The organism is Aminobacter sp. J44 (genome assembly GCF_007829415.1).
In the GTDB taxonomy this organism is placed as follows: Bacteria; Pseudomonadota; Alphaproteobacteria; order Rhizobiales; family Rhizobiaceae; genus Aerobium.
The window spans coordinates 1-57,671 of the sequence record NZ_VLJG01000002.1; the positions used below are offsets into that span (position 1 = coordinate 1).

46 protein-coding genes, 1 other RNA gene and 10 pseudogenes (1 of these 57 running past the window's edge) are annotated in these 57,671 nt (G+C 63.5%); 29 read left to right on the forward strand and 28 right to left on the reverse strand.

The genetic code is table 11. The annotated features are described in order from the left end of the window. Positions 1-185, reverse strand: a pseudogene (locus L610_RS00900) (IS3 family transposase); the annotation flags it as partial. On the opposite strand from L610_RS00900, the gene tnpB reads away from it, so the two are divergent. Next, positions 155-424: an IS66 family insertion sequence element accessory protein TnpB gene (gene tnpB, locus L610_RS20780; protein WP_210245984.1), complete on the forward strand. Its 270-nt coding sequence runs from the start codon at positions 155-157 to the stop codon at positions 422-424. The pseudogene L610_RS00900 and the gene tnpB sit on opposite strands and share 31 nt — an antisense overlap. Positions 425-491: 67 nt before the next feature. Beyond that, positions 492-722, forward strand: a complete 231-nt coding sequence (locus L610_RS00910; RefSeq protein WP_144701713.1) for a transposase — start codon at positions 492-494, stop codon at positions 720-722. A 20-nt stretch (positions 723-742) separates the two neighbouring features. Here the strand turns inward: L610_RS00910 and L610_RS00915 are convergent, their stop codons facing one another. Then, complete coding sequence (locus L610_RS00915; RefSeq protein ID WP_144701716.1) at positions 743-1,912, reverse strand: nucleotide sugar dehydrogenase; 1,170 nt, start codon at positions 1,910-1,912, stop codon at positions 743-745. Positions 1,913-2,129: 217 nt separating this feature from the next. Between L610_RS00915 and L610_RS00920 the strand changes: the two are divergent. Both L610_RS00920 and L610_RS00925 read left to right on the forward strand, forming a co-directional pair. After that, positions 2,130-3,007 (forward strand): annotated as a pseudogene (locus L610_RS00920) (hypothetical protein). A 158-nt stretch (positions 3,008-3,165) separates the two neighbouring features. Next, positions 3,166-3,375, forward strand: a pseudogene (locus L610_RS00925) (IS481 family transposase); the annotation flags it as partial. A 37-nt stretch (positions 3,376-3,412) separates the two neighbouring features. Here L610_RS00925 and L610_RS00930 read toward each other — a convergent pair. Further along, positions 3,413-4,628: pseudogene (locus tag L610_RS00930) on the reverse strand (IS256 family transposase). Between the two features lie 49 nt (positions 4,629-4,677). On the opposite strand from L610_RS00930, the pseudogene L610_RS00935 reads away from it, so the two are divergent. Then, a pseudogene (locus L610_RS00935) lies at positions 4,678-5,220 on the forward strand (DDE-type integrase/transposase/recombinase); the annotation flags it as partial. Positions 5,221-5,334: 114 nt separating this feature from the next. Here L610_RS00935 and L610_RS00940 read toward each other — a convergent pair. Next, positions 5,335-6,520: pseudogene (locus L610_RS00940) on the reverse strand (IS110 family transposase). A 259-nt stretch (positions 6,521-6,779) separates the two neighbouring features. Between L610_RS00940 and L610_RS00945 the strand changes: the two are divergent. From L610_RS00945 to phoB, 9 genes and pseudogenes are all read left to right on the forward strand, one after another. Then, positions 6,780-7,022 (forward strand): annotated as a pseudogene (locus L610_RS00945) (integrase core domain-containing protein); the annotation flags it as partial. Positions 7,023-7,456: 434 nt separating this feature from the next. After that, complete coding sequence (locus L610_RS00950; protein WP_210245985.1) at positions 7,457-7,768, forward strand: hypothetical protein; 312 nt, start codon at positions 7,457-7,459, stop codon at positions 7,766-7,768. A 191-nt stretch (positions 7,769-7,959) separates the two neighbouring features. Continuing rightward, positions 7,960-11,631 carry a PAS-domain containing protein gene (locus L610_RS00955; RefSeq protein WP_246658881.1) on the forward strand — a complete coding sequence of 1,224 codons (3,672 nt, stop codon included), beginning with the start codon at positions 7,960-7,962 and terminating at the stop codon, positions 11,629-11,631. 106 nt (positions 11,632-11,737) lie between these two features. Beyond that, the gene (locus L610_RS00960; protein ID WP_144701725.1) at positions 11,738-12,778 is read left to right on the forward strand and encodes a substrate-binding domain-containing protein; all 1,041 of its coding nucleotides are present in this window, start codon (positions 11,738-11,740) and stop codon (positions 12,776-12,778) included. A 71-nt stretch (positions 12,779-12,849) separates the two neighbouring features. Next, positions 12,850-14,226, forward strand: coding sequence for a phosphate ABC transporter permease subunit PstC (pstC, locus tag L610_RS00965; protein ID WP_144701728.1), 1,377 nt, complete (start codon positions 12,850-12,852; stop codon positions 14,224-14,226). Next, complete coding sequence (gene pstA / locus L610_RS00970) at positions 14,223-15,557, forward strand: phosphate ABC transporter permease PstA (protein ID WP_024847336.1); 1,335 nt, start codon at positions 14,223-14,225, stop codon at positions 15,555-15,557. The genes pstC and pstA overlap by 4 nt, the downstream gene beginning before the upstream one ends. Before the next feature lie 35 nt (positions 15,558-15,592). Beyond that, positions 15,593-16,432 carry a phosphate ABC transporter ATP-binding protein PstB gene (pstB, locus tag L610_RS00975; protein WP_371712929.1) on the forward strand — a complete coding sequence of 280 codons (840 nt, stop codon included), beginning with the start codon at positions 15,593-15,595 and terminating at the stop codon, positions 16,430-16,432. Between the two features lie 11 nt (positions 16,433-16,443). Next, positions 16,444-17,151 carry a phosphate signaling complex protein PhoU gene (gene phoU, locus L610_RS00980; protein WP_024847334.1) on the forward strand — a complete coding sequence of 236 codons (708 nt, stop codon included), beginning with the start codon at positions 16,444-16,446 and terminating at the stop codon, positions 17,149-17,151. 16 nt (positions 17,152-17,167) lie between these two features. Next, complete coding sequence (gene phoB / locus L610_RS00985) at positions 17,168-17,857, forward strand: phosphate regulon transcriptional regulator PhoB (protein WP_034329507.1); 690 nt, start codon at positions 17,168-17,170, stop codon at positions 17,855-17,857. 37 nt (positions 17,858-17,894) lie between these two features. Here the strand turns inward: phoB and ssrS are convergent. Next, positions 17,895-18,051, reverse strand: a non-coding RNA gene (gene ssrS / locus L610_RS00990) — 6S RNA. A 165-nt stretch (positions 18,052-18,216) separates the two neighbouring features. Here ssrS and L610_RS00995 point away from each other — a divergent pair. From L610_RS00995 to msrB, 4 genes are all read left to right on the forward strand, one after another. Further along, positions 18,217-19,050 carry a MoxR family ATPase gene (locus L610_RS00995; RefSeq protein WP_024847332.1) on the forward strand — a complete coding sequence of 278 codons (834 nt, stop codon included), beginning with the start codon at positions 18,217-18,219 and terminating at the stop codon, positions 19,048-19,050. A gap of 3 nt (positions 19,051-19,053) precedes the next feature. Beyond that, complete coding sequence (locus L610_RS01000) at positions 19,054-19,500, forward strand: GNAT family N-acetyltransferase (RefSeq protein ID WP_144701731.1); 447 nt, start codon at positions 19,054-19,056, stop codon at positions 19,498-19,500. Positions 19,501-19,502: 2 nt separating this feature from the next. Next, positions 19,503-20,693, forward strand: coding sequence for a VWA domain-containing protein (locus L610_RS01005; RefSeq protein WP_144701739.1), 1,191 nt, complete (start codon positions 19,503-19,505; stop codon positions 20,691-20,693). A 66-nt stretch (positions 20,694-20,759) separates the two neighbouring features. Beyond that, positions 20,760-21,167 (forward strand): peptide-methionine (R)-S-oxide reductase MsrB, encoded by a 408-nt coding sequence (gene msrB, locus L610_RS01010; protein WP_024847329.1) that lies wholly within the window; start codon positions 20,760-20,762, stop codon positions 21,165-21,167. 5 nt (positions 21,168-21,172) lie between these two features. On the opposite strand, the gene L610_RS01015 is transcribed toward msrB, so the two are convergent. From L610_RS01015 to L610_RS01050, 8 genes are all read right to left on the reverse strand, one after another. Continuing rightward, a complete protein-coding gene (locus L610_RS01015) occupies positions 21,173-21,760 on the reverse strand; it encodes a chemotaxis protein CheD (protein WP_051473106.1) in 588 nt (195 codons plus the stop codon). Positions 21,761-21,824: 64 nt separating this feature from the next. Next, a complete protein-coding gene (locus tag L610_RS01020; protein WP_024847327.1) occupies positions 21,825-22,862 on the reverse strand; it encodes a chemotaxis response regulator protein-glutamate methylesterase in 1,038 nt (345 codons plus the stop codon). A 1-nt stretch (position 22,863) separates the two neighbouring features. After that, complete coding sequence (locus L610_RS01025; RefSeq protein WP_144701742.1) at positions 22,864-23,748, reverse strand: protein-glutamate O-methyltransferase; 885 nt, start codon at positions 23,746-23,748, stop codon at positions 22,864-22,866. Then, entirely contained in the window at positions 23,745-24,218 is a 474-nt protein-coding gene (locus L610_RS01030; RefSeq protein ID WP_024847325.1) for a chemotaxis protein CheW, read from the reverse strand. Before L610_RS01030 ends, L610_RS01025 begins: the two co-directional genes overlap by 4 nt. 230 nt (positions 24,219-24,448) lie before the next feature. Then, positions 24,449-26,347 carry a methyl-accepting chemotaxis protein gene (locus tag L610_RS01035; protein WP_210245986.1) on the reverse strand — a complete coding sequence of 633 codons (1,899 nt, stop codon included), beginning with the start codon at positions 26,345-26,347 and terminating at the stop codon, positions 24,449-24,451. 225 nt (positions 26,348-26,572) lie between these two features. Beyond that, the gene (locus L610_RS01040) at positions 26,573-27,814 is read right to left on the reverse strand and encodes an RNA polymerase sigma factor (RefSeq protein WP_144701745.1); all 1,242 of its coding nucleotides are present in this window, start codon (positions 27,812-27,814) and stop codon (positions 26,573-26,575) included. Next, a complete protein-coding gene (locus L610_RS01045; RefSeq protein ID WP_144701748.1) occupies positions 27,811-28,179 on the reverse strand; it encodes a YciI family protein in 369 nt (122 codons plus the stop codon). The genes L610_RS01040 and L610_RS01045 overlap by 4 nt, the downstream gene beginning before the upstream one ends. 112 nt (positions 28,180-28,291) lie before the next feature. Beyond that, the gene (locus L610_RS01050) at positions 28,292-28,756 is read right to left on the reverse strand and encodes an Lrp/AsnC family transcriptional regulator (RefSeq protein WP_024847321.1); all 465 of its coding nucleotides are present in this window, start codon (positions 28,754-28,756) and stop codon (positions 28,292-28,294) included. A gap of 133 nt (positions 28,757-28,889) precedes the next feature. Between L610_RS01050 and alr the strand changes: the two genes are divergently transcribed. Together alr and L610_RS01060 are read left to right on the forward strand one after the other, a co-directional pair. Then, a complete protein-coding gene (gene alr, locus L610_RS01055; RefSeq protein ID WP_024847320.1) occupies positions 28,890-30,002 on the forward strand; it encodes an alanine racemase in 1,113 nt (370 codons plus the stop codon). Between the two features lie 35 nt (positions 30,003-30,037). Beyond that, a pseudogene (locus L610_RS01060) lies at positions 30,038-31,285 on the forward strand (D-amino acid dehydrogenase); the annotation flags it as partial. A 23-nt stretch (positions 31,286-31,308) separates the two neighbouring features. Here L610_RS01060 and L610_RS01065 read toward each other — a convergent pair. From L610_RS01065 to L610_RS01085, 5 genes and pseudogenes are all read right to left on the reverse strand, one after another. Then, positions 31,309-31,815, reverse strand: a complete 507-nt coding sequence (locus L610_RS01065) for a pyridoxamine 5'-phosphate oxidase family protein (protein WP_024847318.1) — start codon at positions 31,813-31,815, stop codon at positions 31,309-31,311. A 109-nt stretch (positions 31,816-31,924) separates the two neighbouring features. Further along, a pseudogene (locus L610_RS01070) lies at positions 31,925-33,423 on the reverse strand (aldehyde dehydrogenase family protein). Between the two features lie 126 nt (positions 33,424-33,549). Beyond that, on the reverse strand, positions 33,550-34,392 hold the full coding sequence (locus tag L610_RS01075) for a shikimate dehydrogenase (protein WP_034329469.1): 843 nt from the start codon (positions 34,390-34,392) through the stop codon (positions 33,550-33,552). Between the two features lie 152 nt (positions 34,393-34,544). Beyond that, the gene (locus L610_RS01080; protein WP_024847315.1) at positions 34,545-35,213 is read right to left on the reverse strand and encodes a GntR family transcriptional regulator; all 669 of its coding nucleotides are present in this window, start codon (positions 35,211-35,213) and stop codon (positions 34,545-34,547) included. A gap of 48 nt (positions 35,214-35,261) precedes the next feature. Further along, positions 35,262-35,936 carry a GntR family transcriptional regulator gene (locus L610_RS01085; protein ID WP_034329467.1) on the reverse strand — a complete coding sequence of 225 codons (675 nt, stop codon included), beginning with the start codon at positions 35,934-35,936 and terminating at the stop codon, positions 35,262-35,264. 216 nt (positions 35,937-36,152) lie between these two features. Between L610_RS01085 and L610_RS01090 the strand changes: the two genes are divergently transcribed. The 5 genes from L610_RS01090 to L610_RS01110 all read left to right on the forward strand — a co-directional run bounded on the left by L610_RS01090 (position 36,153) and on the right by L610_RS01110 (position 40,749). Beyond that, the gene (locus L610_RS01090; RefSeq protein WP_024847313.1) at positions 36,153-37,145 is read left to right on the forward strand and encodes a sialic acid TRAP transporter substrate-binding protein SiaP; all 993 of its coding nucleotides are present in this window, start codon (positions 36,153-36,155) and stop codon (positions 37,143-37,145) included. A gap of 79 nt (positions 37,146-37,224) precedes the next feature. Further along, positions 37,225-37,746 carry a TRAP transporter small permease gene (locus tag L610_RS01095; RefSeq protein ID WP_024847312.1) on the forward strand — a complete coding sequence of 174 codons (522 nt, stop codon included), beginning with the start codon at positions 37,225-37,227 and terminating at the stop codon, positions 37,744-37,746. Then, complete coding sequence (locus L610_RS01100; protein WP_024847311.1) at positions 37,743-39,044, forward strand: TRAP transporter large permease; 1,302 nt, start codon at positions 37,743-37,745, stop codon at positions 39,042-39,044. Before L610_RS01095 ends, L610_RS01100 begins: the two co-directional genes overlap by 4 nt. Positions 39,045-39,059: 15 nt before the next feature. Next, entirely contained in the window at positions 39,060-39,506 is a 447-nt protein-coding gene (locus L610_RS01105; protein ID WP_024847310.1) for a type II 3-dehydroquinate dehydratase, read from the forward strand. An 85-nt stretch (positions 39,507-39,591) separates the two neighbouring features. After that, positions 39,592-40,749, forward strand: a complete 1,158-nt coding sequence (locus L610_RS01110) for a diguanylate cyclase (RefSeq protein WP_024847309.1) — start codon at positions 39,592-39,594, stop codon at positions 40,747-40,749. Between the two features lie 23 nt (positions 40,750-40,772). Here the strand turns inward: L610_RS01110 and L610_RS01115 are convergent, their stop codons facing one another. Then, positions 40,773-41,600, reverse strand: coding sequence for a ferredoxin--NADP reductase (locus tag L610_RS01115; RefSeq protein WP_024847308.1), 828 nt, complete (start codon positions 41,598-41,600; stop codon positions 40,773-40,775). A gap of 173 nt (positions 41,601-41,773) precedes the next feature. Here L610_RS01115 and L610_RS01120 point away from each other — a divergent pair, with 173 nt between their 5' ends. Both L610_RS01120 and L610_RS01125 read left to right on the forward strand, forming a co-directional pair. Continuing rightward, positions 41,774-43,843 carry a hydantoinase/oxoprolinase family protein gene (locus L610_RS01120; protein ID WP_144701751.1) on the forward strand — a complete coding sequence of 690 codons (2,070 nt, stop codon included), beginning with the start codon at positions 41,774-41,776 and terminating at the stop codon, positions 43,841-43,843. 328 nt (positions 43,844-44,171) lie between these two features. Continuing rightward, positions 44,172-45,882: pseudogene (locus tag L610_RS01125) on the forward strand (hydantoinase B/oxoprolinase family protein). Here the strand turns inward: L610_RS01125 and L610_RS01130 are convergent. From L610_RS01130 to L610_RS01155, 6 genes are all read right to left on the reverse strand, one after another. Next, positions 45,875-46,294 carry a MarR family winged helix-turn-helix transcriptional regulator gene (locus tag L610_RS01130; protein ID WP_024847305.1) on the reverse strand — a complete coding sequence of 140 codons (420 nt, stop codon included), beginning with the start codon at positions 46,292-46,294 and terminating at the stop codon, positions 45,875-45,877. The pseudogene L610_RS01125 and the gene L610_RS01130 overlap by 8 nt on opposite strands. Further along, complete coding sequence (locus L610_RS01135) at positions 46,291-46,875, reverse strand: amino acid synthesis family protein (protein ID WP_024847304.1); 585 nt, start codon at positions 46,873-46,875, stop codon at positions 46,291-46,293. The genes L610_RS01130 and L610_RS01135 overlap by 4 nt, the downstream gene beginning before the upstream one ends. Further along, positions 46,868-47,737: a UPF0280 family protein gene (locus L610_RS01140; protein WP_144701754.1), complete on the reverse strand. Its 870-nt coding sequence runs from the start codon at positions 47,735-47,737 to the stop codon at positions 46,868-46,870. Before L610_RS01140 ends, L610_RS01135 begins: the two co-directional genes overlap by 8 nt. Next, on the reverse strand, positions 47,734-49,254 hold the full coding sequence (locus L610_RS01145) for a 6-hydroxynicotinate reductase (RefSeq protein WP_144701757.1): 1,521 nt from the start codon (positions 49,252-49,254) through the stop codon (positions 47,734-47,736). The genes L610_RS01140 and L610_RS01145 overlap by 4 nt, the downstream gene beginning before the upstream one ends. A gap of 376 nt (positions 49,255-49,630) precedes the next feature. Continuing rightward, positions 49,631-52,357 carry a molybdopterin-dependent oxidoreductase gene (locus L610_RS01150; protein ID WP_144701760.1) on the reverse strand — a complete coding sequence of 909 codons (2,727 nt, stop codon included), beginning with the start codon at positions 52,355-52,357 and terminating at the stop codon, positions 49,631-49,633. Continuing rightward, a complete protein-coding gene (locus L610_RS01155) occupies positions 52,354-53,211 on the reverse strand; it encodes a xanthine dehydrogenase family protein subunit M (RefSeq protein ID WP_024847300.1) in 858 nt (285 codons plus the stop codon). The genes L610_RS01150 and L610_RS01155 overlap by 4 nt, the downstream gene beginning before the upstream one ends. Before the next feature lie 128 nt (positions 53,212-53,339). Here L610_RS01155 and pncA point away from each other — a divergent pair, with 128 nt between their 5' ends. Both pncA and L610_RS01165 read left to right on the forward strand, forming a co-directional pair. Further along, complete coding sequence (gene pncA / locus L610_RS01160; protein WP_024847299.1) at positions 53,340-53,939, forward strand: bifunctional nicotinamidase/pyrazinamidase; 600 nt, start codon at positions 53,340-53,342, stop codon at positions 53,937-53,939. A 764-nt stretch (positions 53,940-54,703) separates the two neighbouring features. Next, complete coding sequence (locus L610_RS01165) at positions 54,704-55,813, forward strand: NADH:flavin oxidoreductase/NADH oxidase (RefSeq protein WP_024847298.1); 1,110 nt, start codon at positions 54,704-54,706, stop codon at positions 55,811-55,813. 323 nt (positions 55,814-56,136) lie between these two features. Here the strand turns inward: L610_RS01165 and L610_RS01170 are convergent, their stop codons facing one another. The 3 genes in view from L610_RS01170 to L610_RS01180 are tightly spaced (each overlapping or abutting the next) and all read right to left on the reverse strand, a layout consistent with a single transcriptional unit that may run on beyond the window. After that, complete coding sequence (locus L610_RS01170; protein WP_024847297.1) at positions 56,137-56,844, reverse strand: ABC transporter ATP-binding protein; 708 nt, start codon at positions 56,842-56,844, stop codon at positions 56,137-56,139. After that, entirely contained in the window at positions 56,837-57,571 is a 735-nt protein-coding gene (locus L610_RS01175; protein WP_024847296.1) for an ABC transporter ATP-binding protein, read from the reverse strand. Before L610_RS01175 ends, L610_RS01170 begins: the two co-directional genes overlap by 8 nt. Continuing rightward, positions 57,568-57,671 carry the end of a branched-chain amino acid ABC transporter permease gene (locus tag L610_RS01180; protein WP_371712927.1) on the reverse strand. Its footprint extends 862 nt past the window's final position, so only the last 104 of its 966 coding nucleotides appear in the window; its start codon lies off the right edge, out of view; it ends in the stop codon at positions 57,568-57,570. Before L610_RS01180 ends, L610_RS01175 begins: the two co-directional genes overlap by 4 nt.

The window sequence follows — 57,671 nt, forward strand, 5'->3', positions numbered from 1 at the left end:
TTGCCACTGTCGACCTCGGCCTTCTTGAGCCACTCGTTGAGGGTGTGCGCCGAGCAACCGATCTTGCCAGCCACCGACACCACGGCCGCCCAGCGGGACGGATACTCCCCGCCATGCTCCTGCMCCATCCGCACCGCTCGGGCGCGGACCTCAAATGAAAACTTGTTCGTCGTCTTGCTGGTCATGCTCCATCCTACTCAGGAGTTGGAGCCCCCGGCAAACCCGGTGCGGTTCAGATCACCGACATGCGGAAAGGGATAGAAGGTCTGGCGGCGCTGACGCAGGATGTGTTGCGCCAGAAGCCGACAGGAGGCGCCGTTTAGCGTTCCGAGGGCGGCGCGGCGATCGCATCAAACTTCTGTTTTGGGACGGACAGGGCTTTTGCCTTTACGTAACCGCCCGATTGTTACCGCCTGCCGGATAGCACCCTTGATGGCTTAAGACACGTGCTTAACGACGTCGTTTGCGACGTGTTTTAGACGAGGAACGGGATGCGTGTCGAAATTCTTGGGCAGGAACGACGTCGTCGGTGGTGTGATGATAAGAAGCTGGAGATCGTCATGTCGGTTGGGGTTGACGGGGCGACGGTGACGCACGTTGCGCAGCGCCATGAGGTTACGCGGCAACAGATCTATGCGTGGCGGCATGAGCTGAAGAAAAAGAAGGGGGTTTTGTCGCCTGCGACAATCTTTCTGCCGATCGAGATGCCCGAACCCCTCTAAGGATGGGAAGCCTCGGATGATCAGTCCCTCCCAAAGATGTCACGCGTGTAGATTTTGTCCTTCACATCGTCAAGGTCTTCCGACCATCGGTTAGTGATGATGATGTCGGCACGGCGTTTGAAGTCGGTGAGATCGCTCACGACCTTGGAGCGGAAGAATTCGCTCTCCGGATAGTCTGGCTCGTAGATGATGATCGGAATACCCTTCGCCTTGATACGTTTCATGATGCCTTGGATCGATGACGCTCGGAAATTGTCGGAACCCTTCTTCATGGCAAGGCGGTATACGCCGACCAAGTCCGGATTGCGTGCGACGATATCGGCTGCTAGGAGATCCTTGCGCATCCTGTTGGCGTCGACGATGGCGCGGATCAGACTCTGCGGCACCTCGTTGAAATTGGCAAGCAGCTGTTTGGTATCCTTCGGCAGGCAGTAGCCACCGTAGCCGAAGGACGGATTGTTGTAGTGCTTGCCGATACGCGGATCGAGGCTGACGCCCTCGATGATCTGTCGTGTGTCGATGCCGTGCGTCATGGCGTAGGAATCGAGCTCGTTGAAATAAGCGACACGCATAGCAAGATAAGTGTTGGCGAAAAGCTTAATCGCCTCTGCCTCGCCAGGCCCGGTGAAGATCACCGGGATGTCCTGCCGGATCGCACCCTGCTGTAAAAGACCGGCGAATTGGCGAGCCTCCGGCGTATTAGCGCCGATGACGATGCGGGAAGGATAGAGGTTATCGTAGAGCGCCTTGCCTTCACGCAGGAACTCTGGCGAAAATACGATACGCTCGTCTCCGCGTACCTCTCGGAGCGATTTCGTGTAGCCAACGGGGATAGTCGATCTGATGACAATCGTTGCTTGCCGGTTGATGTAGCGGACGTCATCGATGACGGCCTCGATACTGCTCGTATCGAAATAGTTGGTGCCCGGATCGTAGTTCGTCGGCGTCGCGACGACGACGAACTCGGCGTGCGCGAATGCCTCCACCTTATCGGTCGTCGCCCTCAGCCGCAGTGACTTCGTCCGGAGGTACTCTTCGATCTCAGTATCTACGATCGGGGAAATCCGATTGTTGAGCTTGTCGACCCGCTGATGCGTTATATCGTAGGCGATGACGTCATTGTGCTGGGCGAGCAGCACCGCATTGGAAAGACCGACATAGCCGATCCCTGCGACTGTGATGTTTGCCATCAATATCTCCAAGCTATATTAGAAGATCGAAAAATGATGCTGATCAGTTCATACCCGTACCATCGCTATTATCTTGCGGCGAAGAGGATCGAAACAAAGTTTTCCATAGGATTGGAAAAAATCTACCCCATCAAAGGTTTGGTGTGAAGCCCGGCAGAGTTTTGGGATAATTACTCACGCCCTTGTCAGAGGAGCAAACTCCTGAATCCATGTGGATATGGATCGCAGTGATTCGCGACTGACGAAGGAAGAATTGATCAATCTGGTGCTGCGGATGCAGCGTCCGGAGAAGACGTCGCGAACTTCTTCGAAGCTGCCTTCGAGCGATCGCAAGGAGCGTGGTGACAAGGCAAAACCTGGCGGCGCGAAACCGGGTCATGAAGGCCATAACCGCGCAATGAGCGAGGATTTCGATCACATCGTCGATCATCATCCCGACCAATGCCCCCTGCTGCTGCGCCAGTCTGCCCCGTGATCTTCCCGCCGAGGCCGTCAGCGAGCACGACAAGATCGAGCTTCCCGTGATCAAGCCTTTGAACGAGCGCCATCGGCGTTTTGGCGGTTCGTTGCCCGTCCTGCGACACGCTGTCGTCGCTGCTTTGCCAGACGCGGCGAAGGGGACGCCCGTTCGGGCCGCGCGTACATGCCGTAGCGACGACATATCTTAAGACCCTCCAAGCCCTGTCCTACGAGCGGCTGCAGGGTGTGTTCGCGGACCTTTTCGGCCACACCATCAGCCAGGGCGGCCTGATGAACATGCTGCGCCGTGCACAAGCGCCGCGCCCTGGAGCGAAGCTTGGATGATATCTGGCCGCATCGACATCGTGCGATCTGGCCCGTCATATCCTAAACAAATTAAGGCGAGCCCGCGATCAGCTTCTGACCCGCGCCGATTGGCCGGACTTGGTCGAGGCGACGAACAACGGGTGCGAACGCGCCCTCAGATCCGCCGTCATTCAGCGCAAGGTCACCAACGGCTATCGCGCCATGTGGGCAGCACAGGGCGAAGCCGACATTCGGACTGTCGTCGACACGGCTCGTCTCCGCCCCGGGACCAACGCCTTCAGCACAATCCTCCAGACCCTTTCAGCCTGAACCGCCAAGCTCGAAATGAGACGTGGGTAATTACGTTTTGGGAGCTGCAGCCATGCGGAACACTATTCACGGCGGCTGCTCCCATCGGAAGAGCAGCGTAGCTGTTTGATCCCGGGTTTTGATGGAGCATCCTTGTCGTCCGACGCAAAGGATGTGTTATGGGACAAATTCATCATGCGAGCGCCACAACGACAGCGGCGATCCGTCGAGCGATACAGCATAGTCAAGAGAGCCTGAGGGTTCTGGCCAAGCGCTACGGGATTAACCAGAAGACGGTGGCGAATTGGAAGAAGCGCCCTTCAGTTGCCGATCTGCCGACCGGGCCGAAGACAGTGCTGTCGTTGGAAGAGGAGGCGCTTATCGTGGCCGGGACTGTCAGGAATTCTGTGCGCGAGGCCGGTTTCGTCATTGGCTGACAAACCCTTCACCGAAAACGACGGCGAACTGGGTTCTGGCCTCGCACCATTCGCGCGGCGGTCGTTTCCATTCCTCGGCCGCGTGGTTCAACACCAAGTATAGCAGCTTCATGGCCGCATCGTCAGTGGGGAAGTGTCCCCGGGTGCGAACGGCGCGGCGCAGCTTCGAAGTCAGCGCCTCGATGGCGTTCGTGGTGTAGATAATCCGGCGCACGCTTTCGGGATAGGCGAAGAACGGCACGACTTGGCTCCAGTTGCGCCGCCAGCTTTGGGTGATTGCCGGATATCGTTGACCCCAGTAGCCGGCCTCGAAGTCCTCTAGGGCCTTCATGGCGGCTTCGGCATCCTTGGCCCGGTAGATCGCGCGCAGCGCCGGCACGACGGGCTTGCGATCCTTCCACGACACGAACTCCAGGGAATGACGGATCAGATGCACGATGCATATGTGGACAACAGGTCTGAACCACGGTCTGGGGAAAGACGGCGTTGATCGCCTCGGGAAAGCCCTTCAGGCCATCGACGACGGCGATCAGGATATCGCCCACTCCGCGGTTCTTCAGCTCGTTCATAACGCGCAGCCAGAACTTGGCGCCCTCCGTCTGCTCGATCCAGATGCCGAGTATCTCCTTGGTTCCATCGGGAAGGATGCCGAGCGCGATGTAGACGGCCTTGTTGCGCACGAAGCCTTCGTCCCTGATCTTGACCCGGATCGCGTCGAAGAAGACAAGCGGGTAGCAGATGTCGAGCGGGCGGTTCTGCCACTCGGCAACTTCGTCCAGGACGGCGTCGGTCACCGCGCTGATTAGGTCCGGCGACACGTCGATGCCGTAGAGTTCCTCCAGATGTCCGCGGATCTCGCGCACCGTCATGCCGCGCGCATACATGGAAATGATCTTGGCGTCGAAGTCCGGAAAGCGGCGCTGATATTTGGCGATCAGCTTGGGATCGAAGGTGCCGGACCGGTCGCGCGGGATCGACAGCGTCATCTTCGACGTGCCCGTCAGCACCGACTTCCGCGAATGCCCGTTGCGGCGATTGGCGACGCCTTCGACGCGTTCATCTTCAAGGTGCTCGTCCAACTCGGTGTTAAGAATGCGCTCCGAAAGCGCCTTCTTCAGATCATCGAGCAGCCCGTCCCTGGCGAACACCTCATTCGGATCGCGCCCCGCAAGCAACTGATCCAGTAGTTCCTTCTCGATAGCCATGTGATGATTCTCTCCTTTCCATCATCATGGCCTCGCGCACAAGATATCCGACAGTCCCATCGTGGCCTTCCGCAGGCACACACTGCTCCCCCTTGATGATTGCCTCTACGCGTTACAGCCGACACTCCCACATCTGACGCGTTCGTCGTTGCACCGATGTTAGCAGCGGCACGGCATCTCGCGGTTGCCCGATGTCGAGGGCGACAGGCCGGCGAAGAAGAAGTTCAAGAGCTACCCCATCGGCTACTTCCACATCGACATCGCCGAAGTGCGCACCGAACAGGGCAAGCTGCATATGTTCGTTGCCATCAACCGCACGTCGAAGCTAGCCTTCGTTGAACTGCACGAAAAGGCCACCACCGCCGTCTCGAGGGAGTTCCTGTTACGACTGATCGAGACGGTTCCCTACAAGATCCACACCGTGCTCACCGATAATGGCATCCAGTTCACCACGCCGGGCGCCGGTGGGTCGGCCGTGCCGTTGATCAAGGAGGCGATCGCCAATGGCGAGATCTTCCGGGCTCATGCCTTCGACTACGCTTGCGCCAGAAACGACATCGACCATCGTACGACTAAGGTCAGGCACCCTTGGCACTGATGTGATCGACAAGCGCTTTCTGGATAAAAATACGCTATTCTCCTGTTGCGCACGGACGACCGCGTGGCGAGAAGCAGGGTCCGAGGTGAGAGCCCTGCTGCGCAGCCCTTATCGGCGCATCTCGTTTGCGGCATCCCTGCGCGCCTTCTTCGGACCTCTTGAGTTCCAGCCGGCAACGAAGCGGGTATAGGCGCTCTCGGCCTGCTCCACCCAGCGGCGCTCTTCTTCCCGGTGGCTCTTGATGTTGTAGGCGTGGGCGGCTCCCTTTTGGCCGCGCACAGCCTTGCTGCCGGCCTTGAGTTCCACGTCGCGCAGCTTTTTGGCATGCAGGGAGGGTCGAGCCCAGGCGTAACTCTCGCCCTTCGTCAACAGGTGCCAGATCACGACCGAAAGTTTGCGTGCAGTTGCCACAGCCGCGACATGCTGGCCGCGCCGTGCTCTCACGCGCAAGAAGAAGGCGCGGAGCGGTCCCGGTGCGCGTGCCGCCGCCCAAGCTGCTTCGACGAGCATGCCGCGGGCATGACCGCGACCTTGCTTGGTAATCCGCCCATGATAGGCGGGACCTGGTCCGGACTGTCGGACGCTCGGGTTCAGCCCGAGATAGCTCACGAGCTTCCGTGGCGCGTCGAAACGCGACACGTCGCCGATCGCCGCCTTCATCGCCAGCGCGACGGTCATATCGACACCGGGAATGGTCATCAACCGCTTTACACCCTCATCATCGAGAGCCGAGCGGGCAAGATCGCGTTCGATAACCTGAAGGTCTTCGCCCAGCCGGTCAAACTCGCGTAGATGCCGATCGATCGCGAGGCGCTCGTCTTCCCGCACGATCTGTTCGTTCAGCCATGATCGGCCCTTGGCGCCGCACAGGTCGGCATGCGGGCAGGACGGGATCAGGTGGCTATGAAGGATCGACTGGATAACGTTCTTTAATCGAGTCCTCTGCCGGCCGATTTGATTGCGCCGCGTCACCTGCCGGCGCAGAGCCTGCGTCGGCTCATCCGGCATCCAGACTTCCAATCGTGTCCGTCTTGATCTTGGCATGGGCGATGATGCGCACTTGCTTCGGATTGGCGATCACCACTTTCTTCACATGCGGAGCAACAACTGCGGCCGCCGAGCTTGCATTGCCGGTGGCCTCGATCACGACGACGTCATCAGGCAATAGCTTCGCGGCGAACGCCCCCAGCAGATCGCGTCGCATGTCGACACGACCCAGCCGCCTGAGCTTGCCGTTCTTCCACGCCACCGCCTCGGCGAAGGCACGATGGATATCCAATCCGATGATACGCATGCCTGTTCCCTCCTTCCTGGCTCGGTCAAGGACGGGGGCTGGCGGGCAACACGACTTCTACTGATCCGCGCTCGCAGCGCATCCGGGAAAGTCGCGAGGGGCGGCCATGTAACGAGCTCGGGCTCTCAGCCCACGGTCTAAAGACGGCCTGCCCGCACCTTCGTGCTCCCAGGGCCCCACGTCCCGGATGGGCTCACCATAAGGCTGTTCCGAAAGAAAAACAGCAGGACGAAAAGGCACCGCAGATTACATACCGGATAACGGACAGGTCGAGAGGATGAACCGCACCATCAAGGACGCCACCGTCAAACGCTTCTACTACGAGAGCCACAGCCAGCTTCGACAGCACCTTGCCGACTTCGTCTCGGCCTACAACTACGCGCGCAGGCTAAAGACTCTCAACGGCCTCACGCCCTACGAGTTCTTCTGCAAAACCTGGACATCCCAGCCTGAACGCTTCAGGCTAGATCCGCTCCAGCAAATGCCGGGACCGAACACGTAGCTCGCACTAACGTTTAGCGTATCAGCCAATTAGAACGCAATTTCAATAATATACGCGTTCGCACATTTGCCTCGATCGGCGTGCCAGTTATCTCCACAAAATCATCGCTCTTCGCTTAGCCGATCAATTTGGGTGAGCCTCGCGATCTGCTGCCAAGATCCAGCAGATTCTCCAATCCTTCCCTGCTCGCATTTTTCATTTGATGAGCCGCGTCGAAATATGATCGCATGCTAACGGGCAAAACCGTGGGAGGGGGAAATGCGAACAGCTATCGCTGCGGGCCTGTTGTTGCTTGTCGCAACGCCAGCGTCGGCTCAGTGGGTCCATCAGAAGCAGGAAAGCGCGTTTGGCGGTGCTGCGAAGCACGTAGCGTGACCGTTAGAGGGACATACGGCTTCGGTCTCCGATGCCAGAGCGACGACCTCACTGCGATCTTGCTGGCACCGGAAGCGATCACCTTCGACGATGCACAACGCTTCAAGCAGCTTTCCCCGATTATGCTGCTACGCATCGACAACGGCGAAGTACTCGAGCTCGACGCGCTGGTCGAAAGCTCTGAAGGTCAGCTTCGGGTCGGTGCCGCCATCGATGTAGCTACGGCGCACGATATAGCGAAGGCCCGGCGCCGCGTGGCGGCAGCCCTTTCGCTTCAGGGAAAGCAATATCACGAGCATCAGTTCGGTGTGTCGGGGTCGAGCCGCGCTGTCGGCCAGATGCTGAAGGGCTGCGGCCTGCCGCMGCCGTGATTGCCTGGAGTCAATGAGCGAATCCGGTGGCCGTGTGCGCGCTATGGTTAGCTGATCGTTAAGCCTTCGCATCCACAATCCCTCGCTGACTTGCATGCAAGCAATGGGGGGCTGGCGCGTTCATGCAGGAAGTTACGACCTCTGTTTTGCCTTTCGGTGAGACGCCGACGCTATCTTCTGTGATGAACAGCATGCCGGCGGAAGGGCAGCTTGCCGCCGCCGGTCTTCAGCTTCTCGAAAACGACTGCGCCTGGCTGTGGCAATCGGATCCCAGTCACGTCATCTGCCAACTCTCCGACAGCTACGCTGCCGCCACCGGCGCGAGCCCGGATGACGTCATTGGCCGCGCACGTATCGATACCCTGCTGGAAACCGGCAGCCTCGGCGGCAAGTCTGAGCATCTCGATGCGCTGCGCGCCCGAAAGCCGTTCCGCGACTTCATCTGCCACACCAAGGTTCCCAACCGCGACTGCCGCTATGTGGCGATCTCCGGCGTGCCGCTGTTCGACAGCGACGGCACTTTCCTCGGCTATCGCGGCACCTGCCGCAATGTGACCGCCTACTTCCGCAAGGCCACGTCGCAGATGCCCTCGCGCGATACGCGCCTGGCGCTGATGCTCGACGCGCTGCAGGACGCCTTCTGCTACTACGACGCGGACGACCGGCTGGTTCTCTACAACCACGCTATGGTCAAGATGTATGCCGGGCTCGAGGATTTGATCCGCCGCGGCACACGCTTCCATGATCTGGTCCGCGCCGCGGTCGACCGCGGTTTGTGGACGCCGCACGAAATGGATGCGGAAGCCCTTTGCACATTCCTGATCGACGGCCGCAGCAAGCGCGAGCCTTTCGAGGCGCTGATCTCGTTCTCCGACGGACGCTACGCCATCCATCGCGAGGTCCCTTCAGAAGACGGCGGCATGATCTGCGTTTGTACGGACGTGACTGCCCTCAAGCGCCATGAGAACGAGGTTCTCCTCGCTAAGCGGGAAGCTGAGTATCTCCTCGAAGATCTTCGGCGCAGCCTCGACGCCATGCAGATGGGCGTCGTCATCGTTGACGAGAACCTGGACATCGAGATCGTCAACAAGGCCTTCTACGAGATCTGGCGTTTCAACGAGACCAACGTCCCGACAGGCAGCCCATTCCGGGTACTGATGGACTACAACCGCGACAACGGCGTCTACGGTGTTTCACCGCAGGAGTGGGAAGCCTATGTCGAGTCGCGGCTCGACGAGATCCGCCAGGGAAGCGTCGCGCCGCGCGAATTCTCCCGCGCCGACGGCCGCACGATGATCTATTCCGTGACGCCCCTCTCCGGCCGCAAGCGTCTCATCAGCTATTTTGACATTAGCGAGATGAAGGAGCGCGAGAAGCAGGTTGCGGTCGCGCTCGAACGTGCCCGCCTCGCCGAGACCGTCATCGACAACGTGCCCGATCCAATGTTCGTCAAGGACGCGGACCTGCGCTTTGTCATGGTCAACCGCGCCTACGCGCAGATGTGGGGCAAGGCTCCCGAAGACATCATCGGCAAGCGATCGCGTGACTTCGCGCCGCCGAGGATTGCGGCCGAGCTCGAGCGGCGTGAACTCGAGGTCCTGAAGACTGGGGAGCCCTACGAGCACGAAGAAGACTACGTCATCGACGGCAAGGAACACTTCCGCATCCTTCGGAAGAACCGCGTGCGCACGCGCTCGGGCACCGACTACGTCGCAGGCTCGATCTTCGACGTGACGGAGTTGAAGCGTCGGGAAATGGAGAGCCGCGCGGCCCGCACCTATCTCGAGAACGTGCTGGAATCGCTGCCGGCGGGCATCATCATCTACGACACCGAGGACCGCTTCGTTCTTGCCAACAGGAAGCTGCAGGACACGATGCCGGAGGTGAATGCGGCCTGGTATGCCGGCTGCCCGTTCCGCGAGGCGCTGCGGCTTGGCCATGCCCACGGCTACTTCCGCGCCAGCGGCGATCCGGATGTCGATGCTCTCTATGATAGCGACCGCGAGCAGTGGATCGACGCCTATCTCGAACGCCGCCGCGAACAGCACCGCACCTATGTGCGTCAGAACCCGGATGGCCGCTGGTACCAGGCAATTGACACGCGCACGCCCGACGGCTCGTTCATCGGCATTCGCATAGACATCACTGAGTTGAAGCAGCGCGAGGCCGAACTCGAGGAAGCGCAGCGCAAGGCTGTGCTCGCCGACCGCGCCAAGTCCGAATTCCTCGCCAACATGAGCCATGAAATCCGCACCCCGATGAACGGCGTCCTCGGCATGGCGGAACTTTTGGCTCGCTCGCGGCTCGACGACCGCCAGAAGACCTTCACCGACATCATCGTGAAGTCCGGCAACGCGCTACTGACGATCATCAACGACATCCTCGATTTCTCGAAGATCGATGCGGGCCAGCTGGTTCTCGATCCGGGGCCGTTCCATCTCGCCGAGGCAATCGAGGACGTGGCGACGCTGGTCTCGACAAGAGCCAAGGAAAAGGATCTTGAGCTCATCGTCCGGGTGCAGCCGGGCCTGCCGACGGTAGTCGTTGGTGACGTCGGCCGCTTCCGGCAGATCGTCACTAACCTCGTTGGCAACGCGGTCAAATTCACCGAGAAGGGGCACGTCCTCGTCGACGTGTCTGGCCATGACGTCGGCGACGAGGTCGCCCTGCGCGTGTCGGTGAAAGACACCGGCATCGGCATTCCAGCCGACAAGCTGGACCAGGTCTTCGAGAAGTTCAGCCAGGTCGATGCGTCATCGACGCGCCGTCATGAAGGCACTGGCCTGGGCCTCGCGATCACCTCGCGGCTGGTTGCCCTGATGGGCGGCGAGATCGGGGCCGAGAGCGTCGAGGGCCAAGGTTCCACCTTCTGGTTCACGCTGACGATGCCGCGTGCGGGCGACCATCGCGTACTTCGCCCAACGCCGCTCGACGTTTCGGGCGCGCGCGTGCTGATCGTTGACGACAACGCCGTTAACCGCGCAATTCTGATGGAGCAGATGGCGAGTTGGGGCTTCGACGCCTGCGCCGTCGAGAGCGGCGACGAAGGCATCGCCGTCCTCAAGGCAGTTGTCGCGCGCGGCCTCACCGTCGACTGCATGATCCTCGACTACCAGATGCCGGAGATGACCGGCAGTGATGTCGCGCGCGTCGTTCGCGCAACGCCGGAACTTGCCGCGACGCCGATCGTCATGCTGACCTCTGTCGATCAGACGCTCGGTCAGCCGAGCTACCGTGCGCTCAACATCGACGCTCATCTCATCAAGCCCGCGCGCTCTTCGGCGCTGCTTGAAGCGCTCGTCGCCGCAATCCAGAAGCACCGCCACGGGCTTCAGCAGAAGCACGACCGCACTGCGCCAGCCTCTGCGGTCGAAGATGCCGATGTCATCCGCGTAAAGCCTGCAGCGCCGGCACTGCCGGAGCCCAACATCGTGCCGCTGCGACCTGCCTCCGGCCGCGACCACCGGGTCGACATTCTCGTTGCCGAGGACAATGAAGTGAACCAGCTCGTATTCAGCCAGATCCTTGGCGAAACGGGCCTGCGGTACGAGATCGTCGGCAATGGCCGGCTCGCGGTCGAAGCCTGGTCGCGGCTCAAGCCTCGCATGATGCTGATGGACGTCTCCATGCCTGAGATGAACGGCCTCGAGGCAACCGGCCGGATTCGCGAGATGGAGGAAGGCACCGGCCGGCACACGCCGATCGTCGGCGTCACCGCCCATGCGCTCAAGGGCGACCGGGAACGCTGCATTGAAGCCGGCATGGACGACTATCTGTCCAAGCCAATCAGCCCGAAGGCACTGACGGAAAAGATTTCGCTGTGGCTTGGTGCCGGTACGGAGGTCGACTTCAGCTTCGCATGACGCCGTCACCGGCGTGACACCGGACTGTCATCCAGCTGTTACATAACGCGGCTATTGCCACTCCCGACGCAAGGAGCGTCGCATCCGACCTTCGGGAGTAGGCACCATGACCAGGCATTTCCTCGTAGCGACCGTCGCCTCCGCAGCCCTCGCCGCCTCGCTCGGCGCAGCCAGCGCACAGTCGCGCGACATCATCCAGATCGCAGGTTCCTCGACCGTCCTGCCCTTCGCGAGCATCGTCGCCGAGGAGTTCGGCCAGGCATTTCCCGACTTCAAGACGCCGGTTGTCGGCTCGGGCGGCACGGGCGGCGGCCTGCGCCAGTTCTGTGGCGGCGTCGGTGAGAACACCATCGACATCGCCAATGCCTCGCGCCGGATCCGCGCCGCCGAGGTAGAAGCCTGCAATGCTGCCGGCGTCAGCAAGATCCACGAGATGATGATCGGCTATGACGGCATCGTCTTCGCGACAAGCGCACAGCGCGCCGACTTCGCGCTTGAACCGGTCCACGTATTCAAGGCAATCGCCGCTCAGGTTCCGGTCGACGGCAAGCTCGTCGACAATCCCTACACAAAGTGGAACGAGATCGATCCGTCGCTGCCTGACCAGCCGATTGCACTGGCGATCCCGGCCTCCAACCACGGCACCCGGGAAGTCTTTCAGGAGCGCGTGATCGCGGAAGGCGCCAAGGCAGCCGGGCTGCCGGAGCTGTCGAAGGAAGAGTTCGAGAAGGTCACCACCACCTTCCGCGGGGACGTGGTGGTCGAGATCGCCGGCGATTACACCGAGACTCTCGCCCGCCTGCAGGCCAACCCGGATACGGTCGGCGTCTTTGGCCTCTCCTTCTACGAGCAGAACCGAGACACGCTAAAGGTCGCGACTGTTTCCGGTATCACCCCGTCGCTCGAAACGGTCGCCGCCGGCGAATACCCGGTCTCCCGCCCGCTCTTCTTCTACGTCAAGGGCGAGCACATCGGCGTCGTTCCGGGTATTGCCGAATATGTCGAGTTCTTCCTGTCCGACCAGATGGCCGGGCTGGGCGGCACGCTCGAGACCGCCGGCCTGATCCCCGCGCCTGCGGAAGAACTCGCCGAGGTTCTGGCGAGCTTCCAGGAAGGCAGGACAATCACAGTAGAGGACGTGAAGTAGCGCGTCACGCGGGCATCGGGCCGCTCATGCGGCCTGATGCTCATCCTTCATGAGATCCGGAAGGCCGGTTCATGAACACAGCCATCATCGCCGCCCTGCTGCTGATCCTGCTGGGTATTGCTTACCAGACCGGCTGCTCGCGCAGCCGCAGCCTCACGCTCGCGGGCGAAGCACGGCTTCACTCGCGCCCGGTCTACCACGGCGCCCTCGTTGCCATCTGGTCGCTCACCCCGGCACTGCTGATCCTGGCGCTCTGGGCGCTGTTCGGCGACACGGCAAGCCGCGCCTACGTTCTCGCGCAGCTTCCGCCCGAGACGTCTTCGTTCGCCCCTGCCGATCTTGATGCCGCCATACGGCGCATCCGGCAGATCGAGAGCGGCTTTGGTATCATCGGCGATGCCCAACCTTGGGAAAATCAGGTTGCCCAGGCGCTGCGTGAGTTCCGCATCCTGACCTCGGCAGCCATCATCGCCGCTGCCGCCGGCACGGGCGCGCTGGCGCTCTGGTTCGCGCGCAGCCGAATTTCGCTGCGCCTGCGCGCGCGCAACGAGGTCGAGCGCATGGTCTCCTGGGCGATGATCGGCTGCTCGATCGTCGCGATCCTGACCACCGCCGGCATCGTCGCCTCGCTGCTGGTCGAAGCCATTCGCTTCTTCACTTTCGTCAGCCCAATCGACTTCTTTTTCGGCACTGTCTGGAACCCCGGTTTCTCAACGACGGGCCACGGCTCTGCTGGCGAATACGGCCTCCTGCCGCTCCTGTGGGGCACGCTGATGGTCGCGACCATCGCCATCCTCGTCGCCCTGCCGATCGGCCTGATGACGGCGATCTACCTGACGCAATATGCCTCGCCGCGCCTGCGCGGCGTCGTCAAGCCGATCATCGAGATCCTCGCCGGCATCCCGACCATCGTCTACGGTTTCTTTGCGCTGGTGACGGTCGGCCCCTTCCTGGCCGGGCTGGGTAATTTGCTCGGCCTAGACATCCGCGCCACCAGCGCGCTGACGGCCGGCATCGTCATGGGGATCATGATCATCCCCTTCATCTCCTCGCTCTCTGACGACATCATCCGCCAGGTGCCGCGTGCCATGCGCGACGGCTCCCTGGGCCTTGGTGCCACGCAGTCCGAGACCATCAAGCGCATCATCCTGCCGGCCGCGCTTCCCGGCATCGTCGGCGCGTTCCTGCTCGCCGTCAGCCGCGCCATCGGCGAGACGATGATCGTAGTCCTCGCTGCCGGCAATAGCCCGTACCTGCGCCTCAATCCGGGCGAACCGGTCTCCACCGTGACCGTCACTATCGTCAACCAGCTGACCGGCGACACCGACTTCGCGTCGCCGCAGTCACTGGTCGCCTTCGCGCTGGGCCTGACGCTGTTTGCGATGACCCTCATCCTCAACGTCGCCGCCCTCTACATCGTCCGCCGCTACCGGGAGCAGTACGAATGACGTCCGACGAACGCCTCGGTCTCGTCCGCGCGGGGCTTGCTGCCCGTCATGCCCGCGAATGGCGCTTTCGCTTCTATGGCATCCTCGCAATCCTGGCCGCCCTCAGCTTTGTCGCGATCCTGTTCGGCATGATCCTGTCCCGCGGACTTCCCGCCTTTACGCAGGCGACGCTGACACTCGACGTTCATTTCGATGCGGCGGTCATCAAAGTTGGCGAACGGCCAACGCGAACCGGAAACCAGTCGCACGCCGAATATGCGAAGGCGGTCAGCGACTGGGAGCGCAAGATGACGATGGTCAACTGGAACCGCCTCATCGAGGCGGCGGTGCGGGAGGCTGCCCCCGACACGAAGGCGAATTCGCGTGAAATCCTGTCGATTGTCGAGACCAACGCCCGCTTCGAGCTGCGCGACATGCTGGTCGCTGACCCGACGCTGATCGGCAAGACGGTTCAGGTCAGCCTGCTAGCCTCGGCCAATGCCGACAACTGGCTGAAGGGCAACATCGACCGCGCACTGCCCGATGCGCAGCAACAGCTGCGCGAGCCGGCACGCGCGCTTGCCGACCAGCTCAAGGCCGAGGGGAAAATCCGCAACGCCTTTGCCTGGCACATCTTCACCAATGTCGACTCGCGGTCGGCTCCGGCTTCCGCCGGCCTTGCCGGAGCCTTCGTCGGCTCGCTCTACATGATGCTGGTGGTGATCGTGCTTGCCGTGCCGATCGGCGTCATGAGCGCAGTCTATCTGGAAGAGTTCGCGCCGAAGAACCGGTTCACCGACCTCATTGAGGTCAACATCAACAACCTCGCCGCCGTGCCGTCGATCGTCTTCGGCCTGCTGGGCGCTGCCGTCTTCATCAACTATTTCCGTCTGCCGCTGTCGGCACCGCTCGTCGGCGGACTGGTGCTGTCGCTGATGACACTTCCCACCATCATCATCGCCACGCGCTCGGCGTTGCGCGCCGTGCCGCCGTCGCTGCGCCAGGCAGCCCTCGGCCTCGGCGCGTCGAAGACGCAGACCGTGTTTCACCACGTCCTGCCCGTCACCTATCCCGGCATGCTCACCGCCACCATCATCGGTGTCGCACAGGCGCTTGGCGAAACGGCACCGCTGCTGCTGATCGGCATGAACGCCTTCGTCGCGCAGGTACCGGCTACCCCTCTCGACCAATCGTCAGCCCTGCCCGTGCAGATCTTCCTCTGGCAGGGCAACGAGAACCGCAACTTCTTCGAAGCGCGCACATCAGCCGCCATCATCGTCCTGCTCGGGCTGATGCTGACGCTCAACGCCATCGCGATCTTCCTGCGCTCGCGGCTGGAGAAACGCACATGACAGAGAACACTCGCTTGGAGGCGACCGAAATGAACATGCCTGCCGCAACCATCCTCGCCCGCTCGGACCTCTACCACATGCCGTCAACGACGGTCCGCACGCCCGATGCCGAACCGCGCTCCGCAAAGGTTATCGCGCGCAACGTCAGCGTCTTCTACGGTCCGAAGCAGGCGCTGTTCGACGTGTCGATTGACATTCCGGAAAAGTCCGTCACCGCCTTCATCGGCCCGTCGGGCTGCGGCAAGTCGACCTTCCTGCGCTGCCTCAACCGCATGAACGACACGATCGACGGCTGCCGCGTGAGCGGACAGATCGCACTCGACGGCAGCGACATCTTCGCCCCCTCGCTCGATGTCGTCGAGCTGCGCGCTCGCGTCGGCATGGTGTTCCAGAAGCCGAACCCGTTCCCGAAGTCCATCTACGAAAACGTCGCCTACGGCCCGCGCATCCACGGTCTGGCCCGCTCGAAGGCCGACCTCGATGAGATCGTCGCATCAAGCCTACAGAAGGCGAGCCTCTGGAACGAGGTGAAGGACCGGCTCCACGAGCCCGGCACCGGCCTTTCGGGCGGCCAGCAGCAGCGCCTCTGCATCGCCCGCGCCATTGCGGTCTCGCCGGAAGTGATCCTGATGGACGAGCCCTGCTCGGCTCTCGACCCCATCGCCACTGCCCGCATCGAGGAACTGATCGACGAGCTGAAGCAGAATTTTACGATCGTCATCGTCACCCACTCGATGCAGCAGGCCGCGCGCGTGTCGCAACGCACCGCTTTCTTCCATCTCGGCAACCTGGTCGAAGAAGGTCCGACTGACCTGATCTTCACCAGCCCCGGCGAGAAGCGGACGCAGGACTACATCACCGGCAGGTTCGGCTGAGGAGCCAATTCATGGCAGCCCATATCGTTACCTCCTTCGACGAAGAACTCGGCAACATCGACCGCCTGATCCGCGAGATGGGCGACCTTGCGCACACGATGGTCACGGATGCCACCCGCGCGCTGTTCGACAGCGATTCGGTGCTCGCCCTACGCGTGGTTTCCGCAGACGCCGTGATGGATGCCCACCAGCGCGCGCTCGACGAACGCGCGATCACCATCATCGCCAAACGCCAGCCGATGGCTCAGGATCTGCGCGTCGTCGTCGGCGCACTCCGCATGGCGGCCGACTTCGAGCGCATCGGCGACCTCGCCAAGAACATTGCCAAGCGGGTCAGCGCCGTCAGCGAAGGCGTCACGCCAAAGAGCCTGTCGCATTCGATCGACGTCATGGCGAAGCTGGTGATGGAACAGATCGACGAGGTCGTCGCGGCCTATGCGGCGCGCAATGCCGGCCGGCTGGAGGCGCTGCGTATCGACGATGAACAGATCGACATCCAGTACACCGCCGTCTTCCGCGAGCTCTTGACCTATATGATGGAAGACCCGCGCAACATCACGGCTTGCACGCATCTGCTCTTCTGCGCGAAGAACCTCGAACGCATCGGCGATCACGTCACCAACATCGCCGAAAACGCCTACTATATCGCCACAGGCCGCCAGCTGCCGCTGAACCGGCCGAAGACCGACGAGACCACAATTGCGCCAGACCCTGCCTGAGAAGGAGAGCCGGCTGATGATTGCACCGAAGATCATGGTGGTCGAAGACGAGGAGGCGCTCGGCATCCTGCTGCGCTACAACCTTGAGGCCGAGGGCTATCAGGTCGAGGTCGTCACGCGCGGTGACGAGGCGGAGATGCGGCTGCGCGAGCATGTGCCGGATCTGCTGGTGCTCGACTGGATGGTGCCGGCCGTCTCCGGCATCGAGCTCTGCCGTCGCCTGCGCCTGCGGCCCGAAACCGAGCGGCTGCCGGTCATCATGCTGACGGCCCGCGGCGAGGAGAGCGACCGCGTACGCGGCCTTTCAACCGGCGCCGACGACTATCTCGTCAAGCCGTTCTCTACGCCTGAATTCATCGCCCGCGTGCGCGCGCTGCTGCGCCGGGCAAAGCCCGAAGTCCTGTCGTCCGTGCTCAAGGTTGGCGACATCGTACTCGACCGCGAGACGCACCGCGTCCACCGCGGCGACACCGAAATCAGGCTCGGGCCGACCGAATTCCGCCTGCTCGAATTCATGATGCGTCATCCCGGCCGCGTCTTCTCGCGCAGCCAGTTACTCGACAATGTCTGGGGGGAGACGATCTACATCGATGAGCGCACCGTCGACGTTCATGTCGGGCGGCTGCGCAAGGCGGTGAACCGCGACGGCGAGACCGACATCATCCGCACCATCCGCGGCGCGGGCTATGCCATGCAGGAAGGCTGAGCCGCGCGCGGCGCTTCAATCAGTCTGTCAGGGAAAGTGGCGATCCACGACGACCGATGGCGCGGTTGATCCCGGTGGCCTACAAAGTAGGTGGGCGCCATATATCCGAGCCCACGGGCCCGGACAGGGACAGCTCCCTAAGGATCAATAAGGCCCCGGGGAAATGCTGCTCCTGTCGAGAAGCGCAGACCGCCGTTGCCTATATAGTCGCGCCCGCCCTGCCGCGCCAGTGACAGAACCGAAAATTGACCGAACATCGCGGCGACCCATCTGCAACCCGCTACCTGAGTACAGCCTCCTTGCCTCGGCGGGGCATGGCCCCTAGGTTCGGGCAACGACATTCTGAGGAACGACATCGCATGCGCTTTGAAGGAACGGCTTCCTACGTCGCCGACAAGGACCTGATGGTTGCGGTCAACGCCGCGATTGCCCTCGAACGCCCGCTGCTGGTCAAGGGCGAGCCAGGCACCGGCAAGACCGAGCTTGCGCGCCAGATCGCAGCCGCGCTCGGCCTGGAACTGATCGAGTGGAACGTGAAGTCCACCACTCGCGCGCAGCAGGGTTTGTACGAGTACGACGCTGTCTCCCGGCTGCGCGACAGCCAGCTGGGCGACGAGCGCTTCAACGACATTCGCAACTACATTCGCCGCGGCAAGCTGTGGGAAGCCTTCACTTCCGAGAAGAAGGTGGTGCTGCTGATCGACGAGATCGACAAGGCCGACATCGAGTTCCCGAACGACCTTCTGCAGGAACTCGACCGCATGGAGTTCCACGTCTACGAGACCGGAGAAACGATCCGTGCGGTCAACCGGCCCATCGTCATCATCACCTCGAACAACGAGAAGGAGCTGCCCGACGCCTTCCTTCGCCGCTGCTTCTTCCACTACATCCGCTTCCCGGACATGGAGACGCTGCAGAAGATCGTCGACGTCCACTATCCAGGCATTAAGCAGGAGCTGGTGCGCGCCGCCCTTACCCAGTTCTACGAGATCCGCGAGGTGCCGGGCCTGAAGAAGAAACCCTCGACTTCCGAGGCGCTCGACTGGATCCGCCTGCTGGTCGCCGACGACATTTCGCCGGAAGACCTGCGCGGCGATGCCAGGAACGCACTGCCGCGCCTGCACGGCGCGCTGCTCAAGAACGAGCAGGACGTTCATCTCTTCGAACGCCTGGCGTTCATGTCGCGGAGATAACCGATGGCCGAAGTCGTCATCCGTCCGCTGGAAAAGACCGATCATTCGGAGTGGAGGCGGCTCTGGACAGCCTATCTCACCTTCTACCAGAGCGAGGTGAGCGAGACGGTCTACGAGACCACCTGGCAGCGGCTGTTCACTGATGGCGAATTCGAGCCCTGCGGCTTCATTGCCCTGGTCGATGGCAAGGCAGTCGGCCTCGTCCACTACCTCTTCCATCGCTCCAGCTGGTCGATGGAAGGCAACTGCTACCTGCAGGACCTGTTCACCGACGGGGAGGCTCGTGGCAAAGGCGTGGGCGCGGCACTCATCGAGGCCGTGCGCAAGGCGGCAGCAGAGCGCGGCGTGACCAACGTCTACTGGATGACGCACGAAACCAACGCCACGGCCCGCCGGCTCTACGACCGCGTTGCTCGCCGCACCGGATTCATCGAATACGACCTGTCCTGACCATGTTCCTCCCCTTCTTCCTCGAGCTCAAGGCAGCCAAGGTTCCGGTGTCGCTCCGCGAATACCTGTCGCTGCTCGAGGGCATGAAGGCGGGGCTGGTCGACTATGACGTCGAAGGCTTTTACTACCTGGCGCGATCGGCGCTGGTGAAGGACGAGCGCTACATCGACCGCTTCGATCAGGTCTTCTCGCATGTCTTCAAGGGGCTCGATGCGCTTTCCGGCGAAGGCGGCATCGACCCCGCCAACCTGCCCGAGGAATGGCTGCGCAAGCTCGCCGAAAAGCACCTCACCGAAGAGGAGAAGAAGCTGGTTGAAGCCCTCGGCGGCTTCGAGAAGCTGATGGAGACGCTGCGGCAGCGGCTGGAGGAGCAGAAGGGCCGCCATCAGGGCGGCTCGAAGTGGATCGGCACCGCCGGCACCTCGCCCTTCGGCGCCTATGGCTACAATCCGGAAGGCGTGCGCATCGGGCAGGCGGAAAGCCGCCACCGCCGCGCGGTGAAGGTTTGGGACAAGCGCGAGTTCCGCAATTTTGACGACACGGTCGAGCTCGGCACCCGCAACATCAAGGTCGCGCTGAAGCGCCTGCGCCGCTGGGTGCGTGAGGGCGCTGACGAAGAGCTCGACCTCCCCGGCACCATTACCGCTACCGCGGAGCACGGCTATCTCGACGTCAAGACACGGCCGGAGCGGCGCAACGCAGTCAAGCTGCTCATGTTCTTCGACGTCGGCGGCTCGATGGACGACCACATCCGCATCGTCGAGGAGCTGTTCTCGGCCGCGCGCGCCGAGTTCAAGCACATGGAGTACTTCTACTTTCACAATTGCCTCTACGAGGGCGTGTGGAAGGACAATCGGCGTCGGCATTCGGAGGTGATCCCCACCTACGAGGTGATCCAGAAATACGGCCCCGACTACAAGGTAGTCTTCGTCGGCGACGCCTCGATGAGCCCTTACGAGATCACCTCGCCAGGCGGCTCAGTGGAACACTGGAATCAGGAAGCTGGCCACGTCTGGCTGTCGCGCGTGCTCAACCAGTGGCCGAATGCGGTGTGGCTCAACCCGGTGCGTGAGCAGCACTGGCAGTACACGCACTCGATCAAGCTGATCCAGGAAATCTTCTCGCAGCGCATGTATCCGCTGACGCTCGCGGGCCTTGAAGCCGCGACCCGCGAGCTGTCGCGCCGCCACTGACGCCTGCCATTGAGGCAGGCGCGCGAAGACACTACATTTACGGCACCGACAAACCGGAGCTTCCCGATGACCGACAAGCATTTTCCCGTCACCCGCACCGATGCGGAGTGGCGCGCTCTCCTGACGCCGGAGCAGTATCAGGTGATGCGCCAGCACGGCACGGAGCGCCCCGGCAGCTGCGCGCTTCTGCATGAAAAGCGGCCGGGCACCTTCAAGTGCGTCGGTTGTGGCACGCCGCTGTTTGCCTCGACGCTGAAGTTCGAAAGCGGCACCGGCTGGCCGAGCTTCAATGACCCGATCCCGGGCTCGGTCGAAACCTCCGAGGACCGTTCCTACGGCATGGTTCGCACGGAAGTGCATTGCGCGACCTGCGGCAGCCATCTCGGCCACGTCTTCCCTGACGGTCCGCCGCCGACCTTCCTGCGCTACTGCATCAATGGCGTGGCGCTCGAGTTCGAACCCGACGCCGGCTGAACGCCCTAGAACAGCTCGACTGCCCCGCTCGTGTCCGGAACAGGAGCGGGGCGCGTCTTCCGCTCCGCCTCGAACACCTTCGCATCGCGCTCCATCAGTGACTGGCGCGCGCGGCCCGAAACCGGCCAGTACTGGATCTTGCGGCCATGCTCGCCGAGCAGGCTGCCGCCGACATGGCGGATGCCCTCGTTCTCCAGGAACTTCACCGCGAATTCGGCATTCTGGCGCCCGACATCAGTCAGGCCGTCGATCATCCTTGCCCCGCCGAACAGCTTGGCTTCCAGCCGGTCGCGGCGCGCGCCATGCTTCAGAAGATCGTTGACCAGCAGCTCCATCGCATGAACGCCATGGCGCTGCACCGCGCGGTCGTTGCCGCCAAGTGTGCCGCCCGGCAGCAGGAAGTGATTCATGCCGCCAACGCCGGCGATCGGATCACGGATGCAGGCGGCGACGCAGCTTCCCAGCAGTGTCGTCAGAACCATCTCCGGATCGTCGGTGACATAATGGTCCCCTTGCACGATGTGGACGCGCTTTGCTCTCACAATGCTGGGCTGCTGCGGAGCGGCAAAAGCGGTCGCGGAAGCACCTGTCATCGCTCAGTGCCCATCGTGACGTGTCTCGCGCCAAAGACAAGGGTTTCGACCATACAGTTGACCACTAGACGGTTTCTCTGGCTGCGTTGCAGCGGTTGATGATTTCGGCACCGATCCGCTCGAGCGGCAGCTGGCGTTCCACCGCGCCGATCTCGAAGGCGACCTTCGGCATGCCGTAGACGACGCATGTCGATTCATTCTGACCGATCGTCAAGGCACCTGCCCCGCGCATCATGTGGAGACCGCGTGCGCCATCGCGTCCCATACCGGTCAGGATGACCCCGACAGCCGAGCGCCCGGCATGGCGCGCAACCGACTCGAACAGGACGTCGACCGAGGGACGGTGACCGTTGACCGGCTCGCTGGCGGTCAGGCGGCAGCGCAGCTGGCCAACGCCGGCGACCTGCAGGTGCTGTTCGCCGCCCGGCGCGATGTAAATATGGCCAGGAACGAGAGGCGCGCCCTCGACCGCCTCGCTGACAGCCGCAGCGCAAACGCGGTTTAGACGATCAGCAAAGCTCTTGGTGAAGGTGGCCGGCATGTGCTGGGTGACCACCGTCGGCGGGCAGTTCGCCGGAAAGGCTGAAAGCACATTCATCAGCGCCTCGACGCCACCGGTCGACGAGCCGATCGCGACGATGCGGCCGTCCGAACGAAATTCGCCCTTGGTTGAATGGGCCGGCGTGCGGTCCGTACCGGCGCGCACGCGCGCCCGGGCTGCCGACTTTACGCGCGCGGCAAGGTCTCCAAATGCTTCCTCGACCGTGTGGCCGGCGGAGGGCTTGGCGACGCAGTCGACCGCGCCCAGCTCGAGCGCGGCGAGCGTGACGTCCGCACCCGCCTGGGTCAGCGTCGACACCATCACCACCGGCATCGGCCGCAGCCGCATGATCTTCTCGAGGAAGCTCAGCCCGTTCATGTTGGGCATTTCCACGTCCAGCGTGATCACGTCCGGATTGAGGCGCTTGATCGCCTCGCGAGCCTCGTAGGGATCGCCCGCCTGACCGATAACCTGAATCTCCGGATCGCGCCGAAGCACAGCCGAAATAAGGCTGCGCATGGTGGCGCTGTCGTCCACCACGAGGACCTTTACCCCGCTCATTTTAGAAACCGTCCTTGAGCCTGTAGGTCGTGAGACCGTCATTTTCGAATCTGCTCATGTCGGTCACGCGTTCGGAGTGACCCACATAGAGCCTGCCGCCCGAATTGAGCAGCGGCGCGAACCTTGACCAGATGCGAGCCTGGGTGGGTTCGTCAAAATAGATGACGACGTTGCGGCAGAAGATGGCGTCGAATTTGCCCTTCATCGGCCACTGGGCCATCAGATTGAGTTCGCGGAACGCGACCAGCTGGCGCATCTCGTCGCCCACGCCCCACGCGTCTTGCCCGCGATCCTTGACCCGGGCCATCCAACGGTCCCGCAATGCCAGCGGAACCGGCTGCACCGCCTCGTCGGAATAGACGCCCGCACGACCCGTCGCGACCACATTGGGATCGATGTCAGTCGCGAGAATCCGCACGTCGTAGTTGGCCGCTTCCGGCATCGCGTCGAGGACGGTAAGCGCGATCGAGTACGGTTCCTGCCCGGTCGAGCAGCCCGCCGACCAGAACCGGACGCGCCCGCCGGCGCGTGCACGCTGGATCAGCGCCGGCAGGACCTTGGTCTTCAGGTGCTCGAAGTGGTGCGGCTCGCGGAAGAAGCGGGTGACGTTGGTCGTCAGCGCCGCCAGCATGTTCTGGCGTTCGCTCGCGCCGTCCGAACCCGCGACGTAGCTGCAGTAATCGCGAAAACTCTCCAGCCCCAGCGCGCGCAGCCGCTTGGCGAGGCGCGAATAGACCAGCGAAGCCTTGCTCTCCGACAGGGCGATGCCGGCATCGTCGTAGAGCATGCGTGCGATCGACAGGAAATCCTCGTTGGTGAAGAGAAATTCACCTTCGACCAGCGGTTCCTTGCGACCGGGAGCTCCCGTCCGCATTGCAGTTGTCATGCAGCTTCTGCCTCGAATTCATCCGGCAGAATTCGGTCGAGCGCGACGACGCCGATCATGCGGCCGTCGACGGCAAGTATGCCGCGGACGAAGGAGCGGACCGTCTCATTCGCGACGCTCGGCGTCGGCTGGATCTCTTCATCGGTGACGCTCAGGATGTCGCAGACGGCATCGACCAGCAGGCCAACCTCGCGGTTCTCGCAGCGAACGACGATGATGACGTGCCGTGCCTCAGCGACGGTGGTTCCAAGTCCCAGACGCTCGGAAAGGTCGATGATCGGCAGCACGGTGCCGCGCAGGTTGATGACGCCGCGCATGTAGCTCTGCGCGTGCGGAAGCGGCGTAGCGGGCGTCCAGCCGCGGATCTCGCGGACCATCATGATGTCCACGCAGTATTCCTGAGCACCGATCCGGAACGCAATCAGCTCACGCCGCTGATCGGATGCCTTCATGTTCAGAACCTGGTTCATGGTTTCCCCAAAAGCCTCGCAAACCGTGAGTTGCAGACGCCCCCGCTGGAGACCAGTCTGTGCCTCCATCGTTAATTTGCGGTTTAGCGCATGTGGCTGGTGCGAGGCGTGAATTGTCCGCTAACAGAAATTCAGCGCCTCAGCCGGGTCGGGAGATGTAACCTCTCCATACACTCCTGACCTCAGTGCGAAGCCGGGGGCCTCGGTTATCCGAAGCCCCCGCGCATTCATCAGAACTCGTCCCAGTTCTCGTCATCGTCACGCTGCGCGAGCAGCGCGGCGGACCTTGCACCGCCTGCGGAGCTGACGGTCTTGAGCTGCGGGATTGCAGCCTGCTTGGCCGGAGCAGACAGGGCCGGAGCCGCGCCCGAGATCCTTGCAGGCTTCTGGCCGCGGTCGCTGAGCTGGAACTTGGCGACGAGACGGGCCAGCTCTTCGGCCTCCTGAGCGAGGTTGTGGCTTGCCGCCGTCGTCTCTTCGACCATCGCCGCGTTCTGCTGGGTGACCTGGTCCATCTGGTTGACGGCCGTGTTAACCTCGGCAAGGCCGGTCGACTGCTCGCGGGCAGATGCCGCGATCTCGGTGACCAGCGTCGTGATCTGGGCAACCTGAGCGACGATCTTTTCCAGCGCGGAACCGGTCTGGCCGACAAGATCGACGCCCTGGTCGACCTGCTGCGTCGAGGTGGAGATAAGCTCCTTGATCTCCTTGGCAGCTTCCGCCGAACGCTGGGCCAGTGCACGCACTTCCGAAGCGACCACCGCGAAGCCGCGGCCTGCCTCGCCAGCGCGGGCTGCCTCGACGCCGGCGTTGAGCGCCAGCAGGTTGGTCTGGAAGGCGATCTCGTCGATCACGCCGATGATCTGGCTGATCTGTGCCGAGGAACGCTCGATCTGAGCCATCGCCGCAACCGCGTCGCGGACGACGACGCCCGAGCGCTCGGCACCCTGGCGCGCCTGCGTGGTCAGCTCCGAGGCGCGCATCGCACCGTCGGCCGTGGTCCTGACCGTCGCAGTGATCTGGTCAAGCGCAGCAGCCGTCTCCTCGAGGCTTGCGGCCTGCTGCTCGGTGCGGCGCGACAGGTCGTCGGCTGCCTGGCTGATCTCGCTGGTGCCGGAGCGCATGCCCTCAATGGCGTGGTAGATCGTCGCCATCGCCTCTTCGAGCTGCTCGGCGGTGCGATTGAAGTCGTCCTTCAGCGACTGCGCCTTCGGGGCGAATGGCACGTTGATGCGGAAGGTCAGGTCACCTGAGGCGAGCGCGGCAAGGCCGCGACCGAGAGCCTCGATGGCGACGCGGTCCTCTTCGGCAACCCGCGCGGCCTCCGCCTCGTGGCGCTGGCGCTCGCTGTCGGTCATCGAGCGGATGCGATCGGCTTCGCCCTCGATGCGCAGCTTCTCGATCGCGGCATCCTTGAAGACCTGGACGGCGCGAGCCATCTCGCCGATCTCGTCGCGACGCTTGAGCCCCGGGACCTCGACCGAGTTGTCGCCAGAAGCAAGGCGGCCCATCACGCTGGTCAGGTTGTGGATCGGCGTCGCGATCATGCGGGTAAGCAGGTAGCCGAGCGCAATTGCGATGATCGTTGCCAGGATCTGGCCGATGGTCAGCACGCGCTCATTGAAGTCGAGAGCTTCGTCAGCAGCGATCCGTGCGGCATGGATACGGACGTCCGCAGCCTCAGCCAGGGCATCGAGTGCGTCCTCGAGCTTGCCCATGTAGGTGTCGGCGATGCCCGAGCGGCCGACCATCTCGACAGCACTCTTGCGAAGCTCGGAATCCGACGCAAGCCTCTTCCCGACTTCAACGACGTTCTTCCACCACTCGGCGAGTCCATCCGTGGCCGCGTTGATGTGCTGAGCCATTTCCGGGAAGCCTTCGGCCAGTTCCGTCAGGCGGTTGATCTGAGCGTTGAAATTGGTCCGGTGCGCGTCGAGACGCTCCAGATAGTAAGGATCGTTCGACAGGAGGTAGCCGCGATAGCTGTTCTCCTGTCGTCCAGCGAGCGCCTTCGCATTCTGGATGACGGCCATGACGTCATTGACGAGCGCGCGCTCCTGTTGCGCAACTCGCGAGTTGGCGATGTTCCAGTAAACTGCGGCGCTCATCGCCATGATGGTCGCCACCACCAAAAAGAATCCAAGCGCAAGCTTGCGCGATATTTTCAAGTTCGTGATCAGCACAACAGCCCCCGGCAAATCGAAGATCCGGTCACGGTCCGGATATTCCCCAGCGCCTGCAAATCAGGCAGGTTCCCGCGGGTAGTTGATGGCTCGCAACGGTTAACGCCTTCCTAACTGCGAGATTGCCGCAAGGTAATTAAGTCATTGATACTTTAGCGCCTTAGGGGAAGCTCAGATAAGCTGCAAACGATCCAGCTGCTTTCTAATATGCGCAGCTTCTGCGGGAGTAGAGGCAAGCGAGATAGCCTTCTCGAAAGCCCGCCGCGCCTCGCGCTCCTTGCCCAGTTTCGAAAGAAGAGCGCCGCGCACGCCGTGCAGGTAGAAATAACCCGACAGCGGCTCGGCCACCGTTTCGACCAGCTGCAGCGCTGCCTCGGCCCCTTCCACCTTCTCGACCGCCACCGCGCGGTTCAGCGTGATGACCGGATTTGGATGAATCGATTCCAGTACTTGATAATAGCCGGCGATCGCTTGCCAGTCGGTTTCCGCGGCGTTTTTCGCGACCGCATGCTCATAAGCGATCGCCGCCTGAAGCTGGTAGCTTCCCGGTCGCTGGTGGCGCGCGGCCTTTTCGATCAATACCTTGGCTTCTTCTATCGGCCCGCTGCGCCAGAGCGAACGGTCCTGGTCCTCCAACAGAACGATTTCGCCGTTGTCATCCAACCGTGCTGGCGCGCGTGCATGCTGGAACAGCATCAACGCAACAAGCCCCATCAGTTCCGGCTCGCTGGGAAACATCCGCAGCAGCAAGTAGCCGAGCCGGATTGCCTCCTCGCACAGCGGCTCACGAATATGCGCATCGCCACCGCTCGCCGAATAGCCCTCGTTGAAGAGGAGGTAGATCATCGCCGAAACCGTCGCGAGGCGCTCGACCCGCTCGACTGCGGATGGCGTCTCGAAACCGATGCCAGCGGCAGCGATCTTGCGCTTGGCGCGGGTGATGCGCTGCTCCATCGCCGCTTCAGAAACCAGAAAAGCCCGCGCGATCTCCGGCACCGTCAGGCCAGAGACGACCCGAAGCGCGAGCGCAATTTGCTGGGTTGCCGGCAGCTCCGGATGACAGCACACGAACAGCAGCCGCAGCACGTCGTCCTGGTAATCGGCGTTGTCGATCCGCTCGACCATTCGCGGCTCGGCATCGCCAAGGTCAGACAGCACGTTCTCATCTGGCAAAACCGTCTCGCGAGCTCGCTTGCGTACTTCATCGATGCCGGCATTCCGGCCGACGAAGATCAGCCAGGCGACAGGATCGCGTGGCGGTCCATTCTTCGTCCAGTTCTGCAGCGCCTTGAGGCTTGCCTCCTGGAACGCTTCCTCAGCCGCGTCGAGGTCGCGGAAATAGCGCAGCAGGGCGCCGACTGCCTGCGGTCGCGCAGCCGCGAGCGTGCGGCCTATCCAGGAGGCGTCGTTCAATCCTGAACTCCCGGGGGATTGTAGGCCGAGATCGGCCGCACCTCGATGCCGCCATATTCACGCTCTCGTGCAAGGTGCTTGCCCGCCTCGATGGCATCTTCAAGGGAGTCGCATTCGAGGATCCAAAAGCCGAGGAGCTGTTCCTTGGTTTCCGCGAAGGGGCCATCGATGACGAGGGGATCCTTGCCCGCCTTGACGAATGTCGCCGCGGTCGTCGGCATCAGCCGCAGGCGCGGGCCGAACTTGCCGCGCGCGAGAATCTTCTCCTCGGCGCGGCGCACGCCGGCCATCATCTTCGCATCTTCTTCCGGTGAAAGGCCGCAGACGGCTGCCTCGTTATTGTAGCACAGAAGAGCATAGAGCATGGCGCGTTCCTGTCGTCTGATTGCAAGACGAAGCACTATGCGTCCCGCCGACAGCATCGGTCCAATTTTTTCGCCAGATCCTGACTGACTTACTCTGCGTGATTACTGCCTCTCAGCTGCGCGCCCGCGTCCTCGTTGCCAGCACGTTGCGGATAGCGAAGCTCGAATGGATGCGCAGCACACCCGGCATCTTCGACAGGATCTCCTTGTGGATCCGCTCGAACTCACCCGCATTGCTCACCTCGACGCGCAGGAGGTAGTCCGCGCCGCCGGTCATCAGAAAGCACTCCTTGATTTCGGGATACTTGCGCACCGCCGCTTCGAACCGGTCGAGATACTCCTCTGTCTGGCGCTCGAGCGTGATGTTGATGATGACGGCGATGGTCGCCTCGGTACGGGCAGGGTCGACAATGGCCGTGTAGCCGCGGATCAGGCCCGACTGCTCCATCATCTTCACGCGGCGCAGGCACGCCGACGGCGACAGGCCCACTTCCTCGGCAAGCTTAGCGTTAGACATGCGCCCGTCGAGCCTCAGCAGGCGGAGGATCTCGCGATCGATCCGGTCATATTCCAGCATCGCATTTTATTCCAAAGCTTCGAATTTCCTGCACCCTAGCACGCACGCGTCGAATTTCATGCAAGAAATCGGCGGGAAATTCCGTCGATCATTCGATACGCTGACCGGATAATGGGAGTGCGATGTGACTTACATGACGCTCAATGCTGGTCTGATTGATGAGGTCGTGCCTTCGGGCCATCTGACGATCGACCTTAAGGCGCTGCGCCGGAACTATGCGCTGATCTCGCGTCAGGTGGCGCCTGCTCGCGCCGCCGGCGTGGTCAAGGCAAACGCCTACGGCCTTGGCGCCCGCGAGGTGACGGCCGCCCTTCTCGAAGAAGGCTGCCGCGACTTCTTCGTCGCCGAATTCGTCGAAGCGGTTGAGCTGCGCCCCGCACTTCCGGATGACGCACGCCTCTACGTGCTGAATGGCCTCCAGCCAGGCAATGAAGGGCTTTGCGCTCGTATCAACGCCACTCCAGTCGCCAATTCCCTGCAGCAGCTGAAGCGCTGGCGCGACACGGCGATCGAGCTCCGCCGCAAGCTTCCCGTCGTTCTGCAATTCGACACCGGCATGTCGCGCCTCGGCATCGCTCCGGAAGAGCGGGGAAGCGTCAGCGAAATTCTGGCAGGCGGCGATCTTGAAGTCCGCTTCATCATGAGCCACCTCGCCTGCGCCGATGAGGCCGACCATCCGCAGAACGCGCGCCAGCTTGCCGAAATGCATCGCGCCGCAAGCGAATTCGCCGGTTGCAAGCTCTGCTTCGCCAATTCCGGCGGCGTCTTCCTCGGCGCCGACTACCACGGCTCGCTGGTGCGCCCGGGCATCGCACTCTATGGCGGCGCGCCCACCTTCGGCGTTGCCAATCCGATGGAGCCGGTCGTCCGCCTCGACGTCGCCGTCGTCCAGACGCGCAAGGTGCCGGCAGGTGCCGCCATCGGCTACGGCGCGAGCTTCGTTGCGACGAGCGAAATGCGCCTCGCCACCATCGCCGCCGGCTACGCGGACGGGCTTCCGCGCACGCTCAGCAACCGCGGCGCGGTCTATTTCGAGGGCACGCGCCTGCCGATCGTCGGCCGCGTCTCGATGGATTCAATCATCATCGACGTCTCAGCGCTGCCGGAAGGCGCGCTCGACCTTGGGACCTTCGTCGAGGTGATCGGCCCGAACCAGACGCTCGACGATGTCGCAACGGCCGCCGGCACCATCTCCTACGAAATTCTCACCAGTCTCGGCAGCAGATACCGGCGGCGCTACGTCTGACCGGCAATAAGAGCAGAAGCATACAGAGGGGCATCATGAAGGTTATTGTTCTCGGCGCGGGCATCATAGGCGTAACATCCGCCTATCAGCTGGCCAAGGCAGGACATGAGGTGACGGTCGTCGACCGCCAGCAGGGTCCGGCCCTTGAGACCAGCTACGCCAATGCAGGCGAGGTCTCCTTTGGCTACTGCTCGCCTTGGGCAGCTCCCGGCATTCCGGTGAAAGCCATCAAGTGGCTGTTCATGAAGCATGCGCCGCTGATCCTGCGTCCGAAGGTCGATCAGGCGATGCTGTCCTGGCTGGTTCGCATGCTGATGAACTGCACGGCCGAGCGCTACGCGATCAACAAGAGCCGCATGCTGCGCCTTTCCGACTACAGCCGCATCTCGCTCGCAGCCCTGCGCGAGGAGACCGGCATCTCCTATGATGAGGGCATGAAGGGCACGCTGCAGCTCTTCCGCACCCAAGCGCAGCTAGACGCGTCCGCAAAGGACGTAAAGGCGCTCGCTGCCGATGGCATTCCTTACGAGGTGCTCGATCGCGACGGCTGTATCCGTGCCGAGCCGGCGCTTGCGCATGTGCGCGAAAAGATCGTCGGCGGCCTGCTCACCCCGCAGGACGAGACTGGCGACTGTTTCAAGTTTGCCAATGCCCTCGCCGCCAAGGCGCAGGAAATCGGGGTAAAATTCCTCTATGACACCCACATCACCGGGCTCGACGTCGAGGCAGGCGTGGTGCGCGGCGTCAACACCAAGACCGGCAAGCTCACCGCCGACGCGGTCGTCGTCGCGCTCGGCAGCTACTCGCCGCTGCTCGTCAAGCCGCTCGGCATCCACCTGCCGGTCTACCCGGTGAAGGGCTACTCGCTGACCATGCCGGTTGTGAATCTCGCCCGCGCGCCGGTCTCGACCGTCATGGACGAGACCTACAAGATCGCGATCACCCGCCTTGGCGATCGCATCCGCGTCGGCGGCATGGCCGAGATCTCCGGCTACACCAACGACCTCAGTGCGCGGCGCCGCAGCACGCTCGACCACTCGGTGACCGACCTCTTCCCCGGTGGCGACATTTCCAAGGCGATCTACTGGTCTGGCCTGCGCCCGATGACGCCGGATGGCACGCCGGTGATCGGCGCGACCCACATCAAGGGCCTGTTCCTCAACACCGGCCACGGCACGCTTGGCTGGACGATGAGCACGGGCTCGGCCCGCGTCATCAGCGATCTCGTCAGCGGCAAGAAGCCGGACATCGACACCAGCGACCTCTCGGTCAGCCGCTACGGCTGRCCGGGKCAGGRTCAGGKAATTCAGAGACGAACCTCGGCGTTGTCGCCGAGCTTGGGTGCCGCGCCGGTGACGAAGGACATCAGCATCTTCGCGCCAGTGATCACCTTGTTCGGGCTGTCCCAGATTTCGGCCCGCTCGGGCGTTACCTTGAGCAGCCGGATGGTCGGATCGTCCTTATCCTCCCACCAGATCTCATCCATCTTCGACCAGAGCTCCGCGATTTTGGCGCGGTCGTTGGAGACTTCTGCCCGGCCTGAGACAAGGACATAGCGGTAGTTGCTATTGTCCGCCCAGGCCATCGACACTGTCGGGAAGCGCTCGATCTCGCCCTTCTTCTCGCCCGAAATGTCCGTCAGGAAGTAGAACGCGTTTTCATCGCGACGCGGGCGCGCCGACATCGGCCGGCTGTGCTGTTCTTCGCCCGTCCACGTGGTCAGCATGCAGATGTCGATCTGCTCGGCGAGCTCCCAGACGCGGTCTGCGACTTCTTCGGGGGTGGCCGGGTTGTCGTGCTGTTGCTCTTTCATGATGTCTCTCCGTTGGACATCATGAACGTGACGTCGAAGCCCTTCGTTCCGTCACCTCTGGAAGCAGCCCCTCCCCTGCAGGGGAAGGGCCGTGGAAGAAAGGACTTCCTTAGTCGATGTCGAAGGAAACGCCTTGGGCGAGCGGCAGCGCCTTCGAGTAGTTGATTGTGTTGGTCGCGCGCCGCATGTAGGCCTTCCAGGCATCCGAGCCGCTCTCGCGACCGCCGCCGGTCTCCTTCTCGCCGCCGAACGCGCCACCGATTTCCGCACCCGACGTGCCGATATTGACGTTGGCGATGCCGCAGTCGGAGCCATCGGCTGCAAGGAAGCGCTCGGCCTCCTGCATGTTGAGCGTGAAGATCGAGGACGACAGGCCCGCTGCCACCGCATTGTGCAGGCGAAGCGCCTCGTCAAAGTCGGAATACTTCATCACGTAGAGGATCGGCGCGAAGGTCTCTTCCAGCACCGGCCCCACCTGCTCCGGCATTTCGACCAGCGCCGGACGGACATAGTAGGCGGTCTCCTTGCCAGCTTCGAGGACGCGGCTGCCGCCGGTGAGGCTTCCAGCGCCTTCTGCATATTGTCGAACGCCGCCTTGTCGATCAGCGGACCGACCAGCGCCGAAGTTTCGAGCGGATTGCTGACGGAGACGCTTTCATAGGCCTTCTTCAGGCGTGGAACGATCTGGTCGTAGACGCTCTCATGCACGAACAGGCGACGCAGCGTGGTGCAGCGCTGGCCAGCGGTTCCCATCGCGCCGAAGGCGATGGCGCGCAGGGCCATGTCGAGATCTGCGGACGGGCAGACGATGCCGCCATTGTTGCCGCCGAGCTCGAGGATCGAGCGGGCGAACCGGCGCGCAAGGCGCGGGCCAACCTCGCGCCCCATGCGGGTCGAGCCGGTGGCAGAGACCAGCGCGACCTTCGGATGGTCGACCAGTGCCTCGCCGGTGTCGCGGCCGCCGATCAGCACGGTGCTGAGGTTCTTCGGCGCCTCGCCGAAGCGCGCGATGGCGCGCTCAAGGATCGTCTGGCTGGCGAGCGCGGTGAGCGGCGTCTTTTCCGACGGCTTCCAGACGATCGAGTTGCCGCAGACGAGCGCGAGCGCTGCGTTCCACGACCAGACGGCGACCGGGAAGTTAAAGGCTGAGATGATGCCGACGACGCCGAGCGGGTGCCAAGTTTCCATCATGCGATGGCCCGGACGTTCGGTTGCGATGGTCAGGCCATAGAGCTGGCGCGACAGACCGACCGCGAAGTCGCAGATGTCGATCATCTCCTGCACTTCGCCGAGACCTTCCGACGGTATCTTCCCTGCCTCGATCGACACCAGCCGGCCGAGATCGGCCTTGGCGGCACGCAGTTCCTCGCCGAGCAGGCGTACCAGCTCGCCGCGCTTCGGGGCCGGCACCATGCGCCACTCCAGGAACGCCGCATGCGCGGCCTCGATTGCCTTCGCAGGATCTGCGGTCGTCTTCAGCCGGGCGATTTCCTCGCCGGTAACCGGCGTGAACGACGCCATGTCGCCGCCGGTCCAGGCCTCGCGCGGCACCCCGAGCCCGTCGAGGATAGCGGCGGCCTCCTGTTTCACGTCCACAGCCTGAGTCATGCACTTCTCCATTCGTGTCGCGTCGTTGCCCCCCACATAGGACGTGGGAGGCCCTGGCGCCACACTAGCGGGAAACCGGCTGAAAAAAACAGTCCAACCGCGCCCTGCCCTTTGGCCAGCGCGACGTCAGGCGGCGGCTTTGGCTTCCTCTGCCTTGAGCGCGGCGCGCAGCGCCACCGCATCGACCTCGCGGCCCGTGAAGGCCCGGAAGGCGTCGACGCCCTGGTTGAAGAACAGCTCGTAGCCGCTGATCGGCGTGACGCCCTCGGCCCGCGCATCCATCAGGAAGTGGGTGTCGACCGGCGTATAGACCGCGTCGAAGGCCCAGCGGCGGCCGGGGATCAGCCGGCGCGGAATGGCGGTGCCGGGAATGCCATCCATGCCGAGCGGCGTGCAGTTGACAAGCCCGTCGGTGCCCTCGACCGCCTCATCGACGCTCGCGGCGACCGTGACCTTCATCGCCGTGCCGCTGGCGCGCAGTGCATCGGCGAGCGCATTGGCCTTGCCTGTATCCATGTCGAAGATGCGCAGCTCGCTCGCGCCGAGCTCGGCGATTCCGAAGGCCGCTGCCTTGCCGACACCGCCCGCGCCCGCCATTGCGACCACGCCCGGCTTGTCGCCGTCGAGCGCCGTGCGGATCGCCGTCATGAAGCCGGTGTAGTCGGTGTTGAGGCCGAACGGCCCGCCCTCGCGAAACAGCACCGTGTTGCAGGCGCCAATGGCGCGCACGCGCGGGTCTTCGATCACCAGCCGCGAAAACACGGTCTCCTTATAGGGATAGGTGATGTTGATGCCGGCGAATCCTTCGTTCTGGCAGAATGCAAAGACCGCTTCGAAGTCCATTCCCATGTCGGCCGGGATCAGCGGCTCGTAGGTGACTTCAAGTCCGCACAGCCCGCCCGCAAGGCGATGCAGCAAAGGGGACTTCGACCGCTTGATGTTGTCGCCAATCAGCCCGAGCCGAACCATGTTCCTGATCCTCACTGTCTGGTGGCCGGGTGGACACTCCTCCCACCGCGGCAAGGATCGGCTGCAATTCGCAACCGATATATTTGACATCATCCTATATTTCTCAGAAAGCCCGATGTCCACCGCCGCAAAGCTGAGGTAGCCTGCCGGAGCTATTCTCCGATCGTTCCGGTTGCGAGCGCGTGCTCGACCCCGCCCTGGACATGCTGCTCCAGTACCGTCTTGGCGGTCGCCGCGTCGCGCTTCAGCGCCGCGTCCAGCAGGATCTGGTGTTCGTTGGCGGCAATGTCACCGCGGAACGACAGCGCGATCATCTGGTAGCGCAGGTACTTGTCGAAGACCGCCGCGTGCGTCTCCATCAGCACCTTCGAGCCGCAGGCGGAGATGAGCGCCTGATGGAACTCCCAGTCGTAGCGCTTCCACATCTCGGTCTGGCTTAAGTCACCGTCACGCATGCGTGTCTCCAGCGCCGCAAGCTTGTGGTGGGCGGCGACGATCCGCGCTTCCCACTCCATGTCGCCGGCGGCGAATGACTGCTCCAGCGCAAATCCTTCGAGCAGGAGCCGCAACGCCGCTATATCGCGCAGGTTCTCGACAGAGACCGGCGAGGCTTCGAAACCACGCTGGCCTTCCGCGGTGACCAGCCCTTCCGAGGTCAGGCGGCTCAGGATCTCGCGCAGCGTCGAGATGCTGGCGCCGTAGGTGTCCTTGAGCCAGTCGAGCTTGAGCTTCTGCCCCGGCGCGATGCGGCCGAAAATGATGTCGGCACGGATACGGCGGTAAGCGTTCTCGCCAATGGTCTCGGGATGGTCAGCCGTCATCTGGGCGTCTCTTGCGGTGATGTCGTGGGCATGGGCCTGCTTGCGCCTCTATCGTTCCGGCAGCGTGCCACGCGCCACGGTGTATTCGACGCAGGCGGCTATGTGCCGCTCGAGGATCTTCAGCGCCCGGTCGGCGTCGCGTTCCAGCGCGCAGTCGAGCAGTTCCTTGTGTTCCTTTGCTGCCACGTCGCCGCGGAACATCACGGCCAGTATCTGGTAGCGCAGGAACTGGTCGAAGATGATTGCGTGCGTTTCGAGCAAAGCCGTCGAACCACAAGCCGAGATCAGCGCACCGTGGAACTCGCGGTCGTAGTTCTTCCACCGCATCGTCTGGTCGTGCTCACCCTTGAGCATCATCGCCTCCAGCCGCGACAGCTTGTGGTAGGCGGCGACCACTCTGCCCTCCCACTCGATGTCGCCGGACGCAAACGACTGGCGCATCGCGTGACCTTCGAGCAGGTTTCGCATTGCCGCCACCTCACGCAGGTTCGCCACCGAGATGCCGACCACCTCGAAGCCGCGCTGGCCCTCAGCGGTGACGAGCCCTTCGGATACCAGCCGGTAAAGCACTTCGCGCAGGGTGCTCACGGAGGTGTTGTAGAGCGCGCGCAACTTTTCCAGGCGCAGCTTTTTCCCCGGGTCAAGTCGGCCGAAGATGATGTCGGAGCGGATGCGCCGATAGGTGTTGTCGCTCGCCGTTTCAGGCGACACGTCTGCTGCCAAGATTCTCCTCCCGAGTGGTACGCGAAGGTTTGCACGCGTCCGCGCACTCCGCAAGGCGACATGCTTATATCATAAGCATCTCCCACAAAATGATAAAACGACAAATCTCATATGAACTTTCCGTCGCCTATTGAATTTGATTTTGTCGAGTGTCATGAATACGGCAACCGCCGGGGTGGAGGCCTTGGGCGGGGAAGACTAACGGGAGGGATACCCATGATTGCTTCGATCACGCGAAGGACCGCGCTCGCGGCCGCTGGCGCCATGCTTTTGGCTGCGACGGCGTTCACCCCTGCACTTGCTCAGGACAAGACCAAACTGCGCTTCTCGGCAGTGTTCTCCGAGCAGGACATCCGCGCCGAGATGATGAAGAAGTTCGCCGATGGCATTGGCGACGAGTTCGAATTCGAAGGCTTCTACGGTGGCATGCTGTTCAAGCAGGGCACCGAGCTGGTCGCGCTTCAGCGCGGCAACCTCGAGATGGGCAACATCGCCCCGCAGGACATCTCCAACCAGGTTCCGGAATGGTCAATCCTGACCTCGGCCTATCTGTTCCGTGACGCCGACCACCTGCTGAAGTTCTTCAGCAGCGACCTGGGCGAAGACATGAAGAAGCTGGCCGAGGAAAAGCTCGGCATCCGCGTCCTTGGCCCGACCTTCTTCGGCACCCGTCAGGTTGGCCTCAAGCCGAACAAGAAGATCAACACGCCCGCAGACATGGCCGGCATCAAGCTGCGCATGCCGGGCGGCGATGCGTGGCAGTTCCTGGGCCAGGCGCTCGGCGCGAACCCGACGCCGATGGCTTATGCTGAAGTCTACACCGGCCTGCAGACCGGCGCGATCGACGGTCAGGACAACCCGCTGCCGAACGTCCAGAACATGAAGTTCTACGAGGTGATGTCGCAGATCGTCCTGACCTCGCACCTCGTCGGCTTCGACCTGCTGACGATCTCCGCCGACACCTGGAACAAGCTGTCGCCGGAACAGCAGCAGAAGGTCCAGAAGGCGGCCGACGAGGCCATCGCCTGGAGCACCCAGCAGCACCTCAAGCAGGAAGAAGAGCTCGTCGCATCCTTCAAGGAGAAGGGGCTCGAGATCTACACGCCGGACATCGACGCCTTCCGCGCCTACGCGCAGCAGAAGTACCTCGAGTCCGACCTTGCCAAGAGCTGGCCGGAAGGATTGCTCGACAAGATCAACGCGCTCTGAGGCGCACTCCCGCATCCGACCGGCATTTCGCCGTCGCCCCGTGGCCCCGGGGCGACGGCCTTTCTGACAGGAGGTAAGGATGGGTGGTGCCCCTGCACATCGCATTTTTGAATGGCTGCGCGCACGCGCAGAAAACATCGCCTGCGCCATGCTGGCAGCGATGTTCGTTGCCTTCATGCTCCAGATCATCTTCCGCTATCTGCTCAACCTGCCAATCGGCTGGACGCATGAGTTGAGCGTGGTGCTCTGGATCTGGCTCGTGCTGTTCGGCAGCGCCTTCGTGGTGCGCGAGAGCGAAGAGATCCGTTTCGATCTGGTCTACGGCGCTGTCGCCGACCGTACCCGACGCATCATGGGCCTGATCACCGCCATCGCGCTGATCGTCCTGTTCGGCATCTCGCTGCCGGCAGTCATCGACTACGTCACCTTCATGAAGGTCGAGCGGTCCGCCTACCTCAAGATCCGCTTCGACTATCTCTATTCGATCTATGTCGTCTTCGCCGTCGCGATGATTGTCCGCTACATCTGGATCGCCTGGCTTGCGGTCCGCGGACAGGCTCCCGAGGCATACGACCCGACCAAGGCGAGTTCCGGCGTATGAACCTTGCTAGTCCCTTCTCAATCTCGCTCGTCGTCATAACCGTCCTCGCGTTCCTCGGCCTGCCGATCGGCCTGGCGATGATGTGCGGTTCCATCCTCTACCTGTTCATGGCCGGCCTCGACCTCGGCACGGTCGCCGAGCAGTTCCTGAACGGCATGTACTCAAACTACGTGATCCTCGCCGTGCCGCTCTTCATTCTCGCGGCGGAGGTCATGAACAGCGGCTCGATGACCGAGCGCCTGCTGCGCTTCTGCAATGTGCTCGTCGGCCGCTTCCGCGGCGGCCTCGCGCAGGTCAACATCGTCCAGTCGATCATCTTTGCCGGCATGTCCGGCTCGGCCATCGCGGATGCGGCAGGTAGTGGCCGCATGATGCAGGCCATGATGACGCGCGATGGCCGCTACACGCCGAGCTATGCCGCTGCGCTCACCGCAGTCACTTCGGTCGTCGGCCCGATCATCCCGCCGTCGATCCCGCTGGTGATCTACGCGCTCGTCTCCGACGCTTCGATCGGCTATCTCTTCCTTGCCGGTTTGGTGCCAGGCCTCTTGATGTCTGTCATGCAGATGGTGCAGGTGGCTTGGACCGGGCGGCGCAACAACTTCCCGGTCGAGGAAGCGGTGCCGCTGCGCGAGATCCCGATGATCACCTGGCGCGCCTTCCCGGTGATCCTGATGCCGGTCATTCTGCTCGGCTGCATCTATACAGGTGTCACCACGCCGACCGAAGCCGCCGCGCTCGCCGCCTTCTACGCACTCGTCATCTCAGTCGTTTTCTACCGTAGCCTATCGGCGAAGGAGGCCTACAAAGCGCTGCTGATCTCGACCAAGACCAGCGCCTCGATCGGCATGCTGATAGCTGGTTCGCTCGTGTTCAACTACGTGGTGACAATCGAGAACATCCCGAACACGCTGCGCGTACTCCTGACCGGCTGGGAGCTTACCCCGGTCCAGTTCCTCATCCTGGTCAACGTGATCCTGCTGCTGCTCGGCTGCGTGCTGGAAGGCACCGCAATCCTGCTGATCATCGTGCCGGTGTTCATCCCGACTGCGCAGGCGCTCGGCATCGATCTTGTGCATTTCGGCGTCGTCGTGGTGGTCAACATCATGCTGGGGCTGGTAACGCCGCCATACGGGCTGCTGTTGTTCATCATGACCAACATCTCGGGCGCACCCATCAAGGATATCATCCGCGACTGCATGCCCTTCCTGTTCTGGATGGTGGTCTGCCTTCTGCTCATCACCTTCGTTCCGGAAGTGGTGCTGTGGTTGCCCCGCCTCGCCGGCTACGGCGCCTAAAATCAGAGACTTTCGATGACAAATCCCATCTACGTCCTCAACGGACCGAACCTGAACCGCCTTGGCAAGCGCGAGCCGGAGATCTACGGCTACACCACGCTTGCCGAAGTGGAGGCCATGTGCCGCGATGCAGCCGGCGAAACGCCGGTCGTCTTCCACCAGTCCAATCGCGAGTACGAGCTGGTCGACTGGATCCACGAGGCCATTGACGCGGAGGCCGGAGGCATCATCATCAATCCGGCCGGCCTCACCTTCACCTCGGTGCCGATCATGGACGCGCTAAAGATGTTCCGCGGCCCGATCATCGAGCTGCACATCTCCAACATCCATCGCCGCGAGGCCATCTATCACAATTCGCTGGTGTCGAAGGTCGCCACCGCCGTCATCGCCGGCCTCGGCCCCAACGGCTATCGTAGCGCCGTCGTGGCACTGCTCGATCTCATCGCCAACAAGCGCAAATAACATGAGCGACGGGTGAAGTTTACGCTGCGTTAGGCCGCCGGCGTTAGCTTCGCTCGTCGTCTTGCGTCTGGGGAGCGCGCCATTCATGGATCAGGCATCGTTGTTCATCGCCGCAGGAATCTGTGCTGTGGCGCTGGCCCTGACCATCCTGAGTGCTTGGTTCTCCAACCGCTCCGACGTCTTCCTCGTCGGCTGGACCGCCGGCATGCTGATGCTGGCGACCGGTGTCCTCACCTATGAATTGCTGCCGCCCGACAACATGGCCGTCGTCGCCTTTGCCTTTGGCATTCAGGTCTTCGGCTACGTGATCGTCTACGTCGCCGGCCGCAATTTTACCGGTCACAAGACGCCGCGGCGGCTGATCGTCGGGCTGTCGGCGCTTTGTTTGCCGGTCGTCGTGCCTGTGCTTGCCGGCTACGACGGTGTCGGCATCGCCATCTACAACTTCATCGCTGCGGGAATGCTGGGGGCGACCGGCGCTCACTACTGGCGCGCCCGCGCGGAGGCGCCGTCGGCCATCGCGGCCATGACGGCGATCTACATGTTCGCGGCCTTCTCGTTCGTGCTCTGCGGCGCAGTATTGCTCCAGCAGGAACAATGGGTGCTGCATGCCCCGCCGGAAAACTGGGCAGAGCACATCAACGCGATCGCCTGCATCGCCGGCATCACCGGCATCGGCGCGCTTTCGCTTGGCCTCAACAATCTGCGCGCCGCCCGCCGGCATCGCGAGGAAGCCCGCACGGATCCCCTGACCGGCCTTCTCAACCGGCGCGCCCTGTTTGCGATGATGGGGCAGCAGCCGCTGCAGCCCGGCAGCGCGGTGATCATCTTCGACCTCGATCGCTTCAAGGCGATTAACGACCGCTACGGCCACGCGGCCGGCGACGAGGTGCTCCGAAGCTTCTCCGCCGTAGTCCGGTCCAACCTGCGCGAGGGCGACATCGCGGCCCGCACCGGCGGTGAGGAGTTCGTCCTCGTCCTGCACAATGCTGCCGGCCAGCTCGCCACCGGTACCGCCGACCGCATCCGCGCGCTGTTTGCGCTCAACCCGATCTTCACGCCATCCGGCAAGATTTCGGCTACCGCGAGCGCAGGCGTCGCCTTCGCCACCCGCGCAAACGAGAGCTTCGACAACGTGCTGCTGCGGGCAGACGAGTCGCTCTACCGCGCCAAGGACAATGGCCGCGACCGCGTGGTGACCGAAGCCAGCTCGCAAGAAACCGGCACCCAGGCGGTCGCGTAACTATCGCCGAAATTGAAGGCTGATCAGCCGACGAACGCGCGCTCGACGACGAACTCGGCCGGCTTGTTGTTCGCGCCCTCGGTGAGGCCGAACTTTTCCACCAGCGCCTTGACGTCGCGGAGCATGTCCATCGAACCGCAGATCATCACGCGGTCGGTTGCCGGATCAAAAGGCGCAACGCCGAGATCCTCGAACAGCTTGCCGTTCTCGATCAGCGTCGTGATGCGGCCCATGCGCGGCGACTCTTCGCGGGTCGTCGTGGCGTAGTGATGAAAGCGGCCGTCGACCAGCTCGCCGATCAGCGGATCCTCAACCAGCGCCTTGGCCAGCTCCTGGCCATAGGTCAGCTCCCCGACATCGCGGCAGGTGTGGGTGAGAATGACCTGCTCGAACTTCTCGTAGGTTTCCGGGTCACGGATCAGGCTCGCGAACGGGGCGATGCCCGTGCCGGTCGAGATCATCCAGAGGCGCTTTCCGGGGGTGAGCGCATCGAGCACCAGCGTCCCGGTTGGCTTGGGGCGCATGAGCACTGTGTCGCCCGGCTGGATCTTCTGCAGGTGCTGGGTCAGCGGACCGTCCGGCACCTTGATCGAATAGAATTCCAGCTCTTCGTCCCACGCGGGGCTTGCGACCGAATAGGCGCGGAACACCGGCTTCTCGGCGTTCGGCAGGCCGATCATCACGAATTCGCCCGAGCGGAAGCGGAAGGTCTGCGGCCGCGTGATCCGGAAGGAAAACAACCGGTCGGTATAGTGACGAACAGAGACGACCTTTTCGGCATGCACATTCGCCGGAATCGGAAATTCCACTGGACGTGCGTTGCCGATTTCCTGGCGCGCAGCTGTATTCATTCCGTTAGTCCTGTCTTCTGATTGGCCTGGCTGCGCGGGAACTTGCCGCGGCTCGCTCGATGCTTGCCAGCCAAAATTATTAGTATACAAATGATTATTGCGTCAAGATCAGCGCCTGAACCGCCATTCCAAATTGGACGTCGAGGGTAGATGCAGCGTACCGGGAGACCGGCATGAATGAGAATGTCGCACCGTCGTCCGGGGATATCGTTGCCGGCATCGACGTGGGTGGCACATTCACTGATCTTCTCCTCATTGACGGCAGCAGCAACGGCCAGGTTCGCCTCGCCAAAGTCCCTACAACGGTCGAGAATCAGGCGTTCGGCGTCATGGCCGCGCTGGATGCGACGGGCGTTCCGATCGATCGCATTGATCTCATCGTACACGGGACGACAACCACGACCAATGCGGTGCTGGAGCGCAGGCTCGCCCGCACGGGCATGATCACCACTCAGGGCTTCCGCGACATCATCGAGCTTGGCCGGCGTACACGCCCGCAGCCTTACGGGATGACCGGCATCTTTGTTCCCGTCATCCCGCGCGACTTGCGGCTCGAGGTGCCGGAGCGCATGGAGGCAAGCGGTCGGGTGCGCGTGCCACTCGACGAAGATGCCGTGCGCACAGCGGCACGGGAGCTGCTCGACAAGGGCTGCGAGTCGGTCGTTATCCACTTCCTGCATGCCTACGCCAACCCGGCCCACGAAAAGCGCGCGGCCGAGATCGTCCACGAAATCTGGCCGAACGAGCACGTCACCACCGGCCACTCGCTGTTGTCGGAAGCGCGCGAGTTCGAGCGCGGCGTCACTGCTGCGGTCAACGCCTCGGTCCAGCCGATCCTCAAGCGCTATGTCGCTCGCCTCGCAGACGAGCTCTCGGCACGCGGCTACGCCCGCGAGTTCCTGGTGATGAACGGCAATGGCGGCATGATCTCCGCCCGCTTTGTCGCCAACGAGGCGGCAAAGACCGTGATGTCGGGGCCGGCCTCCGGCGTCATGGCGGCGGCCTACACCGCGCGCCGCGCCGGCTTTGCCAACATCGTCACCTACGACATGGGCGGCACGTCGACCGACGTTGCGCTCATTCGCGACGGCCAGCCGTCGGTCTCCAACGAGATCGAGATCGAGTACGCAATGCCGATCCACGTGCCGATGGTGGACGTCCACACCGTCGGTGCCGGCGGCGGTTCGATCGCGCGGCTGGACGAGGGTGGCCTCATCAAGGTCGGCCCGGAAAGCGCCGGAGCAGCACCCGGTCCGATCTGTTATGGCCGCGGTGGTACCGAGCCGACGCTGTCCGATGCCAACCTCGTTCTCGGAAGGTTGAACCGCAAGAAGCTGCTGGCAGTCGACAATCCCGTCCCCATCGAGAGGGTCGAGCAGATCTTCGAGGAGAAGATCGGCCGGGGCATCGGCGTCGATGGCGTCGAGGCGGCGGGCGCGGTGCTTCGGCTCGGCAATCTGAAGATGGCGGGCGCCGTGCGCATGGTCTCGGTCGCCAAGGGCCGCGATCCGCGCGACTTCGCGCTGTTTGCCTTCGGCGGTGCAGGTCCCCTGCACGCCTGCGCGATTGCGCGCGAGCTTTCGATCCCCAAGGTGATAATCCCTGCCCGCCCCGGCATTACCAACGCGCTCGGCTGCGTCGTCGCCGACCTTCGCCACGACTTTGTCCGCACCATCAACCGCCCGGTCGGCCACCTCGACGAGCAGCTTCTCTCAGACATTCTCGCGGAACAGGCCGCCGAGGGCGAAAAGCTGATCGCCAAGGAGGCGATCAGGCCGAAGGCGCTGCGCTTTATCCATTCCGCCGACATGCAGTTCGTCGGACAGACGCACCTCATCAACGTGCTGCTGCCCGGCCGCAACATCTCGCGGTCGCAGCTGCAAGATCTGTTCGAGAAGGCCTATTTCGCCCGCTTCCGGGTCGAGTTGCCGGAAATCCGCGCCAATCTCGTGAACCTCAATACGTCGGTGATCGGCGAGCGGCCGGACATTGACCTTTCCACGTTGATCGACCCCGCCGGGCGCGAGAAGACGCTCCCGGCCGCGCTCGTCGAGCGCCGACCGGTCTGGTTCGACGGCGAGTGGATCGACACGCCGGTCTACGCACGCGAGAAGCTGCCGCTTGATGCGGCCTTCGACGGGCCCGCCATCCTTGAGCAGTTCGATGCCACCACCGTCATCGAACCCAACACCCGCGCCACCACCGACCGCGACGGCAACATCATCATCGAGGTGATGGGATGAGGTGGCGGGCTCCCACGTCTTTGGCGTCGCAGTGCCTACGTAGTCACCTTGGCGGACGGGAACCGATGGTACCCCCACCCCTTACCCCTCCCCACAAGGGGGAGGGGAATTTGGGAAGCGGGCGCTCTTCGGCAACCTCCCCATTGTCGCCAAGCCTCTCAAGATCCCCCTCCCCCTTGTGGGGAGGGGTAAGGGGTGGGGGTAGGAACACCTACGCAGTTGCCACGCCGGAGCCGATCGGGTCGCCTGCCGTTGCGGCCTCTGCAATCTTAGCCAAAACCCTCGCTGCGGCAGCCGCTACCAACTCCCCTTCGTCCGGTGCTCGCCCATGACCACCATCGACGCCATCACCCTTTCCGTCATCGAGGCTGGCTTGCAGCAGGTCTGCGACGAGATGGACCTTGCCTTCTCGCGTTCGGCCTTCTCGCCAATTATCGCCGAGGCGAATGACCGGTCCGACGGCATCTATTCGGCGGAGGACGGCTCGCTGATCGCCCAGGGCGCAGGCGGGTTACCGGTCTTCGTCGGCGTCATGCAGTATTCGACCCGCACGATCATCGAGATGATCGCGGAAGGCCGCTGCGTCCCGCCGGAGGAAGGCGACGTCTACATCGTCAACGACCCCTATCTCGGCGGCACGCACCTGATGGACGTGCGCTTTGCCATGCCAGTCTGGCGAAACGGGAAAATCTTCTGCTGGCTGTCGAACACCGGCCACTGGCCAGACATTGGCGGCGCCGTACCCGGCGGCTTCTCGGCCTCTGCCACGGCCGTCGAGCAGGAGGGCCCGGCTCGATCCGGAAATCCTCGCGATCATCACCTCGAACATCCGCATTGCCGAGCAGCGCATCGGCGACATCAAGGCGCAGGCGGCAGCGCTCGACGTTGGCCGCGCGCGACTGTTCGAGCTGCTGGATCGTTACGGTGACGAAACGGTGCTCGCCTCGATTGCGGAATTGCGCCGCCGTGCCGCCACCCGCATGCGCGCCAAGATCGCGACCATCCCCGACGGGACCTATCACGGCATCGCCTATGTCGACTCGGACGGCGTCGTCGATCAGCCGCTCGAGATCAGCCTCGCGGTCGAGAAGAAGGGCGACACGCTCAACTTCGACTTCGCCGGATCCAGCCCGCCCTGCGTAGGGCCGATGAACTCGGTGCTGGCGACAACGCAGTCGTCGGTCTACCTCGCCATGCGCCACATCTTCCCAGACGTGCCGATCAGCGCCGGCGCCTTCGAGCCGCTGGTGATCAAGCGACCGGTCGGCACCTTCCTCGACGCGTCCTATCCGCGCCCGGTCTCCGGTTGTGCGGCAGAAGTCTCACAGCGCATCGCGGAAGCCGTATTCTCCGCCATGGTGAAGGCGCTGCCCGACCAGGTCACCGCCGCGCCCGCCGGCTCCAGCGGCAATTTCAGCCTCGGCGGCTTCGACCCCGAGCGCAACCGCGCCTTCGTGCTCTACCAGCTGTCGGGCGGCGGCTATGGCGGCAATGCCGACCATGACGGCCTATCGAACGGCTGCTCGACAATCGGCATCTCCAAGTCGCCACCAGTCGAGATCATGGAGCAGGGCTACCCGATCCTCTACAACCACTATCGCCTGCGCGAGGGCTCGGGCGGCGCCGGCAAGCAGCGCGGCGGCATGGGCCTCGACTACGAGATCGAGCTGCTACGCGGCGAGGCCCGCGCCTCGTTCGTGATGGATCATGGCCGCTTCGGCCCGCAGGGCGCGCTCGGCGGCAGGGACGGCGCCGTCAACACGGTGACCGTGTTCCGCAATGGCGAGGCGCATGTGCCGCCGCATCTGTCGAAGGAACAGGACATCCCGATGAAGGCCGGCGACCGCGTCCGCGTCGGCACCCCAGGCGGCGGCGGTTACGGCGACCCGTTTGAGCGCGCACCGGAGAAGGTGCTGAAGGACGTGCGCCTCGGCTATTACACGCCGGAGCAGGCCGAAGAACTGTTCGGCGTCGTGATCCGCGACGGCGAACTGGACGCGGACGCAACCGCGCGCCGGCGCGCTGCCCTCCTCACGTAATCTTCGAAAGCAGCCGCATCAGCGTCTCGGCCTCGCGCTCGGTGAGCGGCGCAATCGTCTCCGCAGTCACGTGCTTTGCCAGCTTCTTCAGCCGGTCGACCGTCTCACGCCCCTCGGGCGTCAGGGTCAGCATCACGCGACGCCGGTCGTCGCCGTCGCGGCCGAGCGCCACCAGTCCGCGCACACTCAGCCGGTCGATCACGCCCTTGATGGTGGCCGCGTCCATCGCCACCAGCACGCCAAGCTGGTTCTGCGAGGTCTCGCCCACCTCGTCGAGCTTGGCGAGCGCCGCGAACTGCGGCGGGGTCAGATCGCCGATGTGCTTCGCGAAAATTGCGATATGCCGCTGGTTGGCCTTGCGCAGGACAAAGCCGATCTGGTCTTCGAGAACGTAGTTCCCCGGCCTGCTCACCGCAGCCCGTCCTCACCCTTCACCTGCCAGGCCTCAAGGCCGCCCATGCGCGAATGGATGCGCCCGCCGCAGGCCATCGCCAGCACGAACAGGATCTCGTCCGGCCGTGGACCATCCGGCGCCGTCACAGTGATCGCGTCGAAGTGGCTGCGCACATAGGCGGCGTTGGTGTGGCCGAGCGGCACGTCGAGGCTGGAGCCGAACGCGCCGACCTTCATCGCCGACGGGACGATCGCCTTGGTAGCACCCAGACGCTCGCGCATCGCATAGCCGCCCGGAACGTGCCATAGCGCGCCGTGCTCGATCTCGCCGGCGGTGCCGACGATCGCGCCCTTGCCGTAGCCGTCAATCGTCTCGATGTCGCCGCCAAGCGCGGCGATCAGCTTGTCGGTCATCATCAGCCCGAGCGGCTTCAGGTCCTCCATCGCCGCCTGCAGCTCCGCCGAGTATGTTCCCGCGAACGGGTTCGCCACCAGCGCCATCACCGCCCCGAGCCGCCGCGGCTTCTCCGCGACAGGCCCGCCGTCGTGAAAGATCTCCTCGGTGAAAACCGCAACCTTGCGAACCCTGAATTCAGGCATGAACGAGCATCCTCCCGGAATTTTCTGCGAGCGCGCCGGCAAGACGGCTCTGGTCATTCAAGAACAGCGCAGCCGAAACGATCAGCCCGCGCAAGACGAAATCGTCGGCAACAGCCTTGCCGCGCTCCAGCGCATCCGCCACCTCCGCCCCGCTGAGTTCCCCGACATTCGTCGTCACCAGACGATCGCCAAGATCGCTCTCGGGAGCAAGCTGACGTGCGGGCGCGCGTTCGATTGCCGGATGGCCGGGCAGGTCGATGGCATTGGCGATCAGCGTCGCCGCCGCATCCGCTGTTGCCGCGTCAGCCGCCAGCACGGTCACGGCATCGGCAATGCCGAGCGAATGGCTGCGCCCGCGCCAGCCGCTGGTGGCGATGCCCCGCACCGCATCTTCGAAGCGAATGGTGATCCGATCAGCAAAGCCATGGCCGGTGCCAGCAATCGCAACTTTCATCTCCTCGCCGGGCGAAAGGAAGATCGCAATATCGCCGCCGTCATTGACATAGGCGCGCCGCAGTTTTCGCCCGCGCGTCATTGCCTCCAGCATCTCGTCGGCCACACTGCCGGCAACGGCGGCCATCGGCGTGATGAAGAATCGGTCGGCAAATCGCGTCACCGCACGCTCCATGCGCCGTGCCGTCGGCCCCATTAAGCTACGCGGCGCTGACGTTGAAGGGCGTCGCAGTTCAGGCAGCTCGGCCACGAGCTCTTCCAGTACGGTATCGAAACGATCTTTGGCCTGGCTGTAGGCGGCAGCGACTTCCTCCGCTTCGTCAAACGCCTCAATGATCAGGTCGATCGGCCCGTGATTGAGATGCAATCGCTTGCCGTCTGGCAGCATCGAGGCCTGCGGACCCATCATGCCTGTCGCTCTCGCCGCAGTTGCACCAGCGGCGGCCAGGCATTGCCCGCGGGTGCTGCCGCGACCCGGCGCTCGTTGTAATACTCGCCGCCCTTCGCCAGCACGTCATCAACGGTGCGGATTTCCGAGACGTAACCACCCAGCGCCTCGTAGTGATCGCGCCGCATGGTGAACTCCAGCGGCGCCACCAGCGCCGGCGTCGGCACATAGCCGAACGAGTTTTCCGGCAGGCGCGTCACGTCCACCATAAGCGTGATGCCGCCACCCGGCCAGACATAGACCGGCGCGCCGCCGACGGTGACATAGGTCTGCAGCCGGTGCACCGAACGGGTCAGGTTCACCGGGTTCTCGGTCACGCCCGCGCGCAGCGACCCGCCCGCACCGCCCATGAACAGCACCGAGCAAAGCGCCGGTTCGCAATTGTCCTCTATGAGATCGACCGACTTGCGGAGCCGCTCCGGGAACGGCTTTTCGACTGGCTTCAAATTCTCGTCGAGCTCGAAATAAGCGAACTGTTCGCCGGTGGTCGACACCATCAGCAGCGACAGGCCCGGCCGCGCGCCCTTCTTCGTGTTCCAATCGCCGAGGATTTCGAGCGGATTGCTCAGCATCGTCCCGCCCCAGCCAAGGCCGGGCTCGGAAACCTTAAAGTAACGCCCTGGCGTCGAGCGCCGCCCGAGGATCTTGATGCCGGTGTCTTGCCAGCCAATCACCTTGCCGGCCTGATGCTCGGAGACGACGCCGGTGATGTGGTCATCGACCACGACGACCTCGTCCACCAGCCCCTTCCACTGGGTTGCAAACATGCCGATCGTCGCCGAGCCGCAGCCGACGCGCATCCGTTGTTCTAGCCGCCCATCAATGATGGGTGGCTTTCCCGCCTGCACGACGACCGTTGATCCGCCATCAATGGTGAGCTCAACGGGCTGCCGGTTGCACAGGGCCAGCATCGTGTCGCAGGTCATCCGCCCTTCCGACTTCGAGCCGCCGGTCAGGTGCCGCACGCCACCGAGCGACAGCATTTGCGAGCCGTACTCGGCGGTGGTCACATGGCCGACTGGCTCGCCCAGCACCCGAACCGTCGCCGTTTCTGGGCCAATGTGGCGGTCGGTGTCGATCTTCACCTTGACGCCGCAATAGGAAAAGATCGCCTCGGTGACGACGGTGACGAGGTCGACGCCCTCAACTTCCTGGCTAACGATGAACGGCGCTGGCTTGAAGTCGGGATAGGTCGTGCCCGCCCCGATGCCGCTGACGAAGCGTTGTCCCCGATTGACGGGATTGCCGTCCCACGCGCTGCCGTCTGCAAACGGCACCACCTCGCCGCCCGCCTCCGCGCGATGTTCAAGGATCGTAACCGGGTCGCAGCGCACGATCTTGTTGCCGAAATTGCCGTAGCGGTCGCAAGCCCCCGTCCGCCCCTCCGCGATGTAGCACATTACCGGGCAGGCATCGCACCGCAGCTTTTCCGGCGCGGGAGACGCATTCATCGCGACGCTTTCAGTGATCTCATTCATCGCCGGCGCTCCTGTGGAGAGGGCTGGGTGGATGCGATTTTTTGAGGCGCCGCCGCCCGGGCCGCGGCAGTAATCATGCTGGAGGAAATACCCCCACCCCTAACCCCTCCCCACAAGGGGGAGGGGGATTTTGGAAGCCGTTGGTCGGTAAGGTCGCACTTCGTGGCGCAGATCAGCTCTCGCAGTCCCGATGTCCGCCGCGGCCTTGCTTGCTGAAGATGCTCAGGTGCGATGGCTTTCTCTCGAACGGTCGGGGTAACTCCGCACCTGAAAACCGGCAGGCATTTGCGACTACCAACATTCCCCTCCCCCTTGTGGGGAGGGGTTAGGGGTGGGGGTAAATTCCCTGTCCCCAACATCTCAGGCATCATACCCATCACCCGCCCCTCGCCTGCCGAAAGGCTGCCAGCACCCGGTCGGGCGTGGCGGGGACCTTGGTGATCTTCGCCCCGCAGGCATGGCGGATGGCGTTGACGATCGCCGGTGCCGTCGGGATCAGCACATGCTCCCCGAGCCCCTTCGCGCCATAGGGCCCTTCGGCGTCGGGAACCTCGATCAGGATTGTCTCGATCGGCGGTACGTCGCCAATGGTGGGGATGAGATAGTCGTGCAGGTTCTCGGTGCGGCCCGGAACGTATTCCTCCATCAGCGCAAGCCCTATACCCTGCGCGATGCCGCCTTCGACTTGGCCTTCCGCGAGCAAGGGGTTGATCGCGCGGCCCACATCATGCGCGGCGGTGATTTTGATGAGCCTGACGGTCCCCAGCGCCAGATCGACCTCAAGCTCCGCCATCTGCGCGCCCCAGCCATAGACGGCGTACGGCTTGCCCTGGCCGTTGGCGTCGAGCGGAACGGTCGGCGGATCATAGCTCTCGAAGGCGCGGAACACGAAACCGTTCTCGTCCACCGGCAACTGCGACAGGTCGATCGTTCGGCTCGCTTCACCCTCGCCCACCGTGAGCTTGCCGCCCTCCAGCGACAGCCGCGCCTCCCCCGACACATTGGCGAAGCGCAGGATCTTTTCACGCAACGAGCGCGCCGACAACTCGGCCGCCTTGCCCGAAACGTAGGTCTGGCGCGAGCCGGAGGTCTTGCCGGCGTCCGGCGTCAGTGCCGTGTCGCCATAGACGAACCTGAATTTTTCGAGCGGCATGCCGAGCGCCTCGGCGGCGATTTGGACGATGACCGTGTTGGAACCCTGGCCGATGTCGACCGCACCCTGGTGCAGCACGACACGACCGTCGGCCGTCACGCCCATCTTCATCGTCGACGGGTTGGGAATGCCGGTATTGCCGCAGCCGTACCAGCAAGAGGCAATGCCCACGCCGCGCTTGACCCCATCGTGCGTCGCGTTGAACGCAGCCGCATCGGCCAGCGCCCGCTGCCAGTGCCGCTGCAAGGCGGCGAGGCAGGCAACAATGCCGACGCCCGTGTCCATTACATGCCCGCTCACCGTGGGCAGGCCGTTGCACAGCGCATTCTTCAGCCGCAGCTCCAGACGGTCGATGCCGAGCTTGTCCGCAAGCTCATCATAGAGCGTTTCCTGCATCAGCGCCGCCTGCGGCACGCCAAATCCACGGAAGGCGCCGGAGATCGGACCGTTGGTGTGCACGCCGCGGCCGATCGCGCGATAATTCGGGGTGTAGTAGGGCCCCGATGCATGCACCGGCACGCGCACCGCAACCGTTGGGCCCCAGCTTGCATAGGCGCCGGTGTTGAACTCGCCTTCGAAGCTCATGCCGACGATGCGGCCTGCCGCGTCCGCACCGATCGTCGCCGTCATCGAAGCCGGATGCCGCTTGGTGGTCGAAGCCATCGACTCCTGGCGCGTGTAGACCATCGCCGCCGGTCGCCCCGTCTTCAGCGCGACGAGACCGATCAGCGGCTGCACCGACAGATCGAGCTTGGAGCCAAACCCGCCGCCGGTCGCGGTCGGAATCACCCGCACCTTCTCGCGCGGCAGGCCTAGCACCATTGCCGTGTCGTCACGGTCCATCACCGGCGACTGGGTGCAGGCCTTGATGACCAGCACGTCGCCGTCCATGTACGCGTAGCCTGCTTCGGGCTCGATATAGGCGTGCTCGACATAGGAGGTCTCGAGCGAGCCGCTGACCACGACGGCCGCGCTCGCGAGCGCCTCCTCCACATCGCCGCGCACAACGCGGCCCTCAAGCATCACGTTGTTCTCGCGGCCTTCATGCAGCTGGATGAAGCCGTTTTTCGCCACGTCCGGCGTCAGCGCATGCGGCAGTTCCTCCCACTCGATCGGGAAGGTCGACAGGTCGAGCGCAGCAATGGCCTCGCGCTCGCCGGCCACAACCGCCACTGCTTCTCCACGGAACCGCACCTTGCCGTCTGCCAGCGCCGGCTGGTCGGCAAAGGCAGGGATGACGCCAAAGGCATTGCGCCCGTCGATGTCCTTTGCGGTGAAAACGCCGACGATGCCCGGGTTTCTTGCCACGAACGCATCGAGGTCGCCGAACGAGAACTTCGCGTCCCAATAGGGCGAACGGATCGCTACCACCGCCAGCGCGTCGTCCGGCACCCCGTCCGCGCCGAACATTTCCGTCCCGCGCACTTTCGGCTCGCCATCGAGACGCGGAATGGCGGCGCCCACGCCCCAGTCGTTCGACGGCCATGGCGATAGCAGGCCTGCCTCCATCACCGCCCGGATAATCTTGCGATAGCCTGTGCAGCGGCACAGGATCCCGCCCAGCGCATCCTCGACCTCTTGCTCCGTCGGGTGTGGGTTCTTTTCCAGCAATGCGGTGCCCGCGACCAGGAAGGCCGGCGTGCAGATGCCGCACTGGGCAGCACCGTGGCGCAGGAACGATTCCTGCAGCGCCGACAGGCTGCCATTCGCCAGCCCCTCGACCGTCCGCACCTTTGCGCCGGCGGCGCTTGCGACTGGCATCAGACAGGCGCAGACCGGCTCGCCATCGACCAGTACGGTGCAGGCGCCGCAGTCGCCCGCGTCGCAGCCAACCTTGGTTCCGATCAGCTTGAGTTCATCGCGAAGAACTGCCGAGAGCCGGGCGAGCGGCGAAACGTCGAGCGCGTGCGCCTTTCCGTTGACCTCGATGGAAAGGCGCATCCCGCTCATGCCGCTGCCCTGCCTGTGTCTTCACGGAGGCTCGCCAGCACGGCGCGGCCGACGATCTCCCGCGCTGCCTGCCGCCGGTAATCAGCGGTGGCGCGCACGTCGTCGATGGGTTGAAGTTCGTCGAAGGGATATTGCGCGATCAGCGCTTCCAGTTCGCCGGGCGCAGCCCCTTTCATGGCGGCTTCCAGACCTGCGATCCGCTTGGCGACCGGCGAGCAGGCACCAACGGCAATCGCCGCCTCCTCGATACGTCCGGACGCATCACCGACGACCCTCACCGCCGCCATCGCGATCGAGATGACGAGATAGCGCCGCGCGCCAAGCTTCACGAAATGCGAGCGCCCCTTCACGGCCGCTTTCGGCACGCGGATTGCTGTCACCAGTTCGTCCTGCCGCCTTGCAGTGACGCGATTGCCGAGAATGAATCCGCCGACGGGCAGATGCCGCACGCCGCTTGCCGAACGCAGCTCGACCTCCGCGTCGAGCACCAATAGCGGCGGCACGCCGTCGGCGGCGGGCGACGCGTTGCAGAGATTGCCGGCGATGGTCCCGGTATTCTGCACCTGAATCGAGCCCACCTCGCGCGCAGCCATGCGCAGCGCTTCGAAGGCCGGTGAAAGATGGCGCGCCGCAGCGATCTCGCTCCAGCTGGTGCGCGCTCCAAAGACGTAATGAGTGTGGGTTTCGCTTATGCCGCGCAGCTCATCCAGCGCGTTGAGATCGAGCACGTCATCGCGTATGGGGCGTGTGCCCTGCGCGGGGTAGAAGTCGGTTCCGCCGGCGATGAGCCGCCAGCTCCCGTCTCCGAGAAGCGCGATTGCCTCGTCCAGTGACTTCGGTTTCGCGTAGCGCATCTGATATGCTCCGTAAGCAAAATCATGCGCCGAAATTCGTTCGTATGCAAACAATATTCCGCAAGGTTAACCTGGCCCTCGTCCGGTATAGTTGAAGCCTTGCCGCAACTCTTTGGAAGGAGAAATTGATGAGTGCCACCGCCCTGATCGTCGTCGACTTGCAGAACGACTTCTGCCCGGGAGGCGCGCTCGCCGTTTCCGGCGGCGACGAGATCGTGCCGCTGGTGAACCGACTGATCGGCGAGTTCGAGCACGTCATCCTGACGCAGGACTGGCACCCGGCCGGCCACTCCAGCTTCGCCTCCTCGCATCCTGGCAAGGAGCCCTTCAGCACCGTCGAGATGCCCTATGGCCCGCAGACGCTGTGGCCGGACCATTGCGTGCAGGGCACCAGGGGCGCAGAATTTCATCCGGGCCTCGAATGGACCAAGGCCGAGCTTGTCATCCGCAAGGGCTTTCGCACCGCGATCGACTCCTACTCGACCTTCTTCGAGAACGACCACAAGACGCCGACGGGCCTTGCCGGCTATCTGCGCGAGCGCGGCATCACCGACCTGACGCTGGTTGGCCTCGCCACCGACTTCTGCGTCGCCTATTCGGCGATCGACGCGCGGCGGCTGGGCTTCAACGCGAAGGTCCTGCTCGACGGGTGCCGCGCCATCGACCTCGGCGGCTCGCTGGATACGATGAAGCAGCAAATGGTCCAGGAAGGCGTGGTGGTGGAGTAGAAGGGCTACGAGGCAGCCTGCCGCGCGTTGCTTCGCAAGCGGCCGCGCCCCGGCAGCTCTCAGAGGCAGATCGCTGCATGATGTGGAAGCCGCGCGCGTGTCGGACGATTGAAGACGGAACGCCGGTGCCCAGCAGCCCCCTCCACCATTCTGCGCATGGTCCCCCTCCCCCAGAAATGGGGGAGGATCCGGGGGCGGCCCCTTCGCCCGAGTTGTGGTCCCTACCCTTCGTCGCAGCAGTCGGTCCGAGGGGCGGGTGCCCAACAGCGCGGTGGAGTTTCTACGCGACGCATTGGCACTCGTTTCCGCATTATTTCCACCTGCACGCCCTGGGATCCTCCCCTGCGAAGCGGGGGAGGTGTCGCCGAAGGCGACGGAGGGGGCTGTTAGAGCGCCAACCCTGAAGTACATCTGGATGACATCTTCCGTCCCCATCAGCGGCCACGTTGACAGCTGACAACCATCGTCTCGACCCGCACGATTTGGGATCCTCCCTTGCAATGCGGGGGACGTGGCACGAAGGCGACGGAGGGGCTCATTCAGAGCCAGTCTTGCAGTCGGATCCCCTAACCCACCGGGGATTGCTGGCCTGATGGGCACACAATTGACGGACGCTGCGCTACTTCGCCAACAACACCTTGCCCGTCCGCCTTTCGCGACGAGCTCTCATAATGACGTTACCGGCTGTCCATCTTCCCACGGGTCAGTCTTATGTTTTCATCACCTCATCCTGATTCCCAGATCCGCACCTTGAGAGAATTTCAATGGCATCACGACTGTTCACTCCGATCGAGGTCGGCAAGCTGAAGCTCGCCAACCGCATCGTCATCGCGCCGATGTGCATGTATTCGGCCGAAGATGGCTGCATGACCGACTGGCACCAGATCCACTACGGCAACCTGGCTCTCTCGGGAGCCGCGCTCCTGACCATCGAGGCCACGGCGGTCGTGCCGGAAGGCCGCATCACCTATGGCGATGTTGGCCTGTGGGACGACAGGACCGAAGCGGCGATGGGCCGCGTCCTCGACTCCGTCCGCCGGTGGTCGGATATGCCGATCGCCGTGCAGCTGGCACATGCGGGCCGCAAGGCGTCCACCGAGAAGCCGTGGCTGGGCGGAAAGCAGGTCTCGCCCGATCATCCGAACGGCTGGCAGACGGTCGCGCCATCCGCGGTGCCATTCCAGAGCACCGACAATGCGCCGCTCAGCCTCGACCGTGACGGGCTCAAGCGCGTCCGCGAAGGTTTCGCCGCCGCAGCGAAGCGCGCTGCCCGGCTTGGGATCGACGGCATCCAGATCCACGGCGCGCATGGCTACCTGCTGCACCAGTTCCTGTCACCTCTGTCCAATCAGCGCGACGACGAGTATGGCGGCAGCCCCGAGAGCCGCATGCGCTTCCCGCTGGAAGTCTTTGACGCGGTCCGTCAGGCCTTTACGGCCGACCGGCCCGTATCGATCCGCGTGTCGGGCACCGACTGGGTCGAAGGCGGCTGGGACATTGAGCAGACGATTGAGTTTGCCAAGGCTCTGGAAGCGCGAGGTTGCGACGCCATCCATGTGTCGAGCGGCGGCCTCCACCCGGACCAGAAGATCCCGCTCGGTCCGAGCTATCAGGTGCCGCTGGCGCGCGCGGTGAAACAGGCGGTCAACATGCCGGTCATCACCGTGGGCCTGATTACCGATTACGAGCAGGCCGAGGCAATCGTCAGCACCGGCGATGCGGACATGGTCGGCCTTGCCCGCACCATCCTCTACGACCCGCGCTGGCCCTGGCATGCGGCAGCGCATCTCGGCGCAACCGTGTCGGCGCCCAACCAGTATCTGCGCTGCCAGCCGCATCGCCTGCGCTCGCTCTTCGACGTCGAGAAGAAGTAGCAGGTTTTGGGGAGCGTCCGGGGATGCTTCGTCTCAGGACATTCCTGTGAGACGGTTCGCCCCGGCAGCCCCCCACCATGCTTCGCATGGTCCCCCTCCCCCATAAATGGGGGAGGATCCGGATGCCGTGCAGGTTGAAAGGATAGCCGAGCAGGCTTCGTTGTGGGGTAAGCACACCACTGATGAAGCCCAGAGCCAGAGGATCCTCCCCTGCGAGCGGGGGAGGTGGCACGAAGCGCCGGAGGGGGCGTCTGGCGCCATGATCAAAGCACGACAGGCGACGTCAGCCGGAACCGATGATGCAAGGGAGCATCTCGCTCCCCCTAGCTCACCCCCACATACCGCCGCACATAATCCGGATCCGCCCGCACATCTTCGACCGGCACCGTCTCGCGGTTCTGACCATTCTCGATAAATGCCACGCGGTCGGCGAGTGACAGCACCGCGTCGACGCGCTGTTCCACGAGAATCGTCGAGACGCCGCGCTGGCGCAGTTCCGCCACCGCCTCGCGGATGCGGGCAATCATCGAGGGCATCAGGCCCTCGGTCGGCTCGTCGAGGAGCAGCACATCGGGTTCGATGCAAAGCGCTCGGGCCATTGCCAGCATCTGCTGCTCACCGCCCGATAGCGTGCCGGAGCGCTGCGACAGGCGCTCGCGCAGCACCGGAAACAGCCCCAGCACCGATTCACGTGTAACGTCGCCCTTGCCGCGGGTCATCAGGCCGATCTCGAGGTTTTCGGCGACCGTGAGCTCGGCAAACAGCCGCCTGCCCTGCGGCACGTATGCAACGCCGGTCTTAGGCACCTCGTGCGCCGGCAGTTTCGTCAGATCCTTGCCGTCCTTGATGATATGGCCGGCGCGCACGCTGACAAGACCCATGATCGACTTCAGCGCCGTTGTCTTGCCGGCACCGTTGCGGCCGAGCAGGCACAGCACCTCGCCTTTCTTCAGCGTCAGCTCGAAGCCGCGCAGCACCTGCACCTCGCCGTAATAGGCGTCGAGCCCGGAGATCGTCAGCGCGTCAGCCATGGCTGCCTCCGAGATAGGCGTCCTGCACGGCGACGTTGGCACGGATTTCCTCCGGCGAGCCCTCGGCGAGGATCTTGCCGAAGCTCAGCACCGTGATCTTCTGCGCGAGTTCCATCACCACCTGCATGTTGTGCTCGATCAGCATGACGGTCGCATCGCGCGCGACCTCGCGCACCAGCGCAATGAAGGTCTCGATCTCGCCGTCCGAAAGCCCCTGAGTCGGCTCGTCGAGGATGAGGAGGCGCGGCTGCAGCGCAAGGCCCATCGCAACTTCAAGCAGGCGCTGGTGGCCGTAGGAAAGGTTGCCGGCAAGCGTTTCCGCGCGCCCCGCGAGCCCGACGCGCTCGAGTGCCTCCTCAACGCCGCTCGCCAGCGCCCCATGCGTGACGCGCCCTTTTGCCAGCAGCCTGCGCTGCACCGAGAGCGCGACGTTGTCGTAGACGGTGAGCTTTGGAAAGATGCTGGTGATCTGGAAGGTGTAGGCAATGCCCGCCAGCACCCGCTTGTGCGCCGGCATGCTCGTGATGTCCGCACCGTCTAGCAGGATGGTGCCTTCCGACGGCTGGATGCGGCCGCAGATCAGGCTGACGAAGGTGGTTTTGCCGGCACCATTCGGGCCGATCACCGCACGGATCTCGCCCTTGTCAAGCCGGAAGTCGACCCCGTCAACAGCCTTCAGTCCGCCAAAGTGCTTCGTCAGCCCCCTCGTCTCGATGAGCGGCGTCATGGCAGCCATTTCGCCCACCTCTCGCGAATGGTCCCGAGCAGCCCCTTGGGGAAGAACAGGATCAGCAGGATCAACGCCACACCGACCAGCAGCAGATAAG

Coding starts and splice junctions, on each gene's coding strand:
- tnpB (WP_210245984.1), top strand. CDS start 155: ATGAAAACTTGTTCGTCGTCTTGCTGGTCATGCTCCATCCTACTCAGG.
- L610_RS00910 (WP_144701713.1), top strand. CDS start 492: ATGCGTGTCGAAATTCTTGGGCAGGAACGACGTCGTCGGTGGTGTGAT.
- L610_RS00915 (WP_144701716.1), bottom strand. CDS start 1,912: ATGGCAAACATCACAGTCGCAGGGATCGGCTATGTCGGTCTTTCCAAT.
- L610_RS00955 (WP_246658881.1), top strand. CDS start 7,960: ATGCCGGCGGAAGGGCAGCTTGCCGCCGCCGGTCTTCAGCTTCTCGAA.
- L610_RS00960 (WP_144701725.1), top strand. CDS start 11,738: ATGACCAGGCATTTCCTCGTAGCGACCGTCGCCTCCGCAGCCCTCGCC.
- pstC (WP_144701728.1), top strand. CDS start 12,850: ATGAACACAGCCATCATCGCCGCCCTGCTGCTGATCCTGCTGGGTATT.
- pstA (WP_024847336.1), top strand. CDS start 14,223: ATGACGTCCGACGAACGCCTCGGTCTCGTCCGCGCGGGGCTTGCTGCC.
- pstB (WP_371712929.1), top strand. CDS start 15,593: ATGCCTGCCGCAACCATCCTCGCCCGCTCGGACCTCTACCACATGCCG.
- phoU (WP_024847334.1), top strand. CDS start 16,444: ATGGCAGCCCATATCGTTACCTCCTTCGACGAAGAACTCGGCAACATC.
- phoB (WP_034329507.1), top strand. CDS start 17,168: ATGATTGCACCGAAGATCATGGTGGTCGAAGACGAGGAGGCGCTCGGC.
- L610_RS00995 (WP_024847332.1), top strand. CDS start 18,217: ATGCGCTTTGAAGGAACGGCTTCCTACGTCGCCGACAAGGACCTGATG.
- L610_RS01000 (WP_144701731.1), top strand. CDS start 19,054: ATGGCCGAAGTCGTCATCCGTCCGCTGGAAAAGACCGATCATTCGGAG.
- L610_RS01005 (WP_144701739.1), top strand. CDS start 19,503: ATGTTCCTCCCCTTCTTCCTCGAGCTCAAGGCAGCCAAGGTTCCGGTG.
- msrB (WP_024847329.1), top strand. CDS start 20,760: ATGACCGACAAGCATTTTCCCGTCACCCGCACCGATGCGGAGTGGCGC.
- L610_RS01015 (WP_051473106.1), bottom strand. CDS start 21,760: ATGACAGGTGCTTCCGCGACCGCTTTTGCCGCTCCGCAGCAGCCCAGC.
- L610_RS01020 (WP_024847327.1), bottom strand. CDS start 22,862: ATGAGCGGGGTAAAGGTCCTCGTGGTGGACGACAGCGCCACCATGCGC.
- L610_RS01025 (WP_144701742.1), bottom strand. CDS start 23,748: ATGACAACTGCAATGCGGACGGGAGCTCCCGGTCGCAAGGAACCGCTG.
- L610_RS01030 (WP_024847325.1), bottom strand. CDS start 24,218: ATGAACCAGGTTCTGAACATGAAGGCATCCGATCAGCGGCGTGAGCTG.
- L610_RS01045 (WP_144701748.1), bottom strand. CDS start 28,179: ATGCTCTATGCTCTTCTGTGCTACAATAACGAGGCAGCCGTCTGCGGC.
- L610_RS01050 (WP_024847321.1), bottom strand. CDS start 28,756: ATGCTGGAATATGACCGGATCGATCGCGAGATCCTCCGCCTGCTGAGG.
- alr (WP_024847320.1), top strand. CDS start 28,890: ATGACGCTCAATGCTGGTCTGATTGATGAGGTCGTGCCTTCGGGCCAT.
- L610_RS01065 (WP_024847318.1), bottom strand. CDS start 31,815: ATGAAAGAGCAACAGCACGACAACCCGGCCACCCCCGAAGAAGTCGCA.
- L610_RS01075 (WP_034329469.1), bottom strand. CDS start 34,392: ATGGTTCGGCTCGGGCTGATTGGCGACAACATCAAGCGGTCGAAGTCC.
- L610_RS01080 (WP_024847315.1), bottom strand. CDS start 35,213: ATGACGGCTGACCATCCCGAGACCATTGGCGAGAACGCTTACCGCCGT.
- L610_RS01090 (WP_024847313.1), top strand. CDS start 36,153: ATGATTGCTTCGATCACGCGAAGGACCGCGCTCGCGGCCGCTGGCGCC.
- L610_RS01095 (WP_024847312.1), top strand. CDS start 37,225: ATGGGTGGTGCCCCTGCACATCGCATTTTTGAATGGCTGCGCGCACGC.
- L610_RS01100 (WP_024847311.1), top strand. CDS start 37,743: ATGAACCTTGCTAGTCCCTTCTCAATCTCGCTCGTCGTCATAACCGTC.
- L610_RS01105 (WP_024847310.1), top strand. CDS start 39,060: ATGACAAATCCCATCTACGTCCTCAACGGACCGAACCTGAACCGCCTT.
- L610_RS01110 (WP_024847309.1), top strand. CDS start 39,592: ATGGATCAGGCATCGTTGTTCATCGCCGCAGGAATCTGTGCTGTGGCG.
- L610_RS01115 (WP_024847308.1), bottom strand. CDS start 41,600: ATGAATACAGCTGCGCGCCAGGAAATCGGCAACGCACGTCCAGTGGAA.
- L610_RS01120 (WP_144701751.1), top strand. CDS start 41,774: ATGAATGAGAATGTCGCACCGTCGTCCGGGGATATCGTTGCCGGCATC.
- L610_RS01135 (WP_024847304.1), bottom strand. CDS start 46,875: ATGCCTGAATTCAGGGTTCGCAAGGTTGCGGTTTTCACCGAGGAGATC.
- L610_RS01140 (WP_144701754.1), bottom strand. CDS start 47,737: ATGATGGGTCCGCAGGCCTCGATGCTGCCAGACGGCAAGCGATTGCAT.
- L610_RS01145 (WP_144701757.1), bottom strand. CDS start 49,254: ATGAATGAGATCACTGAAAGCGTCGCGATGAATGCGTCTCCCGCGCCG.
- L610_RS01150 (WP_144701760.1), bottom strand. CDS start 52,357: ATGAGCGGGATGCGCCTTTCCATCGAGGTCAACGGAAAGGCGCACGCG.
- L610_RS01155 (WP_024847300.1), bottom strand. CDS start 53,211: ATGCGCTACGCGAAACCGAAGTCACTGGACGAGGCAATCGCGCTTCTC.
- pncA (WP_024847299.1), top strand. CDS start 53,340: ATGAGTGCCACCGCCCTGATCGTCGTCGACTTGCAGAACGACTTCTGC.
- L610_RS01165 (WP_024847298.1), top strand. CDS start 54,704: ATGGCATCACGACTGTTCACTCCGATCGAGGTCGGCAAGCTGAAGCTC.
- L610_RS01170 (WP_024847297.1), bottom strand. CDS start 56,844: ATGGCTGACGCGCTGACGATCTCCGGGCTCGACGCCTATTACGGCGAG.
- L610_RS01175 (WP_024847296.1), bottom strand. CDS start 57,571: ATGACGCCGCTCATCGAGACGAGGGGGCTGACGAAGCACTTTGGCGGA.